General features: G+C 41.5%; 58 protein-coding genes and 1 pseudogene (2 of these 59 cut by a window edge). 20 read left to right on the plus strand and 39 right to left on the minus strand.

All coding sequences use genetic code 11. The annotated features are described in order from the left end of the window. The 3 genes in view from L1266_RS10965 to sixA are tightly spaced (at most 49 nt apart) and all read right to left on the minus strand, a layout consistent with a single transcriptional unit that may run on beyond the window. A protein-coding gene (locus tag L1266_RS10965; RefSeq protein WP_235377528.1) for an ASCH domain-containing protein crosses the window boundary here: on the minus strand, nt 1-345 show its 5' portion. The gene continues 132 nt to the left of window position 1, outside the view; only the first 345 of its 477 coding nucleotides appear in the window; it begins with the start codon at nt 343-345; the stop codon falls past the left edge of the window. After that, entirely contained in the window at nt 329-679 is a 351-nt protein-coding gene (locus L1266_RS10970) for a RidA family protein (RefSeq protein WP_054553201.1), read from the minus strand. The genes L1266_RS10965 and L1266_RS10970 overlap by 17 nt, the downstream gene beginning before the upstream one ends. Before the next feature lie 49 nt (nt 680-728). Beyond that, nucleotides 729-1,205 carry a phosphohistidine phosphatase SixA gene (gene sixA, locus L1266_RS10975; RefSeq protein ID WP_235377529.1) on the minus strand — a complete coding sequence of 159 codons (477 nt, stop codon included), beginning with the start codon at nt 1,203-1,205 and terminating at the stop codon, nt 729-731. Between the two features lie 195 nt (nt 1,206-1,400). On the opposite strand from sixA, the gene L1266_RS10980 reads away from it, so the two are divergent. Next, nucleotides 1,401-4,121 carry an insulinase family protein gene (locus L1266_RS10980; protein WP_235377530.1) on the plus strand — a complete coding sequence of 907 codons (2,721 nt, stop codon included), beginning with the start codon at nt 1,401-1,403 and terminating at the stop codon, nt 4,119-4,121. A gap of 176 nt (nt 4,122-4,297) precedes the next feature. Next, nucleotides 4,298-6,412 carry a sensor domain-containing protein gene (locus tag L1266_RS10985; RefSeq protein WP_371352126.1) on the plus strand — a complete coding sequence of 705 codons (2,115 nt, stop codon included), beginning with the start codon at nt 4,298-4,300 and terminating at the stop codon, nt 6,410-6,412. Here L1266_RS10985 and L1266_RS10990 read toward each other — a convergent pair. Beyond that, the gene (locus L1266_RS10990) at nt 6,409-6,603 is read right to left on the minus strand and encodes a hypothetical protein (RefSeq protein ID WP_054553205.1); all 195 of its coding nucleotides are present in this window, start codon (nt 6,601-6,603) and stop codon (nt 6,409-6,411) included. The genes L1266_RS10985 and L1266_RS10990 overlap by 4 nt on opposite strands. A gap of 220 nt (nt 6,604-6,823) precedes the next feature. Here L1266_RS10990 and L1266_RS10995 point away from each other — a divergent pair, with 220 nt between their 5' ends. Next, the gene (locus tag L1266_RS10995) at nt 6,824-7,300 is read left to right on the plus strand and encodes a DUF4234 domain-containing protein (protein WP_138599010.1); all 477 of its coding nucleotides are present in this window, start codon (nt 6,824-6,826) and stop codon (nt 7,298-7,300) included. 69 nt (nt 7,301-7,369) lie between these two features. Here the strand turns inward: L1266_RS10995 and L1266_RS11000 are convergent, their stop codons facing one another. The 7 genes from L1266_RS11000 to efpL all read right to left on the minus strand — a co-directional run bounded on the left by L1266_RS11000 (nt 7,370) and on the right by efpL (nt 14,647). After that, on the minus strand, nt 7,370-8,689 hold the full coding sequence (locus L1266_RS11000; protein ID WP_235377531.1) for a DUF58 domain-containing protein: 1,320 nt from the start codon (nt 8,687-8,689) through the stop codon (nt 7,370-7,372). Next, nucleotides 8,686-9,669, minus strand: coding sequence for an AAA family ATPase (locus tag L1266_RS11005; protein ID WP_054553208.1), 984 nt, complete (start codon nt 9,667-9,669; stop codon nt 8,686-8,688). The genes L1266_RS11000 and L1266_RS11005 overlap by 4 nt, the downstream gene beginning before the upstream one ends. Then, nucleotides 9,666-10,814 carry a DUF4350 domain-containing protein gene (locus L1266_RS11010; protein WP_235377532.1) on the minus strand — a complete coding sequence of 383 codons (1,149 nt, stop codon included), beginning with the start codon at nt 10,812-10,814 and terminating at the stop codon, nt 9,666-9,668. Before L1266_RS11010 ends, L1266_RS11005 begins: the two co-directional genes overlap by 4 nt. Next, nucleotides 10,804-12,264 (minus strand): hypothetical protein, encoded by a 1,461-nt coding sequence (locus L1266_RS11015; RefSeq protein ID WP_235377533.1) that lies wholly within the window; start codon nt 12,262-12,264, stop codon nt 10,804-10,806. Before L1266_RS11015 ends, L1266_RS11010 begins: the two co-directional genes overlap by 11 nt. Further along, nucleotides 12,254-13,204 (minus strand): stage II sporulation protein M, encoded by a 951-nt coding sequence (locus L1266_RS11020; protein WP_138618573.1) that lies wholly within the window; start codon nt 13,202-13,204, stop codon nt 12,254-12,256. Before L1266_RS11020 ends, L1266_RS11015 begins: the two co-directional genes overlap by 11 nt. After that, nucleotides 13,201-13,929, minus strand: coding sequence for an RDD family protein (locus L1266_RS11025; protein WP_054553212.1), 729 nt, complete (start codon nt 13,927-13,929; stop codon nt 13,201-13,203). Before L1266_RS11025 ends, L1266_RS11020 begins: the two co-directional genes overlap by 4 nt. A gap of 145 nt (nt 13,930-14,074) precedes the next feature. Next, entirely contained in the window at nt 14,075-14,647 is a 573-nt protein-coding gene (gene efpL / locus L1266_RS11030) for an elongation factor P-like protein EfpL (RefSeq protein WP_054553213.1), read from the minus strand. 190 nt (nt 14,648-14,837) lie between these two features. On the opposite strand from efpL, the gene L1266_RS11035 reads away from it, so the two are divergent. Beyond that, on the plus strand, nt 14,838-15,224 hold the full coding sequence (locus L1266_RS11035) for an MmcQ/YjbR family DNA-binding protein (RefSeq protein WP_054553214.1): 387 nt from the start codon (nt 14,838-14,840) through the stop codon (nt 15,222-15,224). A gap of 13 nt (nt 15,225-15,237) precedes the next feature. Here the strand turns inward: L1266_RS11035 and L1266_RS11040 are convergent, their stop codons facing one another. The 5 genes from L1266_RS11040 to fadI form a co-directional block, all read right to left on the minus strand. Continuing rightward, nucleotides 15,238-15,768 carry a GNAT family N-acetyltransferase gene (locus tag L1266_RS11040; protein ID WP_054553215.1) on the minus strand — a complete coding sequence of 177 codons (531 nt, stop codon included), beginning with the start codon at nt 15,766-15,768 and terminating at the stop codon, nt 15,238-15,240. A gap of 112 nt (nt 15,769-15,880) precedes the next feature. Further along, a complete protein-coding gene (locus L1266_RS11045) occupies nt 15,881-16,183 on the minus strand; it encodes a helix-turn-helix domain-containing protein (protein ID WP_054553216.1) in 303 nt (100 codons plus the stop codon). Between the two features lie 5 nt (nt 16,184-16,188). Next, on the minus strand, nt 16,189-16,539 hold the full coding sequence (locus L1266_RS11050) for a type II toxin-antitoxin system RelE/ParE family toxin (protein WP_235377534.1): 351 nt from the start codon (nt 16,537-16,539) through the stop codon (nt 16,189-16,191). Nucleotides 16,540-16,685: 146 nt separating this feature from the next. Then, the gene (gene fadJ, locus L1266_RS11055; protein ID WP_235377535.1) at nt 16,686-18,917 is read right to left on the minus strand and encodes a fatty acid oxidation complex subunit alpha FadJ; all 2,232 of its coding nucleotides are present in this window, start codon (nt 18,915-18,917) and stop codon (nt 16,686-16,688) included. Beyond that, a complete protein-coding gene (gene fadI / locus L1266_RS11060; RefSeq protein ID WP_235377536.1) occupies nt 18,917-20,227 on the minus strand; it encodes an acetyl-CoA C-acyltransferase FadI in 1,311 nt (436 codons plus the stop codon). The genes fadJ and fadI overlap by 1 nt, the downstream gene beginning before the upstream one ends. A gap of 335 nt (nt 20,228-20,562) precedes the next feature. Between fadI and L1266_RS11065 the strand changes: the two genes are divergently transcribed. The 8 genes and pseudogenes from L1266_RS11065 (at nt 20,563) to L1266_RS11100 (ending at nt 28,787) form a co-directional block, all read left to right on the plus strand. After that, the gene (locus tag L1266_RS11065; RefSeq protein WP_054553219.1) at nt 20,563-21,519 is read left to right on the plus strand and encodes an AAA family ATPase; all 957 of its coding nucleotides are present in this window, start codon (nt 20,563-20,565) and stop codon (nt 21,517-21,519) included. 3 nt (nt 21,520-21,522) lie between these two features. Continuing rightward, a complete protein-coding gene (locus L1266_RS11070; protein ID WP_055020719.1) occupies nt 21,523-22,467 on the plus strand; it encodes a DUF58 domain-containing protein in 945 nt (314 codons plus the stop codon). Between the two features lie 2 nt (nt 22,468-22,469). After that, entirely contained in the window at nt 22,470-22,910 is a 441-nt protein-coding gene (locus L1266_RS11075; protein WP_235377537.1) for a DUF4381 domain-containing protein, read from the plus strand. Beyond that, nucleotides 22,903-23,889, plus strand: a complete 987-nt coding sequence (locus L1266_RS11080) for a vWA domain-containing protein (protein ID WP_235377538.1) — start codon at nt 22,903-22,905, stop codon at nt 23,887-23,889. Before L1266_RS11075 ends, L1266_RS11080 begins: the two co-directional genes overlap by 8 nt. 1 nt (nt 23,890) lies before the next feature. Then, nucleotides 23,891-25,768 carry a vWA domain-containing protein gene (locus L1266_RS11085; protein WP_235377539.1) on the plus strand — a complete coding sequence of 626 codons (1,878 nt, stop codon included), beginning with the start codon at nt 23,891-23,893 and terminating at the stop codon, nt 25,766-25,768. Continuing rightward, complete coding sequence (locus L1266_RS11090) at nt 25,762-27,411, plus strand: BatD family protein (RefSeq protein ID WP_235377540.1); 1,650 nt, start codon at nt 25,762-25,764, stop codon at nt 27,409-27,411. The genes L1266_RS11085 and L1266_RS11090 overlap by 7 nt, the downstream gene beginning before the upstream one ends. A 78-nt stretch (nt 27,412-27,489) precedes the next feature. Next, nucleotides 27,490-28,038 (plus strand): annotated as a pseudogene (locus L1266_RS11095) (sigma-70 family RNA polymerase sigma factor); the annotation flags it as partial. Next, complete coding sequence (locus L1266_RS11100; RefSeq protein ID WP_235377541.1) at nt 28,038-28,787, plus strand: DUF3379 family protein; 750 nt, start codon at nt 28,038-28,040, stop codon at nt 28,785-28,787. The pseudogene L1266_RS11095 and the gene L1266_RS11100, both read left to right, overlap by 1 nt. A 77-nt stretch (nt 28,788-28,864) precedes the next feature. Here the strand turns inward: L1266_RS11100 and L1266_RS11105 are convergent, their stop codons facing one another. The 4 genes from L1266_RS11105 to L1266_RS11120 all read right to left on the minus strand — a co-directional run bounded on the left by L1266_RS11105 (nt 28,865) and on the right by L1266_RS11120 (nt 32,809). After that, nucleotides 28,865-30,055, minus strand: a complete 1,191-nt coding sequence (locus L1266_RS11105; protein WP_054553227.1) for an amino acid aminotransferase — start codon at nt 30,053-30,055, stop codon at nt 28,865-28,867. Between the two features lie 73 nt (nt 30,056-30,128). Then, nucleotides 30,129-30,788, minus strand: a complete 660-nt coding sequence (locus L1266_RS11110; RefSeq protein ID WP_235377542.1) for a GAF domain-containing protein — start codon at nt 30,786-30,788, stop codon at nt 30,129-30,131. Nucleotides 30,789-30,833: 45 nt separating this feature from the next. Continuing rightward, on the minus strand, nt 30,834-32,504 hold the full coding sequence (locus L1266_RS11115) for an ATP-binding SpoIIE family protein phosphatase (protein ID WP_054553229.1): 1,671 nt from the start codon (nt 32,502-32,504) through the stop codon (nt 30,834-30,836). Next, nucleotides 32,504-32,809, minus strand: a complete 306-nt coding sequence (locus tag L1266_RS11120; RefSeq protein ID WP_054553230.1) for an STAS domain-containing protein — start codon at nt 32,807-32,809, stop codon at nt 32,504-32,506. The genes L1266_RS11115 and L1266_RS11120 overlap by 1 nt, the downstream gene beginning before the upstream one ends. Nucleotides 32,810-32,942: 133 nt before the next feature. Here L1266_RS11120 and L1266_RS11125 point away from each other — a divergent pair, with 133 nt between their 5' ends. Further along, a complete protein-coding gene (locus L1266_RS11125) occupies nt 32,943-33,272 on the plus strand; it encodes a translation initiation factor (protein WP_054553231.1) in 330 nt (109 codons plus the stop codon). Between the two features lie 16 nt (nt 33,273-33,288). On the opposite strand, the gene L1266_RS11130 is transcribed toward L1266_RS11125, so the two are convergent. Next, nucleotides 33,289-36,252, minus strand: a complete 2,964-nt coding sequence (locus L1266_RS11130) for a bifunctional diguanylate cyclase/phosphodiesterase (protein WP_082389262.1) — start codon at nt 36,250-36,252, stop codon at nt 33,289-33,291. Nucleotides 36,253-36,634: 382 nt separating this feature from the next. Between L1266_RS11130 and L1266_RS11135 the strand changes: the two genes are divergently transcribed. The 3 genes from L1266_RS11135 (at nt 36,635) to L1266_RS11145 (ending at nt 38,736) form a co-directional block, all read left to right on the plus strand. Next, nucleotides 36,635-37,786 (plus strand): chorismate mutase, encoded by a 1,152-nt coding sequence (locus tag L1266_RS11135; RefSeq protein ID WP_054553232.1) that lies wholly within the window; start codon nt 36,635-36,637, stop codon nt 37,784-37,786. Nucleotides 37,787-37,915: 129 nt separating this feature from the next. After that, a complete protein-coding gene (gene dsbB / locus L1266_RS11140) occupies nt 37,916-38,434 on the plus strand; it encodes a disulfide bond formation protein DsbB (RefSeq protein ID WP_138618583.1) in 519 nt (172 codons plus the stop codon). Beyond that, the gene (locus L1266_RS11145; RefSeq protein WP_235377543.1) at nt 38,434-38,736 is read left to right on the plus strand and encodes a DUF6170 family protein; all 303 of its coding nucleotides are present in this window, start codon (nt 38,434-38,436) and stop codon (nt 38,734-38,736) included. Before dsbB ends, L1266_RS11145 begins: the two co-directional genes overlap by 1 nt. Before the next feature lie 27 nt (nt 38,737-38,763). On the opposite strand, the gene L1266_RS11150 is transcribed toward L1266_RS11145, so the two are convergent. Further along, entirely contained in the window at nt 38,764-39,057 is a 294-nt protein-coding gene (locus L1266_RS11150) for a ComEA family DNA-binding protein (protein ID WP_054553235.1), read from the minus strand. Nucleotides 39,058-39,303: 246 nt separating this feature from the next. Here L1266_RS11150 and L1266_RS11155 point away from each other — a divergent pair, with 246 nt between their 5' ends. Beyond that, nucleotides 39,304-39,606: a YebG family protein gene (locus L1266_RS11155; protein WP_054553324.1), complete on the plus strand. Its 303-nt coding sequence runs from the start codon at nt 39,304-39,306 to the stop codon at nt 39,604-39,606. A gap of 62 nt (nt 39,607-39,668) precedes the next feature. On the opposite strand, the gene putP is transcribed toward L1266_RS11155, so the two are convergent. Beyond that, nucleotides 39,669-41,180 carry a sodium/proline symporter PutP gene (gene putP / locus L1266_RS11160; protein WP_054553236.1) on the minus strand — a complete coding sequence of 504 codons (1,512 nt, stop codon included), beginning with the start codon at nt 41,178-41,180 and terminating at the stop codon, nt 39,669-39,671. 370 nt (nt 41,181-41,550) lie between these two features. Here putP and L1266_RS11165 point away from each other — a divergent pair, with 370 nt between their 5' ends. Next, entirely contained in the window at nt 41,551-42,774 is a 1,224-nt protein-coding gene (locus L1266_RS11165; protein ID WP_054553237.1) for an EAL and HDOD domain-containing protein, read from the plus strand. 63 nt (nt 42,775-42,837) lie between these two features. On the opposite strand, the gene L1266_RS11170 is transcribed toward L1266_RS11165, so the two are convergent. From L1266_RS11170 to ccmA, 10 genes are read right to left on the minus strand one after another with little or no spacing between them, the layout of a single operon-like run. Then, the gene (locus tag L1266_RS11170) at nt 42,838-43,569 is read right to left on the minus strand and encodes an MlaA family lipoprotein (RefSeq protein WP_138599025.1); all 732 of its coding nucleotides are present in this window, start codon (nt 43,567-43,569) and stop codon (nt 42,838-42,840) included. Nucleotides 43,570-43,578: 9 nt separating this feature from the next. Next, nucleotides 43,579-44,841, minus strand: coding sequence for a c-type cytochrome biogenesis protein CcmI (ccmI, locus tag L1266_RS11175; RefSeq protein WP_138618589.1), 1,263 nt, complete (start codon nt 44,839-44,841; stop codon nt 43,579-43,581). Beyond that, on the minus strand, nt 44,842-45,303 hold the full coding sequence (locus L1266_RS11180; protein WP_138599027.1) for a cytochrome c-type biogenesis protein: 462 nt from the start codon (nt 45,301-45,303) through the stop codon (nt 44,842-44,844). Continuing rightward, entirely contained in the window at nt 45,303-45,872 is a 570-nt protein-coding gene (locus tag L1266_RS11185) for a DsbE family thiol:disulfide interchange protein (protein WP_138599028.1), read from the minus strand. The genes L1266_RS11180 and L1266_RS11185 overlap by 1 nt, the downstream gene beginning before the upstream one ends. Further along, entirely contained in the window at nt 45,869-47,824 is a 1,956-nt protein-coding gene (locus tag L1266_RS11190) for a heme lyase CcmF/NrfE family subunit (RefSeq protein ID WP_138599029.1), read from the minus strand. Before L1266_RS11190 ends, L1266_RS11185 begins: the two co-directional genes overlap by 4 nt. 1 nt (nt 47,825) lies before the next feature. Further along, the gene (gene ccmE / locus L1266_RS11195; protein ID WP_054553243.1) at nt 47,826-48,305 is read right to left on the minus strand and encodes a cytochrome c maturation protein CcmE; all 480 of its coding nucleotides are present in this window, start codon (nt 48,303-48,305) and stop codon (nt 47,826-47,828) included. Beyond that, nucleotides 48,302-48,505, minus strand: coding sequence for a heme exporter protein CcmD (gene ccmD, locus L1266_RS11200; protein WP_054553244.1), 204 nt, complete (start codon nt 48,503-48,505; stop codon nt 48,302-48,304). The genes ccmE and ccmD overlap by 4 nt, the downstream gene beginning before the upstream one ends. Nucleotides 48,506-48,507: 2 nt before the next feature. Further along, nucleotides 48,508-49,245, minus strand: a complete 738-nt coding sequence (locus L1266_RS11205; protein WP_054553245.1) for a heme ABC transporter permease — start codon at nt 49,243-49,245, stop codon at nt 48,508-48,510. Between the two features lies 1 nt (nt 49,246). Beyond that, the gene (gene ccmB, locus L1266_RS11210) at nt 49,247-49,933 is read right to left on the minus strand and encodes a heme exporter protein CcmB (RefSeq protein WP_054553246.1); all 687 of its coding nucleotides are present in this window, start codon (nt 49,931-49,933) and stop codon (nt 49,247-49,249) included. Then, complete coding sequence (gene ccmA / locus L1266_RS11215; protein WP_138599030.1) at nt 49,933-50,553, minus strand: cytochrome c biogenesis heme-transporting ATPase CcmA; 621 nt, start codon at nt 50,551-50,553, stop codon at nt 49,933-49,935. The genes ccmB and ccmA overlap by 1 nt, the downstream gene beginning before the upstream one ends. Before the next feature lie 102 nt (nt 50,554-50,655). Between ccmA and fliK the strand changes: the two genes are divergently transcribed. Beyond that, the gene (gene fliK / locus L1266_RS11220) at nt 50,656-53,280 is read left to right on the plus strand and encodes a flagellar hook-length control protein FliK (protein ID WP_235377544.1); all 2,625 of its coding nucleotides are present in this window, start codon (nt 50,656-50,658) and stop codon (nt 53,278-53,280) included. Between the two features lie 5 nt (nt 53,281-53,285). Beyond that, entirely contained in the window at nt 53,286-53,594 is a 309-nt protein-coding gene (locus L1266_RS11225) for an EscU/YscU/HrcU family type III secretion system export apparatus switch protein (protein WP_235377545.1), read from the plus strand. 17 nt (nt 53,595-53,611) lie between these two features. Here L1266_RS11225 and L1266_RS11230 read toward each other — a convergent pair whose 3' ends face one another. The 6 genes in view from L1266_RS11230 to L1266_RS11255 are tightly spaced (at most 21 nt apart) and all read right to left on the minus strand, a layout consistent with a single transcriptional unit that may run on beyond the window. Then, nucleotides 53,612-54,016, minus strand: a complete 405-nt coding sequence (locus tag L1266_RS11230; RefSeq protein WP_209327012.1) for a DUF2802 domain-containing protein — start codon at nt 54,014-54,016, stop codon at nt 53,612-53,614. Between the two features lie 15 nt (nt 54,017-54,031). Continuing rightward, complete coding sequence (locus tag L1266_RS11235) at nt 54,032-54,529, minus strand: chemotaxis protein CheW (protein WP_054553251.1); 498 nt, start codon at nt 54,527-54,529, stop codon at nt 54,032-54,034. Between the two features lie 21 nt (nt 54,530-54,550). Beyond that, nucleotides 54,551-55,309, minus strand: coding sequence for a chemotaxis protein CheW (locus tag L1266_RS11240; protein WP_055020708.1), 759 nt, complete (start codon nt 55,307-55,309; stop codon nt 54,551-54,553). Nucleotides 55,310-55,311: 2 nt separating this feature from the next. After that, a complete protein-coding gene (locus tag L1266_RS11245) occupies nt 55,312-56,082 on the minus strand; it encodes a ParA family protein (RefSeq protein ID WP_054553253.1) in 771 nt (256 codons plus the stop codon). An 11-nt stretch (nt 56,083-56,093) separates the two neighbouring features. Then, nucleotides 56,094-57,053 (minus strand): flagellar motor protein MotB, encoded by a 960-nt coding sequence (locus L1266_RS11250; protein WP_235377546.1) that lies wholly within the window; start codon nt 57,051-57,053, stop codon nt 56,094-56,096. Between the two features lie 6 nt (nt 57,054-57,059). Continuing rightward, nucleotides 57,060-57,671: the 3' portion of a flagellar motor protein gene (locus L1266_RS11255; RefSeq protein ID WP_054553255.1), read on the minus strand. The gene runs 153 nt beyond the window's last position; the window shows 612 of its 765 coding nt (coding positions 154-765); its start codon lies beyond the right edge, outside the window; its stop codon occupies nt 57,060-57,062.

The following is a 57,671-nucleotide window of genomic DNA, read 5'->3' on the forward strand; positions in this document are numbered from 1 at the left end:
TTTGTCGCCCTCACCTTCTAATGCGGCGTAATCGGCGCTTATTTGATTATATGGGGTAATAGTTACAGAGACGGTTTCAATAATGCCGAGGGGCTGTCCCTGCCAATTGGTAAAAATAGCTAAATCACCAACTTCAGGAAGGGTTTCATTATTGGCTTTAAACCAATAAAGTGAAGGGGTTGTGGCTTGTTTTACGCCATTTAAAACCAGTAATGCGCATTCATTAGCATCTTGCTCATTGTCACAAAAATGCCAACTTGGTAGTTCAGTCACTGCGCGGCCTGATTGCTCATTAAAGCAAGCAATCAACTGCGCGATACGCTGCTCGTTACTTAACTGCTGCAACGACAGAAATCTCTACAAGTAGTGCGTCACGCGCCATTTTTGCCTCAACACAAGCGCGAGCAGGCGCATGACCTTGTGGTACCCAAGCATCCCAAACTGCATTCATCTGTGCAAAGTATTCCATGCTTTTCAAGTAGATTGTGGCGCTTAGCATTTGCTCTTTGCTACTACCTGCTTCAATAAGTAGCGCTTCGACCTTATCCAGCATGGTTTGAGTTTGTTCGGTGATATCTTTTTCGGCATCGGCACAAACTTGGCCGCATAAGTAAACTGTGCCGTTATGCTTAACGATGCGGCTCATTCGGGCACCGGTTTGTAAACGTTCGATAGTCATAGTAAGAACTTAAAAAATTAAAAGTGGCGCTAATTTAGCAAATCCACTGTTAGATTTCGACGTTATTTGGCGAGTGAATACTTAGGTAGTGACTGCGCTGTTTGTGTTCATCATATTCGATAACAGCAATCGCCCCGGTATTGAAAATAGGCATATGACCTGGACTTAACTGATCAACTAAATAGCTAACAATAGGCATATGAGCAACGACCAACCAGGTATTGCAGTCTGGATGCATAGCAATCAAGGTTTCGAGGTAATCAGCGGCAACTTGCGCCACACCATCAGGGGTAATGTCGTTACAGGTTTCATTAAATTGTAACGAAATATGTTGCGTAGCATCGGCAGCTGTTTGTTGAGCACGAATGTAAGGACTTACCAACAGAGCATCTGGTTTATGATGTGTTGCTAACCATTGCCCCATTCGACTAGCTTCTTGGTGACCGGTCTCGGTCAGTTGTCTTGCTGCATCATCTGCTTGCATTGGCGTAGCTTCGCCATGGCGCATGATTAAGATTGTTTTCATAAAAAATCAACCGATTAAAGAATATAAAACAGTAGCCAGTTTGCTTGATTGTTCGCTATATTAGAATATCATCACTAGATACATTAAACATCCGCTTATGATATTCAGGTAGATTTTCGTAGCTCTGTCTTTTTTAGCTTTCCTGAAAATATCATCTGTTGTTAGGACATTAACGCACTCTTTCAGGAGCATCTTTTGAATATCAGCCGCAATGATAACAGAACATATCAACCCCTAACACTGGACAATGGTCTAAAAGTACTTTTAGTGCAAGACTTAGAGTCAACAAAATCAGCGGCTTCTATGGCGATTAACGCAGGCCATTTCGACGATCCTCTTGACAGACAAGGCCTTGCGCACTTTTTAGAGCACATGCTTTTTTTAGGCACTGACTTATACCCAGAATCGGGCGGCTTTTCTAATTTTGTATCACAATCTGGTGGCAACACCAACGCCTGGACTGGCACTGAGCACACTTGCTACTTCTTTGATATAAACAGCCAGCAGTTTGCTGAAGCACTAGCACAGTTCAGTCGTTTTTTTATCGCACCACTACTAAATCCTAAAGAGACTACAAAAGAACGCAATGCCATAGACGCAGAATTCAAACTAAAAATAAAAGATGATGGCCGACGAATTTATCAGGCTCACAAAGAAACGGTGAACCCAGCACACCCTTTTGCAAAGTTTTCGGTTGGTAACCAGCAAACCCTCGCGGATCGTGAGGGCTGCATCAGTGATGAGCTACGTGCTTTCTTCGATAGTCATTATCAGGCTCAGTGGATGACACTGGTGGTCTGCAGCAATGAAGATATTGCGACCATGACCACTTGGGTAAGACAGTTATTTAGCGAAATAAAAGGTCAGCCAAAAAGTAAAGAGATTATAGAGCAGCCACTTTACCGTAAACAAGACTTAGGTAAGGTGTTACACATTGAGCCACATAAACATATGCAAAAGCTCATTATTAGCTTTGCGATGCCAAATATAGATGACTTTTATCGTCACAAAACCGTTAGTTTTATCGCTCACTTACTTGGCTACGAAGGCAAAGGATCGCTGTACTCTATTCTAAAAGAGCAAGGCTGGATCAATGCCCTCTCAGCAGGTGGTGGCATTAATGGCAGTAACTTCAAAGATTTTAATATCAGTATGGCGTTGACTGATGAAGGTATTGAATACTATGAAGATATCGTCGAAATGGTGTTTGAGTATATCTGCTTAATTAACCAAAACTGCGATAAATTGCCGCGTCTTTATCAAGACAAAAAGAACCTCTTGCAAATTGCCTTTGATAACCAAGAAAAAGCACGTTTAATTGATTGGGTGAGTAACTTAAGCATTAATATGCAGCATTACGATGAAGCCAATTATGTGCAAGGCGATTATTTAATGGAAGGCTTTAACCGCTGCGCTCATGAAATTGCCATGCAATGGCTAACACCTGATAACATGCGCTTGGTACTCATTCATCCAGGTGTTGAGCCTGAGCACACTACAGCTTGGTACAACACCCCTTATAAAGTAGAGGACATTTCAACAAGTTGGTTAGAAGCGCTAAGCGAAATAAACACGCCATTACCACAGATGTGCTTACCAAGTGCTAACCCATACCTCACCAAAGAGGTTGAGTTATTGCCTTTAGAAAAGCCAACTAAATCACCAGAGCTTTTAGTCAAAAGAGAGGGCTTTGATTTTTGGTTTAAACAAGATGCGACTTTCAGAGTGGCAAAAGGGCATTTTTACTTAGCGATGGACTCAACCTTTGCGATTAAAGATGTTAAGCACATGGCCCTTACCCGCTTATTTGCAGACTTGTTTATGGACAGTGTAGCTGAGCAGTTTTATCCGGCTGAGCTTGCTGGCCTTAGTTATCACTTAACCTCTCACCAAGGCGGGTTAACTCTACACACTGCCGGTCTTTCATCGAGTCAGTTGGAGCTAGTTAATGAGTTACTTGAAGCACTCTTTAATGTTGAGATCTGCGCAAAACGCTTTGCTGAGTACAAAAAGCAGCTCGTTAGACATTGGCGGAACAGCAATCAAAACAAACCTGTTAGCGAGCTATTTAGTATTTTGGGTGCGCAAATTATGCCATGGAACCCAGAGCCGAATGCCTTAGCGCAGGCTTTAAAGGATACGAGTTTCCATCAGTTTAATTGCTTTAGAAATGAGTTTTTTAAAGCCTTGCACGTTGAGTCTTTTTTACATGGTAACTGGCAACGCTCTGATGCGCTTAAGTTCCAAAAACAAGTGACTGAGCACTTAGCTGGCAGCACCACAATTATTGATTTAACGCGACCACTAAACGATATAACCGAAGTAGGTCAACAGCGCTTCATATTAAATTGCAGCGATCATGCAATGGTACTGTACTACCAAGCACAAACGGATGACACCAGCGAAAAAGTGCAAATGATGGTACTTAACCATTTAATAAATCAAGATTACTTTAATGAGCTAAGAACAAAGCAACAACTCGGCTATTTAGTTGGCGCAGGCTATGCTCCGTTTAATACCCGTGCGGGTATCGCATTTTATGTGCAGTCACCTAAGCACAGTGCTGATGAGATACTTCAGCGTCACCAGCAATTTATTAATAATTATGTATCACAAGTAAACAGCATTTCTGAGCAGCAATGGTTAGATACCAAAGCGGGTCTTGTCACACATATTGCTGAAAAAGATAAAAATTTACGCTTACGCTCGCAACGTTTATGGTTGGCAATCGGTAATCGCGATACTGAATTTAATATGCAACGGCAGCTTTTAGAGGCACTTGATAAGTTAAGCCTTGCTCAAATGCAGCAGTATATTACCGAAACCTTTAGTGAAAACAGGCCAAGAATAGAACTTTTAAGTGAGCCAAAGGCCAAAAAACAGTCAAAAACAACCCTTTCTTCGCATTCTCTTTGACTCGAACGCGAGCTTAGATTAGATTAATTGTTGCGAATTAAAGTAATGCATTAATGACAAAAATAATAAAAATGATTTCTGCTTTTTTAACAATAAGTATGGCTGGGGTTTTTTCTGCATCCGCCAGCCCCATAGAGCTTGAACAGAGCACATTGTTGCTTATTCCAAGTGCTATCATGATGCTGTTATTGCCATACTTATTATTCATAATTTTTAAACTAAAACGCTCTCGACAGCAACTTCGTATCTCAGAACATCGTTTAAAAAGTACCGTAGAAGGTAGTGGTGACACCCTCTGGGACTGGAATATTAAAACCGGCGAGGTGCTACGAATTAATGATAAATACACTTCAGATACAAATAGTAGCAGCGGCTTTCCCCCTAATCGCGAATTAATTCACCCACACGACTTACAACACGTCGAAACAGCTCTTAAAAAACACTTCGCCGAGCATACCGCTTTTTTTGAAGCGAGTTACCGCATTAAAGACAGCTTTGGTCGTTGGCACTGGGTACTAGATCGCGGCAAGATCATCGAAAAAGACGCAAACCTCAACCCTTTGCGTATGACTGGCACTGTAAGAGATATTTCTCAGCTGAAATCAACAGAAGCACGTTTAAACCTATTCGCTAAATGCGTTGAGTCGCTAACTGACGCCATCGCTATTTACGATAAAAACTTCAAATTGGTTGACTTAAACCCAAGTTTTTTAACACTATTTGGTGGTACACGAGAGCAATACTTAAAGAAAGATTTTACCTTAAATGGCTATGACCAAAGCTATGTAGATGAAATTAAAGCCACCGTAAAAGCGACAGAACACTGGCAGCAAGAGGTAAAACTTCGCAATGCGAAAAGACAGCTGTTACCAATTGAAATTTCAATTGATGAAATCAAAAATGAGCACAATCAAATATGTAACTACGTAGTTGTTTTTTCAGATGAAACTGAGCGTAAAAAAGCGGAATCACAATTACATAACTTATCAAACCGTGACCGTACAACGGGCTTACCTAACCGAAACTTGTTTTTCACCAATCTGAAAAAGCTCGCTAAGCAAGATAATCATCACGCTTTGTTAGTGTTTGACCTAGATAACTTTAAGAAGATTAACGACTCTCTGGGTCACCAACTTGGTGATAGCTTATTGTCTAAGCTTGCGATGCGCTTGAATAAGTTAACCCGCGAAAAAGATGTGTTTTATCGTCTTGGCGGGGATGAGTTTGCGCTCGTAATGTCGGGCACCAACGATATTCATACTATCACTCGCATGGCTAAACTCTTTTTAGCCGCAATTGCTACACCTTTTAATATGGCAGGCCATGAACTGGTGATCACCTCAAGTGTCGGTATTGTGCTGTTTCCTGAAGATGGTAATACCCCCGAGTTATTACTTAAAAATGCGGATACAGCCATGTATCACGCTAAGAAAAAAGGTAATAGCTATTTGTTTTTCAACGACACAATGAACCGTGAAGCGGTTAAACGCTTACAAATCGAAAATTTAATGCGTTACGGTCTAAAAGAAGACCACTTTGAAGTGTACTACCAGCCAAAAATGAATATTCGTACAGGTAAACTAGATGGTATGGAAGCCTTGGTACGCTTCATTACCCCGAAAAAAGGTGTAATTAGTCCAGGTGTGTTTATTCCTATTGCTGAAGAAACTGGGCAAATTATCGAAATTGGTGAAGTTGTTTTAAACAAAGCATGCCGCGATGTAAAGGCGTGGATTGACCAAGGGTTATTCAACGGTCGTGTTGCAGTGAACTTATCCGCTAAACAGTTCAGCTTGCCCGATTTAACCACCCGTATTGATGTGATTTTGCAAAAGAATGAACTGCCCTCTTACTTCCTTGAACTTGAGATCACCGAAGGTACGGTTATGGACGACCCAAACGAAGCTATTTCTGTCATGCGCTCACTCAGTGCCCGAGGTATTCACCTTGCAATGGATGACTTTGGTACAGGCTACTCATCGTTAGCTTATCTAAAACAGTTCCCGCTTAATACTTTGAAAGTTGATAAAGCCTTTATTGACGACATGCAAACAGAACGTGGCCGGAATATGGTCGACTCGATTGTAACCATTGCTCATAACCTTGATTTACATGTGGTTGCAGAAGGCGTTGAACAAGCCGAACAAGTCATGATGTTAGAGCAGTTAAAATGTCAGACGGTACAAGGTTACTATTACTCAAAGCCACTATCACAGCCAGAATTTACCGCCTTCTTACAAAAGCAACTCGATAAATCTGCGCCGAGCCTACTAAAAACAGCAAAAGCTTAAGGTCGCCAGCCACACGATTGATGGCCAACGTGGCGCACAAATGCGCGGCGGTAGTGCATGTTAAATAAACACCAAGCAACAGGCCCAAGCACACCACCTAACAGCATCCAGCGCTTTACCGGCATTCCTTTAGACAGAGACTCTAAATACATCACCAAAATAAATACACAACTCAAAAAGATAAATAACACACAGCACCTCATAAAAATCAGCGGCAGTGTACATAATTTCAGCAAGCTTTAAAACTTCACTCATGCTATAACCTCTATAAGGCTTATTTATACTGGCCTTTATGTTACAAAGCTTTACTTTCTAGGCTGTTGAAATGATGTACAAAAAGCAACCTCACTGTTATTATCGATGCGTGCTATCAGCACAAAGGAATATAAAAAATAATTATGAGGAATCGTTATGTCTGAAGAATCAGCTAACATCTATGAAGCACCAGAAGCTGAGCTTACTCAGCAAAACAACGGTGGTAATAAACCTATTTTAAACTTTGACCGCTTCTCTGCTTGGGGCGTGTTCTTTTTATGCCTTTTCACATTTGGTATCTATAGTGTTTATTGGTTAGTGAGCCGAACTAATAAAGCCAATGCATTAGCAGAAAACCAGATAAGCCAAGGCTTAGTTTATGGCTATGTTGCTTTGTACATTGTGAATATTGTGTTGTCTTTTGCAGGAGTTTCACCTGAAATTGGTGGTATTGTGTCACTGATTTCGTTTGTTGTTGCCATTGTATTAATTTTCTCTCTTCGTACATCGATTAAAGAGTTAATTAATGAAGGTAGCAATGAACCAGTTCATTTAGGTGGTATTTTAACGTTTTTCTTTAACGTTATTTATTTCCAATACAAAATTAACGAAGCTATTGATAATCAAAAATAATCGTTTCGTTATTTAATAAAAAAGGCATTGAATTCAATGCCTTTTTTATTGCCAGTTGCTATTAGGGTTTTACAATGCCCCGGAGTGCTTCACATTTAAATAGGTGTTAAGCACATGCGGTAGTAGCTGCTCAGGGTTACAGTCTATGGCTATCACCCCCTGTTTTTTTAGCTTCGCCATATTGGCTTTATGTGAATTTAGTAGTGCTAATGCTGCACAGTAACTGGTTGCATCTTCGTACTTTTCAATAGGCTCATCGAGCACTTCATTTACAGCACGGTTATTAATATTAATAAGTGCCACTAAGTGGTGTTTTTGTAATAGCTTAATTGCAGGCATTAACTCATCAATGCTTTGCTCATCAAGGGTGGTAACTAATAACACTAAAGAACGTTTACTGCGTTTAGCAATTAATTGGTTCACAGCCACTAAATAGTCACTGCTGCTCTTATCTGGGTATAGATCATAAAAGTGATTCATTACCCGTGATACATTCTGTGCGCCTTTAACATCGGGTAACCAGCGCAGGCTTTGGTTAAAGCTTTGCATGCTAAACCAATCACCTTGCTTTAAAACTGTATGCGACAGCAGTAACAATGCATTTAAAGCATGATCAAAGTGGCTACCTTCATTGGCTTCGATGGCCATTTTCTTAGAGGCATCGAGCATCACTATAACATGTTGGTTTTGCTCTTCTTGATACTCTCGAGAAATGAGTTTTCGACGCTTACTAGTCGCCTGCCAGTCTATTTGTCTAACACTATCACCTTGGCGGTATTCGCGTAACTGCTGAAACTCAATACCATCACCGCGCTTTTTAGTGAGTTTTAACCCTGAAATAGGCTTATTCACTACGCCATTTAAATGCTGCTTTGAAGTCACACGGCTAAAATCGGGATACACTTTTAGTTGAATCGCTTGCGCAGCTAGCCAGTTTGTTTGCCAAAGGCCAAATGGCGACCCAACTCTAAGTTCAATGGCACTGATCTGCGCATCGCCTCGCTTGTGAGCGCGTAATGTAAAGCTCGGCTTTGCTTGTTGCATTGCATCAATAAACACCGTTTGCTGTGGCTTTTGCAGCTCAATTGCATTGCTCAAATGAACACTGACATCTAGCATGGTCGCATGCTTCGCTTTGTTTTTAATCACTATCTGCAAGGGTTGGCGTCGATACAAAGCCATGTTGAGGTTCGTTTGTGCGCTTACTTCAAGTAAAGGCTCTGACTTTGCCGCCATATAATCCAAAAATGCGACCAATAAAGGCACTAGGAGCAAGGCCGTTAACACTAAGCTGTCAACCGATGCAATGGCACAGACAAACAACAATAACAGCAACAAAGCTGTTAATTGTACTAAGCGTTTTGCAGGTCTATGCTTGATGCGATTCATGAGCGCGGCGCTTCAACACTGGCTAAAATGGCATTGATCACTTCATCAAATGACACTCCTTCCAGCTCCAGATCAGCCGATAAAATTAATCGGTGCCTTAAAATATTCACTGACACTGACTTCACGTCATCTGGGGTTACAAAGTCACGACCATTCATTAATGCCATTACTTTTGCGGCTTTAATAATATTAATTGAGGCACGTAACCCTGCACCGTGCAACACGCCCTGCCAAGTTCGTGAACTACGCACGATATCAACGGCATAATTAAGTATTTGTTCGTCGACTAAGATATCAGCACAAAGCTGTTTAATTTCCGCAATACGCTTAGCATCTAATACTGCTGGCAGTTGCTCTACTTTGGTTTCATTAGACACAATTTGTGTATTCAGTTTTAAAAGCTCAACTTCCGATTCATGAGAAGGAAAACCAAGCTCAACTTTCATCATAAAGCGGTCTAATTCAGCCTCTGGCAGTGGATACGTCCCCTCTTGATCTAATGGGTTTTGAGTCGCTAATACCATAAACGGTGAATCAATAGATAATGACTCCCCATCAATGGTGATTTGTTGCTCTTGCATCACCTCAAGAAGGGCTGATTGCGTTTTTGCGGGTGCACGGTTGATTTCATCAGCCAGTAAAATATTAGTAAATGCTGGGCCTTTTTTGATATTAAATTCACCTGATTTCATATCATACAAACTATGGCCAACAACATCTGAAGGCATTAAATCCGGTGTAAACTGCACTCGCGAAAAATCTACATTTAAGCTTTTTGCTAAGGCTCTAACCAGTAGCGTTTTGCCAAGCCCTGGAACTCCTTCAAGTAACACATGACCGCCCGCAAAGAGTACCGTAAGCACATCTTCAACAATGGCATCTTGACCGACTAACACACGCGAAATGTTATGCTTTACTTGTTTTACTGCATCAGCTGCCTCAACTAAGCTCATGCGATTAGTGTCTAATTCCGTGCTCATAAGGCATTCCTTAATTGTTTAAATCGTTTTATAAATTCTGTTCGTTGTTCTTTTGACTCAGGCAACTTGCTAGCAAGCAACTCTGCCACCTGTTGTTTTTCAAAATGAGTTAAATTAGCGATGATCTGCGCCTGCTTTTCAGCACTAAGCATCTTAAAGTTAGGCACTCGCGACTCTACTTTGGCGTAAAAATCTTTTTCTAGAGCAGTAAATAACACGGCTTCGTGACCATGCTCAGAATAAAAGTTTGCTACTGCTCGAATATGCTGATTAAAGCTGGTTTTTACATCGAAGTCAGGAGCATAAGAGCGGCCGATGCGACTACTGATGTGCCATACTGCAAGCACAATTAATAACAGCAACGTCACCACACATTGCCAGCTCCAGTGCCATAATTTGGCAAACCAATTTGGGTAAGTCAGGTAAGGGACATAGGTTACTTTTTTAGCCCCTTTACTTAACCAAAGTAATAAGCTGCCATGATCAAGGTGGCGAAGTCGGTAATTGGTAAAAGGTAACAGCGATGGCATCACAATGACCCGACCTTGACCAAACGCAAAGTCACACATCAAGGTGTCGCCGTTATCATTATTGGTATTCACACCGGGGCAGTTTTCAATAAGAAAGGCACGGCTTAGCTCAAGGTCAAGCTCAGTGTTTTCATCAATTGAGAGCGTACTATTTTTATGCCCCTCTTTGAGCATTGCAAAATCATATTCAAAGACATCTTCTTGGCTTTCTACATTAATACTAAGCTGACTAAAAAATACGGTGCTATCAATTGCCAGCTCATCACGTTGCCTGTTTAATACATAAATCAAGCGTCCGCCTTCAGCGACCCAATCAGCCAGCTGTACATCTAACAGGTAAGAATCAGCAAGCACTGCCTCATCCAAAATTAAGATACTTTGTGGGTCTATGTTTAACTCATCACTTTGAGCTTGCTCTGCCAAGCGCTTGTTTTTATTCCAATCGATACCATTGGCTTTAAGTAGCCGTTGAGCCATCGTAAAGTTATCTTTTGCGACATCACTATGAAAGCCGATCTCTATTTCTTTTTTCTGCCAATCTAAAGAGGCAATACCCGCAATAGCAAATAGGCTAAACAATACGAGCGCCGCAATAAGCACAACCTTAAGCTTCATGGGCTTGCTCCTTAGTCTCTGCTGTCATAGCTTTAATTTGCTCAATCAGCTCGATAAAGTCGATATCAGGGGTTTTATGGCCCCAAGCGACCGTGACCCACGCAGAAAATAAGCGAGCAAAAATTGCTTGCCCTTGATTTGGCACCCTAGCATCAATTGCACGTTTACATTCGCGCTCAGTCATCGAGCGGTGTAAGCGCACTTCATGTCGTTGCTGCGCCCAACTCAGCGCATGATGAAGCAAATACGCCAGCGCCAAGCGGTGCTGCCCTTGCTCAAAACACTGCTTTGCAGCAGCAATTAAATCAGTAGGTAAATCCTTACTTTTAATTTCTGCAAATAAGGTTGGAATAACTGGCTGTTCATTCACTTTACTGCGCTCAGGCAAGCTTAAGTTGGCAAAAAAGCCACGTTTTTGCATCAGGTAATACACTAGCCAAATAACTAATAAGCCGACCAATACCCAAACTAACACGCCAAACACTTCACCAATGGCAGTAAATACATCGATAAGCCAAGACCAATCACTATCTGATGAACTCGCTTTGGCTTCGATATTTGGCACCCACGTAGTCTCAGTTTCGATGACATTAGGCTCATTATAAAGAGCAGTAACTTGCTCTTTTACCGCTTGCTTATCGATTTGCTCTGCATAGCTTGTTGATGGTTGCAGCGTAAATGTTGTCAGCAGAAGAAGTGCTACAGCACTGACTACGCCTGCAAGACGGGTGCGAATATTTTTAAATGCCAGCTCGATATCCCAGCCCTCTAGTTCAACTCGGCGGTGTAAATAAGCAAGGAAACCGCCGGTAACAAAAAGCGGCGCCACTAATGAAATACTGAAGATATAAATAAAGTTAAACGCTACCTCAACCCAGATTGGCGCTTCAAAAATTTGGTACATGGCTTCTTGTGCAGAGAATGAATGGGGCACAAGTGCAATTGTCAGTGCCGATATTCCCATCAATAAGATAAACTCAAAATGTACACAAAACAGCATCCACAATGTCTGCTTAGGCTTAGTTGAAGCAAACAACACCTGCTTACGTTTGGTTTTGCGTTCACCTGATAGTCGTTCAAGTTGCTCTACGGGGGCTAAAAATGCTCTGTTTGGGCTGAGCCTAAAAACGGTTAAATGCGCAAGCATATCAGTCATTTTTAACTGCTTGAGTAACTTTAAGCTACTCATTATGTTGACTGGCTGATTGAAAACCGCTTTTGACATGTAATCAAGTAATGGTCGCTCAAATACAGGTTTAAGCCACCAAACAACAAAGCCGCCTATGCCCCAGTTTACTAGAAAGCCAACAATTAAAAATACGGGCACGGCCATCATCAAATACAAAGAAACCAACGCCACAGCATGCTGCTTAACTAGCAACACGGTTAAATCAAAGGTTTCGTAAGCACTGCGCTTGCGAGGATTGAAGCTAAGACGATTAAGCTCCATAGCGCATTCCCCTGTACAAGCGAAAAATGACATAAGCCCAACAACCGCTGCCAACTAAATATTTAACTTCGTTAGCAATATCACGGGGTGACCAAAATGCTTCGATAAAAGCGGCAATGACTAACATCAAAAATGCGCCAACAATCAGTGGAAGTGCTTTTTGTGCAGCCTGTTTCATCGCGTATGCACGGGTATACTGCCCTGGATTTAACAAGCCGTAACCTATTTGACACCCGGCCGCTGAGGCAATGATGATAGCGGTTAACTCAAACGAGCCATGGGTTATTACAAACGAAAAAAACGGCCCTTCAAATCCAACATTGACAATGTGAGCCGCAACGGCACCAAAATAAAAACTATTGAACAACAAGAAAAAAGCAGCACCAACACAGAACAGAACACCACCTGCAAACATCTGAAATGCAATGCCAATATTATTGTAGATATAGACCCCGAACATCATCAGATCTTGTGATGCGCCGCGCTCTACCGATTGAACGCTACCACTTGGGTTATACATTTGTTCGATATTAAGCACTGTACCTTGCCCTAAAAATGTATAAGCGGCATCAGGGTCAATTGTCACCCAAATAAAAGCAACTAAGGCCAATCCCCAAAATGCCAATAAGTTAATGCCAAGCATTAAACGATTTTCATACAGTGCACGTGGAAATGCCGTGCGGGCCACATGCCATATTTCAGAAAATTGATTGCTTCGAGATAAATAAAGGCGCTTTTGTCCTAATTGCACCAGCCTGTTTATTTGCTCAATCAACACTGGGCTGTATTGACGACTTTGCGCAATGGCTAAATCATTACAGACTTTGCGATACAAGTTAGGGAAATTAACAGGTAAAGACTTTGCACTATTTTGCTCGCAAAGCGCTTCAAACTCATCCCAACTGACACTATTTGATTTTACAAATTGAGTTTGCTTCATTGCTTACCCTCCTGCTGCGGGTAATCGTTATCGTGTTGAACTTGACCTGCAAAGTGGCGTGCGTAACTAACAAGCTGCGCCTCAATCTCATGCTCTGCAGCAGAAAAAGGAGTAGCTAAAATAGCTGCCAACTCACGACGCCTTGCATCCGATAATTCATCATGACGCTCTGCAAAAGCAAGCACCGCTAATTGCTCTTCGGTGGTTAAGCTAATGGTAGGAATATGCACTTCTCCTTGTGATAATTCTGGGCGCATAGCTAACTCATCGTCGTAAATAACCATAGTGCCTGCAGCCCAATCACCAATGCGTTTAAAACGGTTGTTAAACAACATAACCACAAGGCCTAAGAAATAGCCTATAGGTAGCATATCGGCTGGGCGTAGTAAGTTACGCACTACAATTTGCGAAAAGCTCGCTGGTAAGCCATTGTCTTGCACAACACGGATTTTAAGGCGTTTTTTACCCGGCGTTTGGCCATTTTCCATTTCAAACAGGATGTTATATCCCCATGAAATTAAAAAGTAAGCAATTAAGATAAGCCCCTGCCCTGCATCACCAAAGAAGGCCAATACAGTACCAACAGCAAGTAGAACCAAACTACGGATAATAAAATCGATAATGTAGGCATAGCTTCTGGCAACAACGCCAGCGGGAGTAATGGCGATATCAACGCCTTCAGGGAGTTTGATGTATTCTCTGTTTTCCAATCCGTGGTTCAACATTAATCTACTACTGATAATTATTATTGTTTTCGTAAGCCGATAATAATGCGCGTTTTTCGTTCCTTTTTCAATGAATTTTGTAATGAGCGAGTTACTAATAAAGCAAAAAACCGGCAAAAAGCCGGTTCTCTAATGGACCACAGAGTTATTTTTCTGCGCGTCCCATAAATTTTTGTTCAACGGTGTTGATACGAATACGGTCACCTGTTGAAATATGCTCAGGAACTTGAATCGTTAAACCCGTTGTTAAACGTGCTGGCTTTGAACGTGCACTTGCTGAAGCGCCTTTGATTGAAGGGTCTGTTTCTTCAACAACAAGCTCAACACTTGATGGTAAATCTAAGCCAACTGGTGAGCCATCAATCACAATCACGTGAAGGCCTTGAGTTTCTTCATTAACGAATAAAATCTCTTCGCTGATCGCTTCTTTATTAAGGTTATATGGCGTGTAGTCTTCATTATCCATGAAAACATACTCTTCACCATCAATGTAAGAGAACATTGCTTCGCGACGAATGAGATCAGCAAGCTTTAACATATCGCTGTCTTTAAATGTTTCATCAACTTTACCGCCTGTTACCACATCGTATAAACGCATGCGGTATAAACTGCCACCAGCACGACCTTGTGGTACAGAACGTTGAATATCTTTAACTACTAAAACACGGCCGTTATGCTCGATAGCGGCGCCTTTTTTAACTTCACTTGCCTTAGGCATGGGTGTATTCCTATCGTTTTTTGATGACAGAAATTTACCACGTAATAGCTTTTGTTCAATAAAAATTTACAGTTTAATCTCAGAGCCTTTATTTATATTATTTTTCAGCAAATTATAACGATAGTTGTCTCCAAACTACGAAAAAGCTGCTATGTTTATAACTACGAAAAATGACTTCAAGGATTGGATCATGAATCAACACACAGTACACGAGTATTTAATGAAAAAGCCATTGGTGATGATCACCCAACCATTTGGCCAAGATGTCGACGTTTACAAGGTGAATCATAAAATGTTTGCGACCCTTGCCGAGGGCAAAGAAGGTCAAACTGACGATGAGGGAAACCTTGTATGGTGGCTAAATCTGAAATGCGATCCAGATGAAGCCCAAGCACTGCGTGATATTTTCCCGTCGGTGATCCCGGGTTATCACATGAACAAACGTTTATGGAATACGGTTATTTTAGATGGCACCGTACCACAGGGAGAGATTGAACGAATGATTGATAATTCGTTTGATTTAGTGGTTGCGAATATGCCAGAAAAAGACAGAAAAGCAATTGAGCTTCATCTGTAAAATTGCGCACTGATCACGCTCTGTGATCAGTGCAACTTAAATGAAAATGATGATCGGTATACAAAACACCGCCAATAGCATACGCATCTAGTTGCTTATCGACTAACTGAAAACCACATTTCTCAAGTACTTTTTCTGAACCGATATTACCCTCGGTGACAACCGCTTTAAATTCACGCACAGCATGCTCTGATTTGGCGTAATCAAGCACCGCTTGCAAAGACTCTGTGGCATAGCCACGACCATGAAAGTTAGGCAGTAGCAAATAACCAACTTCTTGACTATCTGGCACTGTTGATGAAGTAAACCCCGTCACACCCACCTCTTTGCCCGTACTGGTTTCAACAATAACTAAACAAAGTGGTGAATTCGAATTTGGCTGCCAAGGCTTTAAACGCTCATTAAACTTTGCTCGTAGTTGCGCCTCTGAGGGCTTATCGAAGCACTTCTCTATCACTTGAGCATCATTATGCAAAGTATAAAACAGCGGCCAGTCATCGGCATTTAACAGCCTTAATGTTAATCGCGCAGTGGTGAGAGTCATGGTGATTAATCGCTTTGTAAATAAACCTAGTTATAACAAACTGATTTCGTGAGTTAAATACCACTTATGGCCAATATAGAAGAAAAGTCCACATTTTTTAGACTTAACTTAGTTAAACTTCAAAGCCAAAATGACTCCCGTCCGGGAGCTCAACATCAAGTCTTAAGGTACCCCCAGCAGCTTCAACATAGCGCTTTAATGATGATAATCTAACGTCACGACCTGGTTTCTCCATGTCAGATATCGTTGGCTGCTTGACGCCAAGCTCTTTCGCCATCTCACCTTGTGTTAGTTTCATATGTTCACGAAGCTCTGCTAAATGAATATTAAGAAGCATATCTGACGCCGCTTTCTTAGCTTTGGCTACCACTTCTGGTTTTTCATTCGCCAATAACTTTTCCAGTGTTCTAGCCATTATATTTACCTCTTTTCTAACTTATCTAGGTGAGCCGAATATTCACTATCAGCTATCGGGATCATTTGCTCATAAAACCTTTTTTCATTTGAGTTTTTATTCCCCGCACAGAGAAGAATCGCTTTTCGGTTTGGATCAAAAGCAAAAAAAGCACGTATCGGAATCCCTTTACTTTGAATCCTTAACTCCTTCATATTACTAAAACAAGAACCATACACTGTATCTGCATAAGGTCTTGCTAGCATAGGACCTCGCTCCTGAAGAACCAATAAACACGCAAGTACATTAGTTCGGTCTGTGTCATCTAAGGCGTCAAACCAATTATCGAACCTGTCGGTTGTTTCAACTAACCACATATGAGTCCTCCTTGACCATAGATTTAAATCTATATAGATAATAACCTATAGTCAAGATTTAATCCGCTCAACTTCTAACCAAGTTCGAACCAATAAAAAAGCCCCGCTCAATGAGCAGGGCTTTTAAAATTAACTAATTTAAAGAATTAGCTTTTAGTCGTTTCTTTATCAGCTTCTTCTGACGCTTGCTCGTCTTCAACCACTTCTTTGGTTACTTCAACCGGATCGACAGGCTTAGCTTCAGCTTCAGCTACAGCCGGCTCTTCGCTTTCTGCTTGGTAAAAACGACCACCCTTTTCAGCCATTGCTTTTAACGTATCGCAAGGTGTGAAAATTGGGTTGTAGTTAGCAAAAGTCGCCATTTCTGAGCTCACTTGTGCTGCACCCAGTTTATCCATATAGCTAAATGGACCGCCTAAGAATGGTGGGAAACCGATACCAAAAATAGCACCAATATCACCGTCACGCGGGCTTGCAATAATGCCATCATCTAAACAGCGCACCGCTTCGTTAAGCATTTGCGCAACACAACGTTTAGCAATTTCGCTCTTGTTTAAACGAGGTGATGGCGTAACACCAAGTAGCTCATAAACTGACTCATCCACTTTTTTATCTTTCTTGTCGTAAAGATAAAAACCACGGCCAGTCTTACGACCTAAACGCTTAGAGTCGATTAAGCGATTAAAGGCGTCAGGTGCTTTAAAGCGCTCGCCCAATTCTTTTTCAAGGATTGGCGCAATTTTAGAACCGATATCAATCCCGACTTCATCAAGTAACGCTAAAGGCCCAACAGGGAAACCAAACTCAACCAATGCTTGATCAATCTTTTCAATTGGCTCACCTGCAAGCAGTAAATTAGCCGCTTCATTGACATAAGGCGCTAAGATACGGTTTACATAGAAACCAGCCATATCTTTAACCACAATTGGTGTTTTACCTTGTTTACGGGCAAAGTTAACGACACGAGCGATGGTTTCTTCAGAGGTACCAGCGTGTGGAATGATCTCAACAAGTGGCATTTTCTCAACAGGTGAGAAGTAATGCAGACCAATTACATTTTCTGGGCGTGCTGCATCAGCAGCAATTTGTGCAATTGGTAATGATGAGGTATTACTTGCAAAAATCGTGTTGTCTTGGCATTCACGTTCTACATCAGCCACCATACCTTGCTTTAAAGCAAGATCTTCAAACACCGCTTCAATAACGATATCAATGTGTTTAAAGCCGCTGTAATCGGTAGTACCGGTAATGCGGTTCATGGTTTGCTGTAGATCAGCTTTAGATAAAATACGACGCTTTTGCTTTTTATCTAAAATCTTATAGCTGTAGTTCATTGCATTGCTGATGCCCTTTTCAGCCACATCTTTAATGCGCACTGGAACACCCGCTTTCACGGCACTAACATGAGCGATACCCGCGCCCATGAGACCGCCACCTAATACTGCCGCTTTAGCGATCGCTGGTGCATCATCATTACGCCACTCTTTTTTCATTTCAGTGGTTGCAAAGAAAATACCGCGTAATGCTTTTGACTCATCACTCATTACCAGCGTGGCAAAACCTTCAGCTTCAGTTTTGTATGCTTTTAACTGATCAAGTTCAACACTTGCACGAACCGCTTTAATAATGGCTAAAGGTGCTGGGTAATGACCACCTGTTTTCTTCAGCACGTTTTCTTGTGCTTTTTTGAAAATAATATTGCGGCCAAATGGGTTCGACTCAAGTAATTGGCTTAAACGATCTAACTTAGGTTTAGTAACCTTCGCCTTACCTTTCAGAGCAAACTCTTTAGCAACATCTAGCAATACGCTATGTGGTACACAGTCATTTACTAAGCCTGTTTTCTTCGCTTGCTTAGCACGCACTTGCTTACCTGTAAGCATCCACTCAAGTGCTTTTTGCAAGCCAACTAATTTTGGTAAACGTTGAGTACCGCCACCACCAGGTAATAAGCCTAACTGTACTTCTGGCAAACCAAGCTTAGTGATATCGCTATCTGAACACACACGATAATCACACGCTAAAGCAAACTCTAAACCGCCACCCAATGCAGCACCATGAATAGCACTTACTGTTGGGAAAGGCAGCTTTTTCATATCAAAAAATGCTTGCTGACACATTTCGCTTAACGCTAATGCATCTTCACGGCTATTGGCGCTATCAAGCATTTTAATATCAGCACCGGCGATAAAGTTATCGCTTTTACCACTGATAAATACCATGCCTTTTACTGCTTGCGCTTGTGCGTCTTTGAGTAAGGTTTTTAAATCTTCTGCAAAACTGCTGCGCAAGGTGTTCATTTTCTCACCCGGCACATCAATGGTTACAACGGCTACGCCGTCATCTGCCACTGATAAACTAAATACTGAATCTGTCATTACGCACTCTCCAATACAAAGGCTGCGCCTAAGCCACCCGCTGCACACGCAGTCGTAAGCGCTAAGCCGCCACCGCGACGATTAAGTTCATGTAAGCTTTGCGTGATCAGGCGCGCACCTGTTGCCGCAAATGGGTGACCGTATGCAAGTGAGCCACCTAATACATTAAACTTGTCCATGTTTATTTCGCCGATCGCCTTGCTGCGACCTAGCTTTTCTTGTGCAAATTTATCTGACGCAAACATTTTCATATTAGCCAGTGTTTGCGCTGCAAATGCTTCATGCATTTCGATTAAATCTAAATCAGCTAATGTGATACCTGCTCTATCTAGGGCAATTGGCGTTGAGTGCGCCGGGCCCATTAGCATATCTTCATGTACACCAATTGCTGAGAAAGCAAAGCTACGTACATAACCTAGAATGTCGTAACCCAATGCTTTAGCTTTACTCTCACTCATCATTAATACCGCAGCCGCCCCATCAGTTAATGGCGTTGCGTTAGCTGCAGTCACTGATCCGTGCTGACGGTCAAATACTGGTTTTAATTTCGCGTAGCCTTCAACTGTTGAGTTATGACGAATGTTATTGTCTTGCTCAATAAAGCTCTTATAAGGTGCAACATGGGCAGTCATTACTTCATTTTTAAGTTTACCATCAGCCCACGCCTGACTTGCAAGGGTGTGCGAACGATGTGCTAAGGCATCTTGATCTTCACGGCTGATGCTATGTGTTTTCGCCATTTGCTCTGCTGTTTGACCCATAGATAAACCAGTAGAGTACTCAGCGACCGCAGGCGGAACAGGAAGTAAATCTTTTAAACGTAATTTAGAGAAAATCTTTAATCGCTGACCAAGCGTACGTGCTTTGTTTAAATCAACAAGGCTGCCCGCTAATTTTTTACTAACACCAATAGGTAATACAGACGATGAGTCAGCACCACCAGCGATACCTACTTGCACTGAGCCTGCCATAATTGACTCGGCTACGTTAGCAATGGCTTGGAAACTTGTTGCACACGCACGCGAAACAGAATAAGCATCAACAGAAACAGGCATACCCGTACCTAATACAATTTCACGGGCAATATTTGGCGCTTCTGGCATTTGCACTACTTGTCCAAATACAAGTTGGTCAATTTCAGATTTATCAAAGTTAAGTCGCTCAAGCATTTCGTTGACAACTAACTTACCCATATCAAGGGCTGGTACGTGATGGAATGCTGTGGCTTGCTTTGCGAATGGCGTTCGCAGGCCGCTAACGATAGCGATACGATCGCCTTTTGCTGTTTTAAGTATATTTTGCTCAGACATTTATGCTCTCCCGCTGACAGGTCTGACCTGTTTGTTTTTCCTGATTCTAAAACAACCCGTGTACGAATGCCAATAGTAAGTTTTCAACCATAGGCTTTTTTCAGCCTATTTACAAAAAACACCGTATTTATATGGTAGGCTAAAAATCCTTAAAAAATAACGAACTATTTGAGGATTTTGTGTCTAACACTTGTGTTATAACTTTTGAATCCTTATAACTTGTTAATAGCGCCCCACCACGGTACCGCGCAAATAATTTATCGGTACTGAATATAACGCATTGGCGCATAACAAAAACAATTTTTGACTCACGCTTTTAGGACAGTCTTTTTATTATGGCAGTTAACGCATTTTCACAATTAAAATCATACCTAGACACGCAAATTATCGGCCAACCACAATTAACTCAAGCACTGTTAATCGCAATTTTGGCAGATGGCCACTTATTAGTTGAAGGCCCTCCGGGTCTTGCGAAAACGCGTGCAGTCAATGCATTAGCGAAAGGCGTTGAAGGCAGTTTCCAACGTGTACAATTTACCCCAGACTTACTACCTGCAGATGTAACTGGTACCGATATTTATCGCCAGCAAACCAGTGAGTTCGTATTTGAAAAAGGCCCTTTATTTCATAACCTAATCTTGGCAGATGAAATAAACCGTGCTCCTGCTAAAGTGCAATCAGCCCTACTAGAAGCCATGGCTGAACGCCAAGTAACAGTAGGTAAAAACACCTATCCACTGTCTGATCTATTTATGGTTATGGCAACCCAAAACCCGCTAGAACAAGAAGGCACTTACCCACTACCAGAAGCTCAGCTTGACCGCTTCTTATTGCATTTGAGCATTGATTACCCGGGTGCTGAACACGAATTAGATATCCTACGCCTAACCCGTGGCGAGGCTATTTCTGACAAGCAAGCAACGACACAGCAAATTAGTCAAAGTGAGCTATTTGCTGCCCGTAAAGCGATATTAGGTTTGTATTTAGCTGAGCCGCTTGAGAAATACCTAGTACAGTTAATTGTTGCCACTCGTGAAGCAGCAGAGCTTGATGAACAACTTGGCCGCTGGATTGAATATGGCGCAAGCCCACGTGCAACGATTGCCCTTGATAAGTGTGCCCGCGCGCATGCTTGGCTAGAAGGCCGTGACTTTGTTGCCCCAGATGATATTCAAGCAGTGCTGCATAATGTATTGCGTCACCGTATTATCTTAAGTTACGAAGCACAGGCCGATGGCATCAGTAAAGACGATGTGATCAGCCGTATTTTAGAATTGGTGGCAGTGCCATAAGCTATGTCGAGCCAATTTGATACAGCGGCGTGGTTAGCAGCGAGTCATAGTCAAGGCGTCAATTTATCACTCAAAGAGTTGATGTATTACAAAGCCAAAGCTCGTTTGCTAGAACTTGCGCCCAAAGTAAAAATCAAAAACAGCTTAGCTGGGCAATACCTTGCGCCCCATAAAGGCCGCGGTATGGAGTTTGCCGAGGTGCGCCATTACCAAGCCGGTGATGACATACGCTCTATCGACTGGCGTGTTACCGCACGCACTGGCGAAACCCACACTAAGTTGTTTCAAGAAGAAAAAGAACGCCCAGTTTTTGTATTTACCGACTTTTCTAACTCGATGCTGTTTGGCTCAAAGTTATTATTAAAGTCGGTGCAAGCAGCGCACATTAGCGCACTGGTTGCTTGGTCTGCGTGTCAACGAGGTGATCGCATTGGTGGCTTGGTGTTTAATCAGCAAGGTCATCACGAATTAAAACCGACCTCACGTGAAAAAGCAGTGTTAAAGCTTTGTCACAACTTATGTGATATTCACAGCCAAGCTCTGACTAATATCGATCAAACAGCCACCAGCTTATTTAGCGAAAACCTTAAACGTCTTAATCATTTAGCAAAACCAGGAAGCTTGGTTTATATCGTTTCTGATTTTAGTGCCCTTGATGAAGCCAGCTTCAAACAACTTGAAATGCTGAGCAGGCACTGTGAATTGATTGGCTGCCATATAAGCGATCCGTTCGAGCACCAGCTACCTGCTTTTAAACAAACGGTGACTGTATCAGCAAATGGCCAAGAGCTTGCTTTACCACTAATGGATAAGCAATTTCGCGAGCGCTTTGCTAAGTCTGCCGAAGAGTCGTTTTCTAACAGATTAAAACGCTTACAAAAATCTGGGCTTAGTTTAATTTCATTCAGTGCAGCCACTCCTCTTGAGCTGCAATTAGTGAGAAAGTAACAATGCAAAAAAATCCGCTAGATGGCTTACATGATGTCATTGCACCGACCGAGGTTGCATGGTGGCCACTTGCTCCAATTTGGTGGCTAATTATCGCCTTAGTTGGTTCGTTATTAATTATCGGCTTAGTGCTTTTATATAAAAACCAGCAATTTAAAAAAGCCAAAAAACAAGCCATTAAGTTAAGTAAAACCCTTAGTGATGATGACGCGCAAGAGCTACACATTATTTTAAAACGCTTAACTCGTCATTATTACAGCAGTCAGCTTGCTTCTCAGCCTTTGGCTAAGTGGTCAGAAAGTTTATCTAAACTCAGTGGCGACAACTTTAGTTACGACGAGTTGATGCCGCTTTATCAACAACAAAGTAATAATGCTGAACTTGCAGCTAAATTACGCAATGCTATTAGCAACTTTAAACTCAAGGAGCCAATTAATGTTTGAGTTTAGTTGGCCATGGTGTTTTGTGCTTTTACCTCTGCCTTGGTTATTAAGCCGCTTTATGCCGTTAAAGCAACAAGGGCAGTTACGTTTACGTATTCCTGGCTTTGCTAAGCTGGGCTTAAATAATCAAGCAGTACAGCAACACAGCCGAAAAGTTTCATTGCTTGAATGGGCTGTTTGGATCTCTTTAGTTGTCGCCATTGCAAACCCAACTTGGCTTGATGAACCTATCACACTGCCTAATGAAGGCCGCGATATTATGCTGGCGGTGGATTTATCTGGCTCGATGACAGAGCAAGATATGGCCTACCAGAATCAATATGTTGATAGGCTTACCATGGTAAAAGCTGTACTCAGTGACTTTATTGAACAGCGTCAAGGTGACCGCCTTGGTCTTATCTTATTTGGTGATACCGCATTTTTACAAACGCCTCTTACTCGTGATGTTAAAACCGTGAGCCAAATGCTCAGCGAAGCGCAAATCGGCCTAGTAGGTAGAGCAACAGCCATTGGTGATGCATTAGGTTTATCTGTAAAGCGTTTTGCTAATAAAGATGAAAGTAACCGTATCGTTGTACTATTAACCGATGGTCAAAACACCGCGGGTAACCTTGATCCAGAAGATGCCCTGCTGTTAGCCCGCGAAGAAGGCATTAAGGTATATACCATAGGTGTTGGCTCTGATAACCCTCGTGGTTTCAGCATATTTAATGTGGGTGGGATAAGTGGCGGTAACTTAGATGAAAACCTACTCAAGCGCATTGCCGAGCAAACCGGCGGCTTATACTTTAGAGCAAAAGATGTGGCTGGTTTACAGCAAATTTATCAAGAGCTCGATAAGCTTGAGCCAATTAGTAGCGATGAACAAACGTTCCGCCCACAAATTTCATTGTTTTATATTCCACTGCTTGTGGCGCTGGGCTTAATAAGCTTAGCAATGCTCGTCAATTTTATTCGCCAATTTAAGCAGGAGAGCTAGTATGGATTTTGAATTTATTCGCCCTGCCCTACTTTGGTTATTAATCCCCGCGCTGATTATTTTTAGTGTGCTGTTGGTACGCAACAAAAAAAGCGCCCCCGCTGATTTAATTGCCCCCCATTTGGCACAATTTGTAATGAGCGATAACCATAAAAAGCAAAGCCAACCGCTTTGGTTCGTTGCGGTGTTTACCCTGTTAGCCATCGTTTTTTCAGCAGGTCCAAGCTTTGAGAAAAAACAAGTTCCCGTGTTTCAAGCAAAGAATGCGCGAGTTATTGTGATGGATATGTCGTACTCCATGTTCAGTACCGATATCGCACCAAGCCGATTAGTTCAAGCTCGCTTTAAAGCACTCGACATGATTGAGCTTTTCAAAGAAGGTGATACGGCACTAGTGGCTTATGCAGGCTCTGCATTCACAATTTCGCCGCTAACCAATGACGCTAGCACGTTGGCTAACCTTATCCCAAGTCTAAGCCCCGATATCATGCCGAGCAAAGGTTCGAATGTTATTGAAGGCCTAGAAAAAGCCGACGATTTACTTAAACAAGCCGGCTATTTAGATGGTGATATTATTTTAGTCACCGATGGGGTTGATAGCTTAGATCAAGAAGATATTAGCCGCTTTACCGCTCAGTCTAGTTATCGTTTAAATGTCTATGGCGTCGGCACAGAGCAAGGTGCGCCGATTAAGCTACCAGAAGGTGGCTTTTTAAAAGACATTCAAGGACAGATTGTGATTCCGACGCTTAATGTTAGCCGCTTAAGTTCGCTTGCGCGCAACAGCGGTGGCAAATTCGCACTGTATCAAACTAGTAATCAGGATATTCAAACATTTGCCCCCACTGCCAATGCAGAAGTACTCAAAGATGAGAAACAAAGCCAAGCATTATGGCGAGTTGATGCCGGTATTTACGGCCTGATTATTTTATTGCCGTTAGCGCTCTTTTTAATTCGTCGTAGCAGCCTAGTGCTTGGCTTTTTGTTTGTTATGCTCCTACCTCAACAACAGGTTTACGCCGCTGAATTACCAGATGTATTTAAAAACCAAGACCAACGTGCTCTTGATGCCTATCAGCAAAATCAATTTGAACAAGCCGCCCAAGCACAAAACACGCAATTAAAAGGCGCAGCTCTTTACCAGCAAGGTAATTACCAAGCGGCCATGGATGCGTTTAGTGAAGATAAATCTGCGACGGGTTTGTACAACTACGGAAATGCCCTTGCTAAGGCCGGTGAGCTAGAACAAGCCATAGAAGCGTATAAGCAAGCCCAACAGCTTAAAAATGACTTCACTGAGGCAAAAGAAAACCAAGCCCTCGTTGAACAGTTATTGCATCAGCAAGAGCAACAACAGCAGCAACAAGATCAACAGCAAAACAACGATCAACAAAACTCTGATGGCCAGCAAGATAACCAGCAAAAGCAACAGGGTGAAAATTCACAGCAAGGTGAAAACTCTGAGCAGAGTGAGCAACAAGATGGCCAACAACCGTCAGAGCAAGGTGAGCAATCAGATCAAAAAGGTGAGCAAAGCGAGTCTAATAGTGACCAGCAAAACAAACCTGAAATGGAATCACAAGCAGACACGTCGTCACAATCTGGAGAACAACAGCCAGAGCAAGCTCCCGAGCAACAAGAGGCCCAGCCACAGCCATCGCAAAGCGATGAACAAGCTAAACAGCAAGCAGAGCAACAGGCTATGCAAGCACAAGCTGCTGAACTGACCAATGAAGAGAAAGAAAAAGCCCAGCAACTTAACCAGCTGCTGCGTAAAGTTCCCGATGATCCAGCGATCTTATTAAGAAATAAAATGCAATTAGAAGCACAAAAACGAAACTACCAACGTCGTCCACGAGGAGCCGAAAAATCATGGTAATGCGATTATTATGTTGTTTATTGCTAATCGCGGCAGCGCCGCTTTGGGCTGCCACCCAGTTACAGGCAAGTGTTGATAAAAACCCTGTCCTTGCTGGTGAGTTTTTTGTTTTAACCATCTCAGCAGACGATTCTATTAACAGCGAACAACCAGACACTTCGGTGCTATTAAAAGACTTTGTTGTAGGGCCAACCAGTGTTAGCTCGCGCACTAATATTATTAATGGTGAAATCAGTAAGCAAACTAACTGGTCTGTAAAGCTGATGACCCGCAAAGAAGGCACTTATACCATCCCTGCATTTACTGTAGCTGGTGTCAGTTCAAAACCCATTGAGCTAACGGTAGCTAAGCGCAGTCAAACCTCAGAGCAAAATAAAGAAGCCTTCATTAAAACAAGCATCAAGCCAACTAGCTTATACGTGCAAGAAGCCGGTGTTTATACGGTTAAATTGTATTTAGACAACAACAAAGAATTGCTTGATGGCAACTTAACTACGCCAGAAATGGAAAACGCTGAGCTAACCCCAATTAACAAGCAATCTGAAGACTATGAGTTAATTGATGGCAAACGCTATTTAGTGATCACCCGTGAGTACTTAGTGCAGCCACAAAAAAGTGGCGTAAATACTATTACGGCACCTGTGTTCAACGGCCGTATTCGTCAAAACTATCGCCAAATGGCTGTGTCAGCGATGGGCGAAGATGTTGATGTTGAAATCAAGCCAATTCCAGATAACTACACAGGTGCATGGCTACCTAGCGAACTGGTTAACCTTGATGAGCAATGGCAACCAAAAGACGACACCGTTGAAGTTGGCACGCCAATCACTCGCACTATCACCTTAACCGCATTGGGGGTTACTAAAGAGCAACTTCCTGATATCGATATGCCGCAGGTACAAGGTTTTAGAAGTTACCCTGATGAAAAAGAGAGTAATCATCTGGTACGTGATGGCCGTGTTATCTCACAACAAACGGCTTCTTATGCTTTATTACCGCAAACTCCGGGCACTTACACATTGCCTGAAATCAAGCTGTCTTGGTTTAATACTAAAATCAATCGTATTAGCTATGCGACCATACCAGCTCGTACATTAACGGTAGTACCAAGTACAAATCCACTCACACCAACAGCTCCTGCTATCGCGGAGCCACAAACCGCAAGCTCTAATGAACTGGGTGATGCGCCAACTAATATGCAAACGGTCACAAAAGTCACGACCCCTATGTGGCTTATTATCGTGGCAGTGGTCGGCTATGGACTTTGGCTAATCACCTTAGTGCTTTACTTTAAAAAGCGTCCTCAGCAACCGACAGCTGAGCCATTACCTACCAGTGGTTCATCAGCATCGTTAAATGAGCTTAAGCAGTTTGCAAAACAAAACAATAACTCTGGGTTTTATAACGCATTGAACCACTACGCAAAACAACAGACTGGTAAAAATGCTGCGGCCATCGAATGTTTACTAACATCACTCAAAAACACACAACTTAATGATGAAATTGCTAAATTACGCACTAAACTTTATAGTTCAGCCGATGAACAGGTTGATTTAAGTTTAATCGTCAGCTTGCTAAGCCAAGCCGCAAAGCAAACTAAATCAACAAGTAATGACACTGAATTAAAGAATCTTTATGATTAACTATTAACCTAAATAGTTGAAAATAAACGGCTAATCTTGAGTTAGCCGTTTTTTTAAGAAAAAAATAATAATCTCAGAAAGTTTTTTTCTGATAGGCAGGTCTTAGTTACTATGACAGAAAAACAAAAGCGATATGAAGCGCTGGTTCATGTCTACCACAGTGAGCTTTTTCGCTTTGCGTATTGGTTGTGTCGTGATCAGAACATTGCTGAAGACTTAGTGCAGGAAACCTTCCTGAGGGCTTGGCGTGCCTTGGATTCACTGCAAGACCAACAAGCAGTTAAACCTTGGCTGTTGACTATTTTGCGCCGCGAGAATGCACGCCGTTTTGAACGTAAACAATTTGATTACGCCGATGTTGAAAACGACACCCTTGTAGATGAACAAAGTTCAACCCTTGATGCTGAAATGGAACAAACAGTGATTCAACGACAAATAGGAAAGTTATCACAAGAATATCGAGAACCATTGCTGCTGCAAGTGGTAATGGGTTGCTCTGGCGATGAAATCGCCGAGATCCTCGATTTAAATAAAAATACTGTCATGACACGACTTTTTCGTGCCAGAAACCAGCTTAAAGAGGCTTTAAGCAGTGATGATGACCAACTTAGAGGAGCATCAAATTAATGGATGAACTCGAGTTTCGCCGCCGCATCCTCGCCGAGCCAAGCACTATTGATAAGGAACTTGAAGCGTTTGCCGAGCAGGACACAGATAAACAGGCGTTTATTGATGATGTACGTGCCTTTGACGATGAACTAAGCAAAGCACTTAACATCCCCGTGCCTGAAAATTTAGCACAGCGAATTATTGATAATACATATAGTTCTGAAGCAGAAAGCGCTGAGCAACCGCTAGACACCATTGTTGAGGCTAAGTCACGCTTTGCCTTTAATCGACTGTATTTAGCCGCTGCAGCGTCATTTTTAGTGGCAATTAGTGTGTTCTTTGTCAGTAACAAACAACATACGTTATACAGTGTGGGTGAGCATGCCTTTGCGCACCTTTACCATGAGATAGGCTCGCTAGATAAACATGAAGCGATAGACCTTGCCTATGTGAACGAAAAGTTTGCCACCATTGGCGGACATTTAGATGAGCTACCAGGTAAAGTAACCTATTTAATGTTTTGTGACTTTCAAGGCAAAAAAGGTCTGCACTTGGTATTTGAGTCTGATTTTGGCCCGATGACGGTATTCATTGTGCCTTCTGACGAGCAACCATTTGGCACTGGCTCTGACGATTTCAATGATGAGCGTTTCGCTGGCCACATCAACCGAGGCGATCGGGCTGATACCATCTTAATCGCGAGTATTGGTGCGCCACTTGATAGCTACAACAGTATGATCAATGACGCCATTCGCTGGCTGCATTAATACCTACTCGTAGTAACACATATTACAGGCATAAAAAAACCGCATTCACTGCGGTTTTTTTATCGCTATAAAGCAAGTTACTTACAAACGTCTGCTACTGCATTTGCAAAGTAATCAATGTTTGCATCACTGATACCAGCAACGTTTACACGGCTAGAACCAACAATGTAGATTGAGTACTCTTTTTGTAAGCGCTCGATTTGCTCTTTATTAATACCTAGAAATGAGAACATACCATTTTGACGGTCAATAAATGAGAAGTCTTGCTCAATGCCTTTCGCAGCTAAGCTTTCTTTGATTAATGTACGCAAGCCATTAATGCGATTACGCATTTCATCAAGCTCGTCATGCCACATTTGCGTCAGCTCAGTGCTACCTAAAATCGTGCTAACAATATCAGCACCATGGGCAGGTGGCATTGAATAGATGCTACGTACAACACTTAATAATACAGAGTTAGAGATATCAGCAGTTGCTGCATCTTTAGCGATGATTGAACATGCACCGATACGCTCGCGGTATAGACCGAAGTTTTTCGAACAAGAAGAACAGATGATTAGCTCATCTACCGCTGCTGCTAATTTACGAAGACCCGCTGCGTCTTCTTCAAGGCTTGAACCAAAACCTTGGTAAGCAATATCAACCAGTGGCGTGAAACCAACTTCAACAGCAAGATCAGCAACTGTGCTCCATTGCTCAGCATTTAAATCCATACCGCTTGGGTTGTGACAACATGCGTGGAATAACACCACATCACCTTTAGGCACTTGCTTAAGGGTATTAATCATGTCATCAAATAAAAGGTCTTTATTTTCGTAATCGTAGTAAGGGTATTCTTTTACTGTTAAGCCCGCCGCTTCAAATAAGCTGATGTGGTTTGCCCACGTTGGCGTAGTTACCCATACTGTCGCATCTTTGTTGCAACGTTTGATAAATTCTGCTGCAACACGTAATGCACCTGTACCACCTGGTGCTTGTGCCGTGCGAACACGATTAGCTAAAAGTGCTGGATGCTCACCCAGTAATAAGTTTTCCATTTTTTGGCAGTAATCTAGGTTACCTGCCAAGCCAATGTACGATTTACTGGTTTCGTTTTCTAAACGAAACGCTTCCGCTTTTTTAACCGCTTTTAATACCGGCGTATTGCCTTGCTCATCCTTATAAACACCTACACCCAAATCGATTTTCTTTGGGTTTGTATCTTGTTTAAAGGCCGCCATTAGGCCAAGAATAGGATCTGTTGGTAATGGTTTTAATTCTGAGAACATTGACTATCTCTTTTTATAGGGGTTAGCGTTGCCACTAGCTTAACATAAAAACCCAGCCTGATTACTAGTTAAATTAGACCAAGAGTTGAGGAATTTTAATACAACAAGCCACAAGTAATGCAAGGGTTTGCTGATCAAAGAAATCATTATTAAATGCTTCCGCATCTATAATACCTAAGCATTCATTTTTGTCTGATAACAGCGGTAGACAGGTCTCTGCTTTCACTTTAGGGTCGCAAGTATAATACTCTCCACCTTGTGCAAGGTAATCGGCTACGTTATTGATCACACGACCTTGCTTAGAAAGTGCCACTTGAACATTATTACTACCTTTAGAAAACGCTTCAGTAAGTGGGAATAATGGACGACTCGGTGCTCCGTGATATACCAATTTTAATAACTGAGAGCCTTCGTCAGTATTGGTTGCTTGGTAAATACCAAACCAATCAACGTGAGTCTGGGCAACGACAAAATCGATGATTTGCTGAAGCTTGGCCAGCTTTTCAGTATTGGTAGCATCCTCTGCAACATAGTCGTTTAATTTGAATGGTTCATCTTGTAAGTAACCAAATAAACTACACGCACCACCCTCGCCTAGCTCAGGAATTTGGTATTCCCAGCGCACTGCAGGTAAAGCTGACTGTGCAAGGTAATGTTCAAGGTTTGATAATTGCTCAACAACCAAGCTTTCTGGTAAATCAAGTTGAGCAGTCGATAAGTAGTTAGAAATCATTTAGCCATCCAAACATCTATAATGCCGAGATGATAACATGCGATTTTACTGTGAGCTAGTACTGCTTGCTGTTAATTGATAATAAATTTCGACCTGATTGCCAGCACTATTAAATGTGACGCCAGTCGCAATTTCGCTCAGCAAACATAAACCTCTGCCATGCTCTCGCACTAAGTTTTGTTGCTCAGAATCTTGTTTGTTAAATCCATGTCCCGAGTCACAAATTGTAAAATACAAAGCATACTCTTCAGGGCTATAGCGGATATCAATGATAATTAATGCATCGGTTAAATTAGCTAATGCTTTTTCTCGTTGTTGATAATAAATTAAAAAACCATCGTCATGATTTTTCACATCAGAGTCTAGTCCTAAAACACCGTGATCAAGCGCATTATTATAAGCCTCAGATAAGATAAGAAAAATATTGGCTCGGTGAGCGTTTAAACCTGGTACCCGACTGATCACATTAACAACCTCTAAAACAGGATCAGTGCTTTTAATCTGCTTTGAATTTAAGCTTAAAGAGAAGTTAAATGGCAATTCAGAATAAGGTTCTACCATTTGTTCAGGTTCAGGCACCGGCAAACAATTTAACAACACTAAACTTAAATCGTCTTGCTGCTCGTTACCTTGTGCAAAACGCTTAACTCTTTCGAGCACTTGATGACAGGAAATGTTATCTCTAGAGGCAAGCACATCTTTAAACCGTTTTTCTCCAAAATAAACTTCTCTTGGATTAATCGTTTCAATAATTCCGTCAGTCGCCATAACGATTCGTGATGTAGTTTCAACCTCTGTATGGATCAAAGCGCGTTCAAATTCATCATCCTCTAAAATTCCCAACGCCATATGTTGAGATTCTAATGTACGAATTATATTTCCCTGCTGATCGATGATATAGGTGTCTGGCAGGCCACCTAACCATGCAGAAACACTTTTACCTGTATTGCTAAGCTCTAGAATAGTTGCCGCACAAAACATATGCCCAGGTAATAACTTCGCCAATACTGAGTTAATCTCAGCTGCAATGTCACTTACCGACATGCCCTTACTTACCATCGTATAAAAGACTCTAGATGCCGGTAATGCACCAACAGCAGCAGCTAAGCCATGACCAGTAAAGTCTCCTAGCATACAATACAAGCTGCCAATTGGACTTTGCCCAACCAAAAACATGTCGCCATTAAACATAGCGGCAGGCGATAAATGAAAATCTAAATGGGTAGGGAATGACTGTTGGTTTTCAAGCGCGTTATTAAAAATGTGCTCGACAATTTCATGCTCACGTTCAACTTGATTTTGATGGTACTCAAGTTGTAAATTCTGCTCTCTTGCTTTTTGACTTAGGTTGCGAATGCGGCTGTGTGCTTTAATTTTCGCATTTAAGATTACCTCTTGGAATGGCTTGTGTAAAAAGTCATCCCCACCGACCGCTAAGCAGCGTTCAAAACTTGCTTCGTCTTCTAAAGAGGTTATAAAAATAATAGGTAAGTAAACTTGGCTGTAGCGCTCTTTTATAATTGCAGCTGTTTCAAAGCCATCCATCACTGGCATAATGACATCAAGCAGTACGATGTCTATCTTTTGCTCGTCAAGAAGACTTAAAGCAACAAGTCCATTTTCGGCAGTGAAAACCCGGTAGCCTTGTTGCTCTAACATCACAGTTAATAAACGACGATTTAGCTCTAAATCATCGACTACCAATATATTAAGCATCAATCGATATCAAATTTTTTATCAAAACGAGATATTTGTAAGATTTTCTTTAATTGAGGCTGACAGTTACTTATTTGTATTGTATCAACTTTGCCCGTTAGATTTTTTTTCATATTGAGCAACATACCTAATGCTGAACTGTCCATATAATCAGTTTCTCTAAGGTCAATAACGACTTTATTGATATTGCTGTTTAAGTCGGCGTATGCCTGACGAAAAGATTGCACCAAATTAAAATCAAACTTTCCTTTTATCTGTACGGTTAAAATAGCGCCATCAGCAGATGTACTGCGCGTCAAACTCATAATAAACTCCTATTTAACAAATCTTTCCGAAGACTTATCTAAATATAACTGCTTAGAACAAATAAGCCAAAAAATAAAACACTTAGGATTAAATTTGTTATCATTTATCTAAGCTTCTACAACGAGATCCACTATGAGCGAAAATAATCTAGTTTACTCAACTTCTACAGGGCGCATTGAACAACCCAAAGAAAGTAAACCTGCACAAAGTAAAATGTTTAAAGATGGTTTTTTACGAATCGAACGCCAAACAAAAGGTCGAAAAGGTAAGGGTGTGATGTTAGTGGTTGGTATTGATAGCCAACAACATGACTTAAAAAAATTAGCCAAAACCATTAAAAGTAAGATGGGTCAAGGCGGTGCAGTAAAAGAGGGTATCATCGAAGTTCAAGGTGATGACAGAGATAAGCTAAAAGCGATTCTCGAAGCGCTGAAATTCAAAGTAAAAATAGCAGGGGGTTAACTTCCCCCCTACTTTATTAATCATTCTTGATTAAATCTAGTGACTGTAAATGCTCATATAACTTAGGTAATTCAGCCTCACTCACAGGCGGACTGAAGTAATACCCTTGCACAACAAAGCAGTTATTATTTTGTAAAAACTCAATTTGCTCTTTAGTTTCGACCCCTTCAGCAACAACGTTAAGCTTAAGTTTTTGTGCCATTGCGATAATCGCAGCAGTGATCTCCATATCATTACTGTCTTCAGGGATATCTTTCACAAAAGAGCGGTCAACTTTTAAAATATCGACTGGAAAGCGTTTCAAATAACTCAGTGACGAGTATCCGGTACCAAAATCATCAATTGAAATTGAAACGCCAAGTGCTTTTAGTTGATGCAGTTGTAAGATCGCCGCCTCAACATGTCCCATTAACATACTTTCAGTCAATTCTAAGTGAATGCGTTTTGGTTCAACTCCTGTTTGCTTGATGATTTTATCAAGCGTCGACACCAAATTAGCATCTTTAAATTGACGTGCTGATAAGTTGATTGAAATATTATTTTTTAAGTCTTGGCTTGCTAAACGTGCAGCAAACTCACACGCTTCTTGCAATATCCACGCTCCAAGCTCAACAATCAAACCTGTAGCTTCAGCAATAGGAATGAATTTAGTTGGCGGTATCATGCCTTCATTTGGATGGAACCACCGTATGAGTGCTTCATAGCCAACAACTTGATTCTTGCGACAATCTACTTGTGGCTGATAGTAAACCTGGAACTGCCCCTCACGAATACCTGTACGTAACTCATTTTCAATAAACAAGCGTTCATTGGCAGCAGCATTAAGCTCTTGGCTATAAAAGTGGTAAGTATTACGCCCTTTCGCTTTTGCTTCATACATAGCAAGGTCAGCATGCTTCAGTAGCTGATCTTCCTCTTGGCTATCAAATGGTGCCATCGTGATACCAATACTGGCACTAATAATCACTTCATTGTTACCTAGTTTGATAGGCTCATTAAGAGTACGTTGAATGGTATTCGCCACTTCCATGGCGTGAGTTTGATGCTCAATACCACTTAACAGGACTGCGAACTCATCACCACCTAAACGTGCAATGGTATCTTCGGTGCGTAAACGCTTTTTCAAACGATTAGCAACTTCAACCAATAACTGATCGCCCGCATCGTGACCTAGCGTATCGTTGATACGTTTAAATTCATCTAAGTCAAAGTAAAATAAAGCAAATGCATAATGACCACGTTCAGCAAGTGCCATAGACTTGCGTAGCTGCATTCTAAAGAAAGTACGGTTTGCAAGCCCTGTTAATGTATCAAAATAGGCAAGCTGTTCCATTTTTCGCTGACTTTCTTTCACAAACGAAATATCTTGAGCTGAAGCCACGTAACTGGTGATTTCCCCCCCTTCTTCGCGGATTGGAGAAATACTCAATGAAACCCATACAGATTGACGCTCATTACCCTGTAATAAAGTATCTCCTCGCCAATAGTTACGGCTACGTAGGTCGATATCAATATCGTCAACTAAAATCGCCATTTCTTGAGAGATAATATTCATCAATGGTGAGCCAATAAAGTGGCGTTCCTCGAAACCCGTCATCTCAACCATTTTCGGGTTCACGTATTTGATTTCAAAGTCTTGATTAGTGATCACAACGCCAGTGCCTGAGAAGGCAACCGCTTTGGATAATCGGTTCGCTGCTTTTTCAGCTATTTCTTTTTCGCTAATGCGCTGATTTAGACCATCGATTAATTTACGAATTTCTATTGCCATGTCTCTAAAAGAGCCATTAAGCGTGCCTATTTCGTCTTTGTTCACTTTAGGAAATTCAGTTTGAAATTGCCCTTTGCCAAAACTAACAACCGCATTTACCAAAGAGTGAATACGACGCAGTACTAATTGATAAAGTGCTTGATGCAATAACAAAGCAACTAAAATAGCGTACAGGATAAACAAGCCAAAGAACTTTACTTTTAGCTCTTCAAGCGCAGAAAGTGCCGACGAGCGCTTTTTATAAATACCAATATACCAATTAAGGTTCTCGACTTTGCGGATATTGATAATATGGGTTTCACCATCTTGTACAAATGAATTTGCAGACTCTGGTAATTTTAAGCGAATGGTTTCAGACACTAATTTTTGTAGATCAGGATTAACAAAATCTTCAGTCAGCAACTTTTTACCTTCACGGCCATATTGCTCAAGCGTTGTTTTATCTAAATCAGGATGAGCTAAGAGCTGACCTTTCGCATCAAACACTAATAAATGTTGCTCACGATCGCCAATAGGCAGCTGTGCCAATAAGGTTTCAAGCGCAATATCACTACCAGTGACACCAAAAAATTCGTTATCAAGATAGATTGGCACAAGCACGCTTACGACCCACTTATGCCAAATAGTATCGTAATACACCTTTGACCATACAGCTTCTCGGCTCGGGTTTGTTGCAGCTTGTGCGTAATTAAATGTCTCGCCTTTGGTAAAGTCAAAATCGCCCGGTACATTGAGCGCCCAATTAGGTGGAGCAATACGTATAAAGTTATCTTTAGTGATTAAATAAAAATTAAAAAAGTCTTGGATAAGCGTTGGTGAGACAATTTTCCATAGCGATTCAGAATCGTTAATCAGCTGCTTATAAAAATTAGAGTACTGGTCTTGTGGAATAAATGAAGCTGATAAACCATCCTCAGAAGTGCTGCGAATACTGCCATCAACTGCAAACTTTATATCTGCGCTGCGGTTATTTTGTAGATGTGACTCATTATGCAGTAGCTGACTACTAACGACATTGTTAGCTTGCTCTGCAATATTTATTTTGGTGTTAATTAAGCGATTGAATTGACGACTCAAGCGTTCACTCGAATGCTTTAAAAGTTCGTGCTCTTCAAAAACAAGCTGTTTTTCTTCTGATTTAAGCATTAAAGCTGCAGCGCAAATACCTGCAATTAAACAAATAGCAGAGATTAACAGCGACAATTTCATACTTAATGAATTCACCCCAAACCGGGATGGCGGTCGTCGATACACCACAGGACTACCTTATTAATAATTGTTATTATTTATTATGCAAAAACAAATATACCAGATTCATTTTTAGATTTATAAATTTTTTATGAAGATTAATGAAATTTCTGAGGAATCTTTCGCTTTGTCCAAAATAGCATGTTTATGCAGTTGACTTTACATAGAAGTATTTTTACATTAGTCCAATGAAACAAAATATCTCTCGCACTTATTTTTCTTTTTTTAGCTTCTTTAGATAGAGGAGGCTTAACTGTTTGCGAGATAATTTCACCGAATAGCTAAAGCCTCCCTCTTGGGAGGCTTTTTTGTTTGTGCACTGTTTTGGAATGAGGAAACCAACATGAGCATTGATACATTAAATGCGTTACGACACGATATAAATGAAATCGACTCCGACTTACTTGTGTTACTGGCTAAAAGACGCCGTATAAGCCACAGCGTAGTCGAATATAAAATAGCCAATAACAAACCAATTCGTGATGAAGCTCGCGAACAAGCACTACTGGAAAAACTAATCAGTTATGGTAAGTCATTAGGTCTTGACGCTTACTACATTAATAATGTGTTTCAAACTATTCTTGAAGACTCAGTTTTAAACCAGCAAGCCATGCTGCAAAAGAACCTCAACCCAGAAGCTATGAGCGAAAGCCATCGTGTTGCGTATTTGGGTGGGCAAGGCTCATATAGCCAACTAGCCTGCCATAAATATTTTAGCCGCCGCCCTGGCAAAGTGATTGAAATGGGTTGCTCTAGCTTTGAACAGATCACTGGTAAAGTTGAAAGTGGACAGGCTGATTTTGGCTTACTGCCAATTGAAAACACCAGCTCAGGAAGTATCAATGAAGTATTCGACTTATTACAACACGCACAAGTATCAATTGTAGGTGAAGTAACCCATAGCGTTGAGCACTGTTTATTAGCAATGCCAGGTACTGAGCTATCTCATATCAATAAAATTTTTGCTCATCCACAACCTTTTGCTCAATGTAGCCGTTTCATTCAAGGGCTAGGTGACATTCAACATGAAACCTGTGATTCAACCTTCCACGCATTGCAATCTGCGGTTGAAACAGCAAATAGCGCCGCTATCGGCTCAGCTCAAGCTGGCAAAAATGTTGGTTTAGAAGTAATTAAGTCAGGCCTTGCAAACCAAAGCGAAAACCACAGCCGCTTTATTGTTGTCGCCCGTAAGCCGCTACAAGTATCGAAACAAATTCCGACCAAAACCAGTTTAATCATGGCGACTAAACAACAAGCAGGTTCATTGGCTGATGCTTTAATGATTTTTAAACATCACCAAATTAACCTAGTAAAACTAGAATCTCGCCCCGTACCAGGAAATCCGTGGGAAGAAGTGTTTTATGTTGACCTCGAAGCAAACCTTGATGACTTACATGTTAAGCAAGCGCTTGAAGAGCTGAAAGAACACACTCAGTACACACGTGTATTAGGCTGTTACCAAAGTGAGTCTTTGCAGGCTGTTAGTGTGTAATAGCCTGCCTAGATATGACTAATGAAAAGGAGTCTGTCGACTCCTTTTTCGTATAATTTCATCTTAGATACTTGCACCCATAGCCCTGTCTAAGCATAATCTTGAAAACAATTTGAAATTGGATCTTTCATGAATTGGTTAGCAGAATTAGCAACTAAAAGAACACCTTGGTTATTACTAGCGTTTATTTCACTCGCATTTGAAGTCACAGCATTGTTTTTTCAATACAACATGGGACTTGAGCCATGCATCATGTGTATTTATCAGCGCACCGCTGTTTTAGGCTTACTTGCAGCGGGTGTGATTGGTGCGATTAACCCAAAAAGTATGGTTGTTCGCTTAGTCGCATTTGCCACTTGGGGTATCTCAGCAATTTGGGGTTACTTTATTGCTAAAGAACACATTGCAATGCAAAACAATACCGACCCGTTTGCATTTAGCTGTGCATTTGAACCTAACTTCCCAAGTTTTATGCCTTTGCATGAATGGATCCCTAGCTTCTTTGCTGCCACTGGTGATTGTGGCAATATCGATTGGCAGTTTGCTTCAATGAGCATGCCGGCATGGATGGAAGTGATTTTTGCAGCATTTTCAGTGGTATTTGTGGCTGTTTTAGTTAGCCGATTAGTGAGCAAAAAGTCGCTATAATGATTTATTTTTTTACTAGCCAAATCCCTACTTTAAAAAACTTTAAAGTAAGGCAACGCCAGCAGATTATTGCTCTTGCTTTGGCTCATTTAAGCCCGAGCAAAAAGATCATTTTATCGGTATGTAAGCTTGCCTTTTTAGCGCCATTATTTTTAGGTTTAGCTTACTTTGAAGGGTGGATGCTTATTCCTTGGTTGTTGTTAGCAGGTTTAAGTTACCCTCTTATCACAACACCTATCGAAAACATGTTCGCGTTAGCGTATTTAGACAAGGCTATCAGTGAAATTAAACAGGGCGAATAACGCCCTGTATAGGTGATAACCTGCTATTTATAGAGTAATTTTCCCCTCAAGTTTAGCGAATAGCTTATCACCAATTCCTTTTACTTCTTTTAATTGTTCTAGCGACTTAAACGAGCCTTGCTTGGTGCGATGCTCGACAATCGCTTTCGCTTTTGATTCACCAATACCCGGTAATTGAGTTAACTGCTCAATGCTGGCTTTATTAATACTCAGCTTTTGCATTTTAACTTGTGTTGCTTTGGTTGGTGTTTCGGCTGATACCTGTGTAGCAGGTAGTAATGCAAGAGTAGCGGCAAGTAAAATACTTGATAGTAATTTCATAATTTCCTCCATGACGCCCTTGTTTGGACTGATAGTTAGCGATTACCCAACACTCACTCCATCGCTTGTGTTTAACTTTGGGTAACATTTTAAATAAAGCTAATACACAAAGTATTGTCAAATTTACTAAATAAAAATTTTCTCAAGTTACTTGCAAAGTAAGGCTCGAAGCATTACTGTATATAAAAACAGTAATCTTAGCAGCGATTTTACGCTGCAATGCCAGGCTTAAATGCAGGAGAAATCATGGCTGTTGTTGTTAAATATGTTGTAGAAAGAAACGGAGTCGAGCGCATGACGTTTACTACTAAGAAAGAAGCTGATGCGTATGACAAAATGCTCGACATTGCTGAGTCATTAGAACTTATGCTTGAAAAAGTTGATGTACCATTAAGCGAGCAACAAATTGAGTCACTGGCGCTTGAAATGGCAAAAGAAAAAGACCAATTTATGGCGGTACTTAAAGGTGCAAAAGACGCGCCAGCTAAACCTAAAAAAGCAAAGTCAGACGATAACGTTGCTGATATAAAAGAAAAAGCGGCAAGCTAAACGCAAATTTAGATCATAAAAAAGGGCAACATCCGTTGCCCTTTTTTGTGTTTAATCAAAAACTACAATGACGATTCAACTTCATCAAATAAATCTGTAATTTCTTTTTTTGGCTCAGCCGTCATAAGGCTAACAACAACTATGGCTATTGTTGATAAAATAAAGCCAGGGACAATCTCATAAATGATTGCACTTAATGCTTGGCCATCAATAGTAATTGGCGCGTATATCCAAAACAGCACTGTTGCTGCACCAACAACCATGCCACTAATAGCCCCTTGTAAGTTCATGCGTTTCCAGTAAAGGCTCAGTAGCACCAGTGGACCAAATGCTGCACCGAAACCAGCCCATGCATTACTTACTAAGTCTAAAATAGAGCTATTACGGTCATAAGCTAGGTAAATAGCAAATAAGGCAACTAAGATAACACTAATACGACCAACTAAAACCAGCTCTTTTTGAGATGCACTACGGTTTAAGTAAATTTTGTAGAAATCCTCAGTTAGAGAGCTTGAACACACTAACAACTGTGATGAGATAGTACTCATAATTGCCGCTAAAATTGCTGCCAATAAGAAACCGGCAATTAAAGGATGGAAGATAAGCTCAGACAACACTAAGAAAATAGTTTCTTTATCATCAATAGGCATTTGGTTTTCAAGCATATAAGCAGCACCAAATAGACCAGTTAGCACAGCACCAATTGCTGATAGCGTCATCCACGACATACCCACACGACGCATGGTTGGCATATCTTTCACTGAACGTACAGACATAAAACGCACAATAATATGTGGCTGACCAAAATAACCAAGGCCCCATGCCATTGCTGAAATAATCGCTATAGTCGAACCACCTGCAAACCAATCCATCATATTAAGTGCATGAATTTCTGATTCTTTTGGTGAGCTTAATAATAAGTCATAGCGTGCATTGGCAAGTGTATCCATAACTGGCTGATCAAGCATGGTAAACGTCGCAATTGGCACAGCCAGCAGCGAGATAAACATGATACAACCTTGCACAAAGTCAGTCAGGCTCACGGCTAAGAAGCCACCAAACAAGGTATATAACACGACGACACCTGTTGTGATGTATAGACCCATTTCGTAGCTCATATTAAATGAGTTTTCGAACAACTTACCACCTGCAACAACACCTGATGAGGTATATAAAGTAAAGAAAACAATGATTACAATCGCAGAGATAACACGCAGAATATTCTTATTATCATCAAAGCGGTTTGCGAAGTAATCAGGAATGGTGATTGAGTCATTCGCCTTTTCTGTGTAAACACGCAAGCGAGGCGCGACTAAGAAGTAGTTAGCCCAAGCACCGAGTACTAGACCAATGGCAATCCAAACCTTACTTAAACCAAACAAGTACATTGCACCTGGTAGGCCCATTAGCAGCCAACCACTCATGTCAGATGCGCCAGCTGAAAGCGCAGCAACACTTGGTGATAAATTACGACCACCTAGCATATAGCCTGATACATCGTCGGTAGATTGCTTATAAGCATATAGCCCAATCCCCAACATGACGATGAAGTACAATGCTAACGAAATTATCATTCCTGTTTCCAAATTAGCCTCCAAAAGTTGTTTAATGTTGGCTTTTAATCCGAATAATGACTCGCAAGTTATTTAATTTAAAGACATTATTGGGGTAAAAACCTATATCATCCACGACTATATCATGCTTACCCCCCTTAACTCCAATCAAGCAGATAAATGACAAAGCTCAATTTTTCAACTTTTATCTAACATTTTTCTTATATTTAATCGCAAGTTATAGAATTTATCTGCAAATTATCCTAGTCTTTAATTCTTAATAAAATAATAACTTTTCCTCGCAAATGAACATTTAGCTAATGCTATTTCAGGCACAATGCAATATATTGCGAGAAGTAAATGAATTAACAGATGTGGACATGTTTGGACTATGTATTTTTACGCTGCACGCCAACCTATTTTAGACAGGGATAAAAAACTAATTGGCTACGAGCTTTTATTTCGAGATGGCGTAGACAATGTTTTTCCTGATATTGATGGCGATGAAGCAACGTCACGACTTATTGAAGGCAGCCAATTTAATTTTGGTTTAGAGGATTTAACGGATAACAAACCTGCTTATATCAACTTTACTCTAGAAACCTTGCAAAAGGGTTATCCACTTTTACTTGGTAAAGAGCAGGTGGTAGTAGAGATATTAGAAACAATCCAACCAGGTAAACGCCTACTGGCATTAGTTAAAGATCTAAAAGAAAAAGGCTATATACTTGCACTTGATGATTACATTCACCAACCTGTATGGCGACACTTTTATCCTTACATCGATATTATTAAGATTGACTTTCTAACTTGTGATGTAGACTCAATAAAAGCGATCATCGAGGCTATTAAGCCGTATCCACACATAAAGTTGCTTGCTGAGAAAGTTGAAACATACGAAAAGTATCAGCTTGCCCTAGAAATGGGCTTTAGCTACTTCCAAGGGTTTTTCTTTTCAAAACCTGAGATGGTACAAAGCAAAACTTTGCCGCCATCAGAGATGGCTCTTGCCGAGCTTCTATACGAAACATCGAGTATTGATCTAAACCTCAGAAAAATCACTGAGGTGTTTGAACGTGACGTTAACTTATCTTATAAGTTGCTACGCTACTCAAACTCAGCGGCCTTTAAACGTCGCGCTGAAATCAGCACAATTAAACAAGCGCTTATTGTATTAGGAAGTGAAGAAATTAAACGTTTCTTATCACTTTTATTTGCAGCGCAAGTCGCAGCAGATAAGCCAGCCGAACTAATTCGCCTTTCATTGACCCGTGCTCGGTTTGCTGAATTATTGGCAATCAGCCACGGCAAAATGCGAGATACTGGTATGGCATTTTTAACGGGTATGATGTCGTTAATGGATGCAATCCTCGACGAAGATATGCCAAGTGTAATGAACAAGTTACCGCTGACTATTGAAATTAAAGATGCGCTACTCAAAGATGAAGGCTTATTAGCAACGTATTTAAAGCTGGTAAAATTTTATGAGCAAGCAAATTGGGAAAAAGCGAAAGAAATCCAACAACAACTTGGACTTAAACCTGAAGAAGTACCTGACGCTTACCATGATGCATTGAGTTGGTCTAATGACCAAATGAGTGTGTTTGGGGACTGATGAATACCCATCCCTTAACGATATAAAAATGCCAGCAATTGCTGGCATTTTTATTTAACACTTTTAAAGATTCTCTAAGAAATCTTCGTCAAAGTCATCTGGTTCTTTTTCTAGTGGCGGATTACCATCATGTAGCTCATATAATTGACGCTGGAAGTAGATATCCTTCATGAAGATATAAGGGTCTAGCGACTCATTTAATAGGCTCTCTTGTGGCATTAATGAAGCACGGGCTTCAACCGCTTTAAGTGCAAACACTAATATTGTTTGAGGTGTTGTTAGTGTTATTTCAGGTAATACGAAATTATCAACAACATCACCAGTTAGGTTTCGTGCGGTACTTGGTCCCATACCAGGGATCATCAAGTAAGCACCATCACCCACTCCCCATACACCAAGAGTTTGGCCAAAATCTTCATCGACAATTTCTAAGCCCAGCGATGAAGCAACATCAAAAAAACCGAGTAGACCTACTGTAGAGTTCACTAAAAAGCGCGCTAAGCTAATACCCATATTACCAGGCTTACCCTGCAGACCAGCATTGACCATATCCGTTGGTGCGGTGATGTTATCGGTAAAATTAACAATGCTACGTCTTACCGGTGTTGGCGTTACTGTAACGTAGCCAACAGCTGCTGGGCGAAGAATATAGGCGTCAAGCACGTCCATATTAAAATCATACATAGGACGGTTAAACGACTGTAACGGATCTCGCTCATCCGCTTTTTCTTCGGGTATTTGTGCGCATCCTGCAAGCACTACAAAAAAGATAAAAAATATACTGTGCCTAAACATCGGCTATCCTTACGGTATTAACTCATTAATTAGCAACGCGTACTCTTTAACGTTCGCACGTTCTAAAATACCCGACTTGCCTTCCAACTCGCCGCTAGAAGTTACCACAGTTGCATCTTTTGATAAACGCGCAGTTAAAATAATTTTATCGACACTTGATAAATTCAGACCTTCAACCATTGCATTCGAATCACTCAATGTCACTGTTAGCGGAAAGCTGTATTCCGTCATTTTTACCACGGCTAATGGCATCTGTGGGCCACTGGCTGCTTTTGCAAAAACAAACAAGGTGCCGTTTTGTGGCTGCGAATCTGCTAGAGCTGAGTCTAAATCAACTGTGATGCTAATTTCACTGTGTGAAGCTTTTGCAATTTCTGTATTTGTAACTTGCTGCTGATTATTTAAGTGAGCATCAATTTCAGCAATACGCTCTGCAATCATGCTATAACGCGGATCATTTTGCTGCATACTTGCAAGCAGTACTTCAAACGCAGTTTTAGCTTGCAGCCAATCCTTGCGCTCATAAGCAATCAGAGCTAACAATGAGATTGCATCAATATTAGTCGGCTCTGCTTTTAACACTCTCGATAACATCGTTGCTGCACGTGACATATTCGCATCACTGCCTTCCATTAGCAGAACTTGCGAGTAGCTGATCAGCACTTGCTTGTTATCCGGGTTCATTTTTAGCACTTTATCAAATGACTGCATCGCCATATCAAATTCATTTAATGACATCGCAACACGACCTAGCAGCATCCACGCCACTTCATCATCACCACTTTGATCAAGCTTGGTACGCAATGCTAAAGCAAATGCTTGCAACTCATTCGGTGTCAATGGCTCACCATCTTGCATTACGGCACGTTCACCATACGACTTAAGGTTTGCCATCGCGTCATGCCAGCCTTTTATTTGCTGCTGACTACCCGTGTAACCGTAAAAGATAGCCGTCAAAACAATTAAAAAGCCAGCGCCAGTAAGGGCAAAAATACGGTTGTTACCTTTACTATTTAGCGCTTTTTCTGGAGACAGCTCATTGAGCAAACGACGTTTTTGTTCGATAACTGATTCGTCGTGCATTTGTGCATCAATACGTTGGTTATCTAAGTCTGTTTTAAGCTCATCTAAACGTTGATGATAAATTCGGATTAACTCCGAGTTTGCATTGTGATCAAGGCGTTGAATACGTTCGCGTTTAAAAAAAGGAACGACAACAAATAGCAATGCAACCAGCGTGAGTAAAACAAAAGAAGCCCACATTAATGCCATCTAGCTTTGCTCCTGACGTTGATTTTGTTCAATTAACTTTGCAAGTAGTGCCTCGTCTTGCTCTGTCCATGTTTGTTTTACCGATGCCTTACGTTGGCGTAAAACAATAAACCCAAAGCCAAGTACCACAATCAATACTGGCAATACCCATAATACTAAGGTTGCGGGTGTTACGGGTGGATCGTAATGTACGAAGTAGCCATAACGGTCAATCATATAATCGATGACTTCATCTTTAGTTTTGCCATCTTTTACCAGCGCTAACACTTTGTCGCGTAAGTCTTTGGCTACAACCGCGTCTGAGTCGGCAATGTTTTGGTTTTGACATTTAGGGCAACGCAGCTCTTTGGTAAGCTCACTGAAGCGTACAGCTTGCTCTTTGTCATCAAATTGATATTTGTCTTGCTCTGCAAATGCACTAAACGTGATAAGCAAACTTGCTAAAAAAATCACGAGTCTCATTACTGTAACTCCTGCATTAACGGTGCGAATTTGGCTCGCCACACACGCGGATTAATATCGCCGGTATGGTGCAGCAAAATGGTGCCTTGCTTATCAACTAAGAAGGTCTCTGGCGCGCCAGACACCCCTAAATCAAGGGCTAATGTGCGCTTTAAATCTAAGATATTGAATTGATATGGGTCGCCAGCACGATTAAGCATACTGGTAACGTCTTCGCGTAGTGCGTTAATATCAAACTGGCCATCAAAGTCAGGGTCGTAGCCTTGCTCGTAGTATAAGCCAACAATCTTAACGCCCTGCTCTCTAAGCTCAGTTAAATAGCCTAACTCAGCTAAACAGGTCGGGCACCATGTGCCCCACACATTGAGTAAGTAAACTTCACCTTTTAAATCACTATCTGTCCAACGCGTTGACTCATCCATCAAGTCTGGCAAGTTGAAAGCTGGCATAGCCTGCCCAATACGCCCAGTTTGCAGCTCACGCGGGTTAGCAAACAAGCCTTGATATAAAAACACACACAGTAAAACGAAAACCAGTAAAGGTGCTAGTGCGAGTAGTTTACGGTTCATGCTGATGCCTCCTGCTTAGTCGATTTTTGGCGATAGCGTTTATCACCAAGCACTAAAAAGCCTGCCAGTGAAATCAAGATACCACCGAGCCACATCCAACGAACATAAGGCTTATGGTAAATACGTAACGACCACGCACCTTGGCTTAATTGCTCACCCAGTGCTAGGTATAAGTCACGCGTAAAGCCAGCATCAACAGCTGCTTCTGTCATAAACTGCATGCCAATGTCATAACGGCGTTTTTCAGCATGTAAAACGGTTACTTGTTTATCATTTTTCAGCACAGTGACAACCCCAGCATGGCCGCTATAGTTAGCGCCGCGAATAGACTTAACACCATCAAAACGGTACTGGTATTCATTTAAAGCCACAGTGTCACCCGGCTTCATTGATACATCACGCTCTACTGAATAAGCAGAGGTTAACGTTACACCTGCAATCACGAACGCTAAACCAACGTGACCTAATACCATCGCCCAATAGCTTAGTCCTAAACGTTTAAAGCCTTCGCCTAAGGTTTTGTGAATAGTTACTTTTGCCGTTAAATCAACCAGAGTAGTAACAACAATCCATACCGCTAGCGCAGTTGCAATAAAGGTAATTGGCGCAATTACATCGTAACTTGAATATAACCACGCTGCCGTAGCCACGAGACTGACAACAGCCGATAGTGCAAATTTGTTTTGCAACATTGACCATTTATTTTGTTTCCAGCGTAACAGCGGACCCATACCCATTAAAATGGCAAACGGTACCAGTAAAATAGCAAACATCTTATTGAAGAACGGCTCACCAATCGAAATGCTACCTAAGCCAAGTTCTTTGTGGATCATTGGCAGTAATGTACCTAGCAATACAATCAGTGTTGCCACAACTAAGAAAATATTATTTAACCAAAGCGCAACTTCACGTGAGGCAAACTTATAACGGCCTTCACTTTTCACCTGCGAAACACGCAGTGCATAAAGCGATAAACCACCACCAACTACAATGGCTAAGAATGCTAAAATAAACATACCGCGGTTAGGATCTGAGGCAAAAGCATGCACAGATACAATGATACCCGAGCGAACAATAAAGGTACCCAGTAAGCTTAACGAGAATGCTGCAATAGCCAGTAATACGGTCCACGACTTAAATACACCACGCTTTTCGGTGGTTGATAATGAGTGCAGCAATGCGGTTGCCACAAGCCATGGCATTAATGATGCGTTTTCAACGGGATCCCAGAACCACCAGCCGCCCCAGCCAAGTTCTGAGTATGCCCACCAACTACCAATGGTAATACCAAGTGTTAAAAAGCCCCATGCTGTCATAGTCCAAGGACGAGACCACTTAGCCCAAGTATTATCAAGCTTACCAGTAAGTAACGCTGCAATAGCGAATGAGAATGACACAGATAAACCTACATAGCCCATATAAAGCAATGGCGGGTGAATAATCATACCTGGGTCTTGCAATAACGGATTTAAATCGCGACCTTCAACAGGGAAATACGGTAATAAGCGCTCAAATGGGCTCGACATTAACAAGGTGTATAACATAAAGCCAACACCTAAAAAGCCTAGTACACCAAGTACACGAGCACGTAATACCCAAGGTAATGATTGCGAGCGCATAGCTACTACGGCTGTCCAACCCGCTTGCATCACTAACCAAAGTAATATCGCCCCTTCATGACCACCCCATGTCGAGGTTATTTTGTAGTACCAAGGTAAGGTGCTACTTGAATGATAAGCAACATACGAAACAGTAAAGTCGTCGGTTAAACTAGCATAAACAAGTGCCGCAAAAGACAAAAGCACAAATACGAACTGTCCAATTGCCAGTGATGGGGCGGCACGCATTAAACGTAAATTGCCGGTATGCGCCCCCCACATAGGAAAAATACACAATAGAACACTGAGCACCATGGCCAGTGTTAAAGAAAAATAACCGAGTTCTGGGATCATATTAATTGCCGTTATCTAAGTTATACGTCGGTTTTTCGTGCTTGATACCCTTCACTGCTTCAGCAACTTCTGCAGGCATGTATTCTTCATCATGCTTTGCAAGTACTTCAAAGGCATCAATTTCATTGGCTTTAACTAACACGCCCTGCGCCACAATCCCTTGGCCTTCACGGAATAAGTCCGGTAAGATCCCTTGATAATTAATTGTCACCATAGGGCCTTTATCAATCAGTTTGAAGCTTACCTTTAAGCTTGATTCGTCACGAACAACTGAGCCTGGTACAACCATGCCACCAATACGTAACTTTTGACCAATATGCGGTTTTTCTTTATTTGGTCCCTTACCATCAACAAGTTCACTTGGGGTATAGAATAAATTGATGTTTTCTTGCAGTGCATACAGCACTAAACCAATCGTTGCACCCACACCAAAAATAATGGCTACAACTGCTAATAAACGTTTTTTACGTCTTGGATTCATTGCCCTGCCTCTTGCTTCGCTTTCTTAATGCGCTCTTCACGTTGTGCTTGCTGCTTTACTGAAGAGAAAATACGTTTTGTATCGTTTAACGAACTAAATAAAATACCGAGTAAAATTAATGCACAGCTACCAAAAGACAACCATACATAAAAGCCATAGCCACCCATGGCAATAAAATCTGCAAAAGAATCAAACTGCATGATTAACCTCGCTCAACCATATCACGCACCCAAGGGCGATGCTTTTCACGTTGAAGAATTTCGTTTTTAAGGCGGATTAACGTCACCACACCAACAAAACCTGCAAACGCAACAATGTTAACCATTAATGGCCAAAACATGCTTGGATCAATGGCTTTAGTATCAAACTTTGTAATGGTTGCACCTTGGTGTAAGGTATTCCACCACTCCACCGAGAAGTGAATAATCGGTAAGTTGATAACCCCAACAATGGCTAAGATACAAGCAGCACGCCCCGCTGCTTTTTTATCTTCAAAAGCATGATAAAGCGATAACACACCAAGGTATAAAAATAACAGAATTAACTCAGAGGTAAGACGTGCATCCCACACCCACCATGCGCCCCACATAGGCTTACCCCATGCTGCACCGGTAATTAATGCTATCGCTGTCACACATGCCCCAACAGGTGCAATTGCAATCACTGCAAGTTCTGCATTACGTAATTGCCATACTAGTGCGATCACTGCTGCAATCGCCATAGAAGAGTAAGCGCCCATAGATAAAATAGCTGAAGGCACATGGATAAAAATAATTCGGTAGCTGTCTTTTTGTTGGTAATCGGCTGGGGCATAAGCAAGCCCCCAGACCCATCCAACAATCATACAAACCACCGTAACGACGGCGAAATAAGGCAGTAAGGTGTTACACAATTGGTAAGCACGATCTGCTTTTGCGTAGGGATGTAACCACTTCCACATATTAACTTACACTCACTTTCAATGCTGACGATATGGCAATTGGTGCCGCTATAATCGCTACGATTAGCATGGCACCAAGGATTGCAAGCTGTCCGCTATAGGCAAGCTCCATAGAGCTGGTATCAATAGCCGAGGTTGCAAAAATTAGTACAGGGATGTACAAAGGCAAAACAAGCAAACTCATTAAAATGCCGCCTTTTTGTAGTCCCACAGTAAGTCCAGCGCCAATTGCGCCAATGAAGCTAAGCAATGGCGTACCTAACAATAAGGTCAGAACGGTTGCTAAAAGCGCTGAACTTTCTAAATTCAATAACAAAGCAAATACCGGAGTCATTAACACTAAAGGCAACCCCGTTATCACCCAATGCGCTGCCACTTTTGCAAGGACAGTTAACGGTAAAGGGTATGATGAAGCAATTAATTGCTCTAGTGTTCCGTCGTGATAATCATCACGAAATAGCTTATCTAGGCCTAACATGGTCGAGAGTAACGCAGCGACCCAAATAATGCCCGGCGCCATACGAGCAAGTAGACCGGGTTCAGGGCCAATTGCTAACGGAAAAAGTGTAATAACGATAAGAAAAAACAAGATAGGGTTAACGATTTCAGCACGCTGACGAAACGCTAATTTAAGATCTTTAGAAAAAACCGCAGAGAATAATTGCCAATACGAATGCTGTTTTACCATCAGTGGCGATACTCCAAAGTCACTGTTTGAAGGTCACTAAAATGTGTCGTTAAATCTTGGTGGGTGGTTAATAGAATCGCGCCGCCAGCATTTAGGTGCTCAACAAAGCGTTCTTGTAAAAATGCAACACCGCTTTTATCAAGGGCTGTAAATGGCTCATCAAGGATCCATAGTTTGGCACTGTTTAACCACAGTCTTACGAGAGCGACACGGCGTTGTTGCCCTGCTGACAACATACGAACAGGTACATCTTCAAGACCTACCAAGCCTATTTTTGCTAAGATCGGATACAAGTCTTGTTTGCTATCGTAGCCATTTATTTTTAGCCAAAATGCGACATTCTCTAGGGCGGTAAGCTGTGTATTTACCCCAGTTTTATGGCCGATGAATAATAACTCTTGTGCATATTCATCATAGTATTTTGTAATTGAGCGATCTTGGAACAAAACATCGCCTTCATCCGCCATAGCGAAACCCGCGATAATACGCAATAATGATGTTTTACCAGCCCCATTCGGACCAGCTAACTGCATAATTTGTCCCGATTTCAAGCTGAAATTAAGATCCGCAAACAAACAACGATCTTGCTTGATGCAGGTGACGGCCTTAATGTGTAACAAGATGACGATTCTCTATACCCAAAATTAGGCGTTAGTCTACCATAATGATAGGGTAATACGAATATTGCTTTAAAACGATTAACTTATATTTGATCTAAAATAATGAATAAACAAAGCCAGTTGACTCTCAGCACTCAGCTTAATCTAGACCCAAAAGCAATCAGCAGTGCACTACAGCAATCACCTAATGATGCCTTGAAAATGCTGGCTGAGCAGAGCCTAACTGCTCGTAATATTGTGGTTGGTAAGCACAGTGTGCAAATGGACGTGCTAATCAATAACTCATGGCAAACACTGCGCTTATCAACAGAGCAAGAAAACCTCAAAACTGAGCGCTTTTTAGCGGCCAATATTCAATTAAGTAGTGATGGTAAACAGCTGACTATCACACCAGCACCGCTGACTATTACTCTTGGCAAAAGCCAGCAATTACAAGCACTACTGAACTTGCTAACGCAAGGGAGTGCAAATACAAATATGCCGCACCCAGCTCAGATTGCGCCAAGTAAACCTTTACTACAACTACCGGCATTAAAAGCTGAGTTTGCTCTTAATAATAGCCTGGTTGCTCTTTTAAAAGCTGAAGCACCGCTTAAAGCCATTTTGCTGCCTGCTACCAACCAACAAAATAGCTTTAATTTAAACATTATTAATCGCTTTGGGGATTCACTCCATCAGCAAAGTGTTAGCCAACAAAAAGTAGCTGAGTTGGTGGCTAAGCTAACCCCTGAAATGAATTTGAAATTAGCAGGGCAACAAGTACAGTTAAGCGTTGCAAACAAGCAAAGTAATGAATTAACTTTACCGCTACCTACAATATCGCCAAAACAAGCTAAGCAAATTCAAGCCCAGTGGCAATTTCATCCTCATGCATTAAAACTAACCCCCCAGCAAGTTAAAAATACTGTTGAACTTATAAATAAAGCGCCTGTGCAACAAATACTGTTAAAGAACTCGCTGTCAGAGACATTCAATCAAGCATTAAAAAGCCAAGCTGTTGAGCCTAAGAGTACGTTGATAGCGCCATCGAGCTGCTCAAATTCACCCATTAGCTCTTGGCTAAAAGACAGTTTTGCTGATTTAAAAACGCGTATTAGTGATGCAGTGCGCTATTTTGAAAAGCTTCCTGCTACCACTAAAGCGGCTGTTAACCAGTCAACGCATCAGTTGATTGAAAGCAAAAATACGATTAGCCAACTAGGTTTTAATGCTAATAAAATCAATATAGTAAAGTTTGCCGCTGCTCAACAAAGCACGCCAAAACTTGCTTCGTCTCAAGTGCTGCAAAAAGAAAGTAGGCCAGCTTCAGCAAATACGCCATTACCTGCGACTAAACACACAGAGCCATTAACCGAAAGTCAGTCTACAAAGCAAGTTAGCTTACCCGTGAGTTATAACAAGGCTCCACCTTTAATACAGTTACTGCAACGGATAAAAGTCAGTTTAGAGCCGCTTGTTAGCGCACAAAATCAAGCGACTCAGTTGGCTACAAACCATAGCAAAGCACAACTCCCTGTATTGAGCTTAGACAATGCTATGCAAAAAGCACCTGCAGACAACAAGTCAATTAACAGTTCTGTTAATACACTAAACTCTGACAAAGCAGCATCTGAACAGCTTGCCCCAGTTAAAAGTAGCCTTGCTAATTCAGTACTGAAAAATATGAGTGAGCAAACTAAACAGCATAACTTCGTGACTCGAGCACCCAATGAGCAAACCGTAGGGTTACAAAAAGTTGCCCAGCAGCAAACTCAATTACACGCCCCCTTCTTAGCGTTGAAAGAGCCGAACTTGAGTCAGCCATTATTGCCGATAAGGCCAATCGAAGCCACGCTGATTGCTAAGCTATTACCGCTCCCTGAAAGTAAACCGTTAGCAAGTATGCCTCTGCCAGTGCAATTAACAGAGAAACTTGTAGCCCTGAGTGAGCAAAACACATCGTCTTCGGTAGATTTAAACAGGCTCGTTAATCAAGCATTTAATCGCATGATCTCGAGTCAAAACATGCACCCTACAACGATTGAGCGAGAGCTTTTAAGTATTCTCAGGCCAACAGCACTGCCTAGTCAAACTCAGCAGGCAAGCTTCAGCCAAGGGTTAGAACAATTAGCAGTGGCTTCACTTGCCGCGCCAATTATTAATCAAGCACCAACCAACCTTAGTTTTAATAATCAAACTGGTCTTGATGCCTTACTGCAAGTGTTAGTGCCCAACTTTAAAGCCGTTAACGGCAATAAATTACTCGAGCAACTACAGCAGCCTGCGATGCAAGCCATGGCGGCTGAAGCCTCGCAACTGAAAAACACTCTAGCTCAGGTGCAAACAACCCCTATCAATCAGCAACAAGATAACAGTGCTTTAGTGCAATTTTTCTTGCCGATGAAGTTACCTCCTGAAACAGGGCAAACAGAGATCAGCTTAGGACAATATAAAAAGCCAAGTAAAAATAAACTCGAAGCTAAGAATGTCTGGTTTGTGCGATTGAACTTTGATTATGCTCAGCTTGGCAAGTTACAAATTACCGCGGAGGTGATGGATAAAGCAGTTGATTGCCAATTGCTCGCTTCTTCACAAGAAGTGACAGCGCTTGCTCATCCGCATTTAGAAACGCTGCGCCATAAATTAACAGGCCATGGTTTAAATGTAGGTGAGTTAAACTTGCAACAAGGGACATCAAACCACCAAGCTTTTTATAAATCCCATGCGATTATTAACATTAAGGTGTAATTTTTATGAGTGAACAAGCGGTGCATAAATCAGCAATTGGCTTACTCTACGAAGCGGGTAGCTCACCACGAGTAAGCAGTAAAGGCTTTGGTGAATTGGCTGAAGAAATCGTCAAACTTGCTGAGCAAAAAGGCATTTTGATACACCAAGATGCGGACTTAGCTCAAACCTTATCGCATCTTGAGCTAGGTGAAGAAATCCCGAAAGAGCTCTATTATGTTATTGCCGAATTAATTGCTTTTTCGTACGTATTGCGTGGTAAGTTTCCACCGGGTTGGCAAGACTTTCAAGGTAAGCTCAACATCAAAGCTTAGCTCAAATAAAAAAGCGCCTATTCGGCGCCTTTTTGTTTATGAAGTGACATGAGTAGCTCAGCTTCGGCTCTGGGTAATTCGCATTCACGAATTATTTCTTCTAAATCAGCGCCTAGCTCAACCATTTTAACCGCTCGCGAATAAATTTTCGCATTCGGATCATCATATTTTTGTGCATCTTGTAGCTGTTCAAGCTCTTTATTTTTTTCTTCAACAGCAACAACACGTTTGCCAATACTTAGCATGCCTGCTCGCATTTCAGCCACTTCGCTACGTAAAATACTCAATTGCTGTTGAGCTTCTTGTAACTGCTTTTGCTTGGCTTGAATCGCCGCCGCTTGCTTATTGTTATTGACAAAAATAAGCCCCAAACACACTAATACAAGTAAGATTGAGGCACCAAACAAAGAGTATAACAGCATATAATTTCCAAACGCTTATAGTGCGCTTAGCTCGTCCCACTCATCGTCATTTAATAATTTATTAAGATCAACCAAGATCAGTAACTCACCATCACGGTTAGATACACCTTGGATAAACTTAGCACTTTCTTCTGTGCCAATATTTGGCGCACTGTCAATTTCAGAGCTACGTAGGTAAACCACTTCAGCAACACTGTCAACTAAAATACCAATCACTTGCTTTTCAGCTTCAATGATAACGATACGAGAGTTATCAGTAACCTCAGCACCCATTAAACCAAAACGTGCACGCGTGTCGATCACAGTAACAACATTACCACGTAAGTTAATAATACCTAACACATAAGAAGGCGCACCTGGCACAGGAGCAATTTCGGTATAGCGAAGTACTTCTTGTACTTGCATTACGTTAATGCCGTACGTTTCTTCTTCAAGTTTAAAGGTTACCCACTGTAACACTTCATCGTTGCTATCAGCGTTTTTATTTGCTGACAGTAGTCTTTCTTCACTCATGCTATTACTCCGTAAAAATAGTTACTGCTCACGGCTGTCTAAGCCCTGCTCTAGCAATTGATTTAAATTTTCAACGTCAATCAAGGCGCACATTTTCTCTTTGATAACACCTGCAAGCCAAGGCCGCTTACCTGATTTTGCTCGCCATTTTACATCTTCTTTACGAAGCGTAATATTATTTACGAGCTTTTCAGCCAATAATCCCCATTGACTGTCACCTAAGGTGATTAAATACTGATAATCTAATGATTGTTCTAATTTTTCATCATACTTTTCTGGCATAACCCAACGTGCAGTATCAACAACATTTAGTTTTTCTTCACGGTTTAGCATGACACCTTTAAACCATTTTGGTTTACCAAATAATTGGTTAACCTCTGCCAGCTGATGAATTCCCCCTAATGCTTTTAACGGTACAGCAAGGGTTAACCCTGCAACCTCAAAGAATAATGCCTGAAATTCACCATCAAAATAGTCTTCTTGACGATCAGACGAGGTTTTTGCAACCAGTTCAGCTTTAGGTTCTGCGACTATATCTTTGATATTAGCTTGGTTCTCGGTTTTCTCAAGCTCTTTAGTCGGTTCTGGGGGTGGTAAAACAGGTTCTGGAGTAGGCTGAACGTCTGTCAGCTTTTCTTCTGTCTTAGTTTCAGGCTCTTTAACCTGCTCCAGCAGCTTTGCGACTGGCTCAAGATTTTGGTCTGTAGGCTCATCTTCACACAACAAAGCGCCCAAATATTGGGTCATCACTTTTTCATTGGCAAATAAATGCTTACTCATCTTTAACCTTGTGCAACTAAGTAATCAAGCAGTGCGCGATAGGCAAAAACGCCACGCGAACGCGGGCAAAATTGAATCGGCACTTGCTGTGCTAAACTAGCATCTCTAAACTTTGTATCGACAGGAACCACGCCTGACCATACTTTATCTTTGTAATTATCCTGCAGAGTCTTGTAAGCTTCAAGTGATGCTTTAGTACGTTTATCGTACATTGTAGGAATAATTGTATATTGGTACTGTTTTGCTTGCGATGTTTGCATCAGCTCCATCGTACGCATCATACGATCAAGCCCTTTTAAGGCCAAAAATTCTGTTTGTACTGGTACTAAAATTCGCTCACTAGCTGCAAGAGCATTGACCATCAAAACACCTAAAACAGGCGGGCAATCAATAATTGCATAGTCATAATGGTCGCTAATTTTCGCAAGCGCTTTTTTTAGTATTAAGCCCATGCCATTTTTATTGCCCATGCTTCTATCAAGCGTCGCGATTGCCATCGTCGCAGGTAAGATATCTAGGTTTTCAAGTGTTGATGGACATAGAGCCTGCAAAATTTCTTCACTGGCCATGCTGTTACCACGCGCGAAAATATCATACACGCTGACTTCTAAGTCTTCTGAATCTATACCAAAATAATAAGTCAATGATGCATGCGGATCGGTGTCAATAAGTAACACGCGTTTTCCTTGTAAAGCGAGAATACCAGCAAGGCTAACAGCTGTTGTTGTTTTCCCTACCCCACCTTTTTGATTCGCTACGGTCCAAACTTTCACATCACACCTTATTATTGTTCATTGCGCGTGGTAATCCTAATGCCACCATGTGGTAATTGAATCACTTTAATGCTGTTATCATCGCTTGGCAACTCAATTTCTGTCGTCTGTTGCGGTTGGTTTTGTGACTCTTGTTCTGCGTTTTCTGGCTCTTGTGGTGGTAAACCATATTTAGACAACGCAACAACCACTTTGCGGTTTTCTGCGCGTCCTTGCTCAGTGTCATTACTTGCGAAAGGTGAATATTGCCCGTAACCTTCAATAGCCATACGCGCAGGGTTAATACCTAAACTCTCAAGCTCAACTAGGACAGATGTCGCCCTCGCTACAGATAGCTCCCAGTTAGAGCGAAACATCTCATTACGAATACCTTCGTTATCGGTATAACCACGCACACGAATGTAATTATCAACTGGTGCAATAATATCTTTCACTAAACTAACAACTTGTTTTGCACGCTGCTGTGCAACAGCACTGCCCGATGAAAACAACATACCAGAGCTTAATTCAATGATGAGCCAATCTTGATGAAGCTCTAAACTTGCTTCGCCATCACGAATTTCATCAATGAGCGCAGACTGTAATTTAGTAAGTAAGCTGTCGAGAGGCTTGCCGAGATGTTTTTTCTCAATATTGCTGGTTTCGCTTTGCCCATCGAGTAATTCAGGGCCTTGCTCATCTTTACGAATGCTCTCACCGTATAGAATGTCCTTCTCAGGGCTGACTCTGTCAGTTAGTATGCCTGTGCCGTTAACCCCAGTGCCAACCTGTTGTTGCTGACGAGCAGACTTTTCAAACACCTGCTCTAGTGAATCTGAGAGAATTTGAAAATCTTCATTTTTACTAATTGCGATCGCATACATGACCACAAAAAAAGCAAACATGATGGTCATATAATCGGCATAAGAGACAAGCCAGCGTTCAGTATGTTGGTTTTTTGACGTGTTATGACGCAGACGACGGCGCATCATAATAAATTACTCGTCAACTAAGCTTGGGCGCTCTACACGGTACGCCTCAAGTTTTAGTTCAATATTTAGTGGGCTTTCACCTTGCGAAATAGCAATAATGCCTTCAGCAAGTAGTTCATGATACAGCATTTTTTGTTCCACTTGCTGCTTAAGTTTATTCGCCATTGGCAAGAATAATAAGTTCGCTAGGCCAACACCATAAATCGTGGCAATAAACGCTGTAGCAACACCGGCACCCAGTTTTTCAGGATCCGTTATAAATTGCATAGCCTGAATCAAACCGAGTACTGCACCTAAAATACCGATTGTAGGGCTATAACCGCCCATAGCTTCATAAACTCGGCTTACCTCGAGTAAGCGTTCGCGTTCAAGCATTAAATCAATTTCAAGCGTATCTCTAAGCTTTTGCTCATCAATCCCATCAACAAGTAGACTCAAGCCCTTTGCCGCATACGGGTCTGAGTGCGACAGCGCTTCCGACTCAAGGGCTAAGTAACCTTCTTGACGTGCTTTATGTGACCAACGCTTTACTTGCTCGATGGCTGCATCAATATCGTGATACGGCGGAAAAAACACCCAATGACTGATCTTAAGTGTTTTAGTAAAAACACTTGCTGG

This window comes from Pseudoalteromonas sp. Cn5-37, assembly GCF_021532495.1.
GTDB lineage: Bacteria > Pseudomonadota > Gammaproteobacteria > Enterobacterales > Alteromonadaceae > Pseudoalteromonas > Pseudoalteromonas simplex.

What these genes read in the sequence shown, in the direction of transcription:
- L1266_RS11050 (WP_235377534.1), bottom strand. Translation starts at nt 16,539, where the DNA reads ATGTGGTTAGTTGAAACAACCGACAGGTTCGATAATTGGTTTGACGCC.
- L1266_RS11145 (WP_235377543.1), top strand. Translation starts at nt 38,434, where the DNA reads ATGATTTATTTTTTTACTAGCCAAATCCCTACTTTAAAAAACTTTAAA.
- L1266_RS11125 (WP_054553231.1), top strand. Translation starts at nt 32,943, where the DNA reads ATGAGCGAAAATAATCTAGTTTACTCAACTTCTACAGGGCGCATTGAA.
- L1266_RS11150 (WP_054553235.1), bottom strand. Translation starts at nt 39,057, where the DNA reads ATGAAATTACTATCAAGTATTTTACTTGCCGCTACTCTTGCATTACTA.
- L1266_RS11085 (WP_235377539.1), top strand. Translation starts at nt 23,891, where the DNA reads ATGGATTTTGAATTTATTCGCCCTGCCCTACTTTGGTTATTAATCCCC.
- L1266_RS11165 (WP_054553237.1), top strand. Translation starts at nt 41,551, where the DNA reads ATGTATTTTTACGCTGCACGCCAACCTATTTTAGACAGGGATAAAAAA.
- L1266_RS11205 (WP_054553245.1), bottom strand. Translation starts at nt 49,245, where the DNA reads ATGTGGAAGTGGTTACATCCCTACGCAAAAGCAGATCGTGCTTACCAA.
- ccmB (WP_054553246.1), bottom strand. Translation starts at nt 49,933, where the DNA reads ATGGTAAAACAGCATTCGTATTGGCAATTATTCTCTGCGGTTTTTTCT.
- L1266_RS11120 (WP_054553230.1), bottom strand. Translation starts at nt 32,809, where the DNA reads ATGAGTTTGACGCGCAGTACATCTGCTGATGGCGCTATTTTAACCGTA.
- L1266_RS11110 (WP_235377542.1), bottom strand. Translation starts at nt 30,788, where the DNA reads ATGATTTCTAACTACTTATCGACTGCTCAACTTGATTTACCAGAAAGC.
- L1266_RS11090 (WP_235377540.1), top strand. Translation starts at nt 25,762, where the DNA reads ATGGTAATGCGATTATTATGTTGTTTATTGCTAATCGCGGCAGCGCCG.
- L1266_RS10985 (WP_371352126.1), top strand. Translation starts at nt 4,298, where the DNA reads ATGATGCTGTTATTGCCATACTTATTATTCATAATTTTTAAACTAAAA.
- fadI (WP_235377536.1), bottom strand. Translation starts at nt 20,227, where the DNA reads ATGTCTGAGCAAAATATACTTAAAACAGCAAAAGGCGATCGTATCGCT.
- L1266_RS11135 (WP_054553232.1), top strand. Translation starts at nt 36,635, where the DNA reads ATGAGCATTGATACATTAAATGCGTTACGACACGATATAAATGAAATC.
- L1266_RS11155 (WP_054553324.1), top strand. Translation starts at nt 39,304, where the DNA reads ATGGCTGTTGTTGTTAAATATGTTGTAGAAAGAAACGGAGTCGAGCGC.
- L1266_RS11230 (WP_209327012.1), bottom strand. Translation starts at nt 54,016, where the DNA reads ATGCTGTTATACTCTTTGTTTGGTGCCTCAATCTTACTTGTATTAGTG.
- L1266_RS11115 (WP_054553229.1), bottom strand. Translation starts at nt 32,504, where the DNA reads ATGCTTAATATATTGGTAGTCGATGATTTAGAGCTAAATCGTCGTTTA.
- ccmD (WP_054553244.1), bottom strand. Translation starts at nt 48,505, where the DNA reads ATGCAGTTTGATTCTTTTGCAGATTTTATTGCCATGGGTGGCTATGGC.
- L1266_RS11100 (WP_235377541.1), top strand. Translation starts at nt 28,038, where the DNA reads ATGGATGAACTCGAGTTTCGCCGCCGCATCCTCGCCGAGCCAAGCACT.
- ccmE (WP_054553243.1), bottom strand. Translation starts at nt 48,305, where the DNA reads ATGAATCCAAGACGTAAAAAACGTTTATTAGCAGTTGTAGCCATTATT.
- L1266_RS11170 (WP_138599025.1), bottom strand. Translation starts at nt 43,569, where the DNA reads ATGTTTAGGCACAGTATATTTTTTATCTTTTTTGTAGTGCTTGCAGGA.
- L1266_RS11025 (WP_054553212.1), bottom strand. Translation starts at nt 13,929, where the DNA reads ATGTTGAACCACGGATTGGAAAACAGAGAATACATCAAACTCCCTGAA.
- L1266_RS11130 (WP_082389262.1), bottom strand. Translation starts at nt 36,252, where the DNA reads ATGAAATTGTCGCTGTTAATCTCTGCTATTTGTTTAATTGCAGGTATT.
- L1266_RS11235 (WP_054553251.1), bottom strand. Translation starts at nt 54,529, where the DNA reads ATGAGTGAAGAAAGACTACTGTCAGCAAATAAAAACGCTGATAGCAAC.
- putP (WP_054553236.1), bottom strand. Translation starts at nt 41,180, where the DNA reads ATGATAATTTCGTTAGCATTGTACTTCATCGTCATGTTGGGGATTGGG.
- L1266_RS11015 (WP_235377533.1), bottom strand. Translation starts at nt 12,264, where the DNA reads ATGGAGCTTAATCGTCTTAGCTTCAATCCTCGCAAGCGCAGTGCTTAC.
- L1266_RS11035 (WP_054553214.1), top strand. Translation starts at nt 14,838, where the DNA reads ATGAATCAACACACAGTACACGAGTATTTAATGAAAAAGCCATTGGTG.
- L1266_RS11065 (WP_054553219.1), top strand. Translation starts at nt 20,563, where the DNA reads ATGGCAGTTAACGCATTTTCACAATTAAAATCATACCTAGACACGCAA.
- L1266_RS11225 (WP_235377545.1), top strand. Translation starts at nt 53,286, where the DNA reads ATGAGTGAACAAGCGGTGCATAAATCAGCAATTGGCTTACTCTACGAA.
- L1266_RS11080 (WP_235377538.1), top strand. Translation starts at nt 22,903, where the DNA reads ATGTTTGAGTTTAGTTGGCCATGGTGTTTTGTGCTTTTACCTCTGCCT.
- fadJ (WP_235377535.1), bottom strand. Translation starts at nt 18,917, where the DNA reads ATGACAGATTCAGTATTTAGTTTATCAGTGGCAGATGACGGCGTAGCC.
- L1266_RS11185 (WP_138599028.1), bottom strand. Translation starts at nt 45,872, where the DNA reads ATGAACCGTAAACTACTCGCACTAGCACCTTTACTGGTTTTCGTTTTA.
- L1266_RS11045 (WP_054553216.1), bottom strand. Translation starts at nt 16,183, where the DNA reads ATGGCTAGAACACTGGAAAAGTTATTGGCGAATGAAAAACCAGAAGTG.
- L1266_RS11250 (WP_235377546.1), bottom strand. Translation starts at nt 57,053, where the DNA reads ATGATGCGCCGTCGTCTGCGTCATAACACGTCAAAAAACCAACATACT.
- L1266_RS11190 (WP_138599029.1), bottom strand. Translation starts at nt 47,824, where the DNA reads ATGATCCCAGAACTCGGTTATTTTTCTTTAACACTGGCCATGGTGCTC.
- L1266_RS11040 (WP_054553215.1), bottom strand. Translation starts at nt 15,768, where the DNA reads ATGACTCTCACCACTGCGCGATTAACATTAAGGCTGTTAAATGCCGAT.
- L1266_RS11000 (WP_235377531.1), bottom strand. Translation starts at nt 8,689, where the DNA reads ATGAATCGCATCAAGCATAGACCTGCAAAACGCTTAGTACAATTAACA.
- L1266_RS11105 (WP_054553227.1), bottom strand. Translation starts at nt 30,055, where the DNA reads ATGTTCTCAGAATTAAAACCATTACCAACAGATCCTATTCTTGGCCTA.
- fliK (WP_235377544.1), top strand. Translation starts at nt 50,656, where the DNA reads ATGAATAAACAAAGCCAGTTGACTCTCAGCACTCAGCTTAATCTAGAC.
- ccmI (WP_138618589.1), bottom strand. Translation starts at nt 44,841, where the DNA reads ATGGCATTAATGTGGGCTTCTTTTGTTTTACTCACGCTGGTTGCATTG.
- L1266_RS11240 (WP_055020708.1), bottom strand. Translation starts at nt 55,309, where the DNA reads ATGAGTAAGCATTTATTTGCCAATGAAAAAGTGATGACCCAATATTTG.
- L1266_RS11075 (WP_235377537.1), top strand. Translation starts at nt 22,470, where the DNA reads ATGCAAAAAAATCCGCTAGATGGCTTACATGATGTCATTGCACCGACC.
- L1266_RS11005 (WP_054553208.1), bottom strand. Translation starts at nt 9,669, where the DNA reads ATGAGCACGGAATTAGACACTAATCGCATGAGCTTAGTTGAGGCAGCT.
- L1266_RS11020 (WP_138618573.1), bottom strand. Translation starts at nt 13,204, where the DNA reads ATGAAGCAAACTCAATTTGTAAAATCAAATAGTGTCAGTTGGGATGAG.
- L1266_RS11070 (WP_055020719.1), top strand. Translation starts at nt 21,523, where the DNA reads ATGTCGAGCCAATTTGATACAGCGGCGTGGTTAGCAGCGAGTCATAGT.
- sixA (WP_235377529.1), bottom strand. Translation starts at nt 1,205, where the DNA reads ATGAAAACAATCTTAATCATGCGCCATGGCGAAGCTACGCCAATGCAA.
- dsbB (WP_138618583.1), top strand. Translation starts at nt 37,916, where the DNA reads ATGAATTGGTTAGCAGAATTAGCAACTAAAAGAACACCTTGGTTATTA.
- efpL (WP_054553213.1), bottom strand. Translation starts at nt 14,647, where the DNA reads ATGCCTAAGGCAAGTGAAGTTAAAAAAGGCGCCGCTATCGAGCATAAC.
- L1266_RS11010 (WP_235377532.1), bottom strand. Translation starts at nt 10,814, where the DNA reads ATGAAGCTTAAGGTTGTGCTTATTGCGGCGCTCGTATTGTTTAGCCTA.
- L1266_RS11180 (WP_138599027.1), bottom strand. Translation starts at nt 45,303, where the DNA reads ATGAGACTCGTGATTTTTTTAGCAAGTTTGCTTATCACGTTTAGTGCA.
- L1266_RS10970 (WP_054553201.1), bottom strand. Translation starts at nt 679, where the DNA reads ATGACTATCGAACGTTTACAAACCGGTGCCCGAATGAGCCGCATCGTT.
- L1266_RS10995 (WP_138599010.1), top strand. Translation starts at nt 6,824, where the DNA reads ATGTCTGAAGAATCAGCTAACATCTATGAAGCACCAGAAGCTGAGCTT.